Annotated in this window: 78 protein-coding genes (2 of these 78 running past the window's edge); 68 read left to right on the plus strand and 10 right to left on the minus strand. The window is 68.5% G+C overall.

All coding sequences use genetic code 11. The annotated features are described in order from the left end of the window. Position 1: a 1-nt sliver of an ImmA/IrrE family metallo-endopeptidase gene (locus WFM69_RS09650; protein ID WP_337004026.1), read on the minus strand. 458 nt of this gene lie to the left of the window's left edge; just 1 of its 459 coding nucleotides falls inside the window; only part of the start codon is in view: it crosses the left edge, with 1 base visible at position 1; its stop codon lies off the left edge, out of view. Further along, positions 2–382, minus strand: coding sequence for a helix-turn-helix domain-containing protein (locus WFM69_RS09655; protein ID WP_337004028.1), 381 nt, complete (start codon positions 380–382; stop codon positions 2–4). A gap of 91 nt (positions 383–473) precedes the next feature. Between WFM69_RS09655 and WFM69_RS09660 the strand changes: the two genes are divergently transcribed. The 8 genes from WFM69_RS09660 (at position 474) to WFM69_RS09695 (ending at position 4,426) form a co-directional block, all read left to right on the plus strand. Next, the gene (locus WFM69_RS09660) at positions 474–713 is read left to right on the plus strand and encodes a helix-turn-helix domain-containing protein (protein ID WP_337004030.1); all 240 of its coding nucleotides are present in this window, start codon (positions 474–476) and stop codon (positions 711–713) included. Further along, on the plus strand, positions 710–874 hold the full coding sequence (locus WFM69_RS09665; protein ID WP_337004032.1) for a hypothetical protein: 165 nt from the start codon (positions 710–712) through the stop codon (positions 872–874). Before WFM69_RS09660 ends, WFM69_RS09665 begins: the two co-directional genes overlap by 4 nt. Before the next feature lie 104 nt (positions 875–978). Next, positions 979–1,149: a hypothetical protein gene (locus WFM69_RS09670; protein WP_337004034.1), complete on the plus strand. Its 171-nt coding sequence runs from the start codon at positions 979–981 to the stop codon at positions 1,147–1,149. Beyond that, positions 1,146–1,892 carry a phage antirepressor KilAC domain-containing protein gene (locus WFM69_RS09675; protein WP_337004036.1) on the plus strand — a complete coding sequence of 249 codons (747 nt, stop codon included), beginning with the start codon at positions 1,146–1,148 and terminating at the stop codon, positions 1,890–1,892. Before WFM69_RS09670 ends, WFM69_RS09675 begins: the two co-directional genes overlap by 4 nt. Before the next feature lie 63 nt (positions 1,893–1,955). After that, the gene (locus tag WFM69_RS09680; RefSeq protein ID WP_337004038.1) at positions 1,956–2,282 is read left to right on the plus strand and encodes a hypothetical protein; all 327 of its coding nucleotides are present in this window, start codon (positions 1,956–1,958) and stop codon (positions 2,280–2,282) included. Beyond that, complete coding sequence (locus WFM69_RS09685; protein ID WP_337004040.1) at positions 2,279–3,253, plus strand: hypothetical protein; 975 nt, start codon at positions 2,279–2,281, stop codon at positions 3,251–3,253. Before WFM69_RS09680 ends, WFM69_RS09685 begins: the two co-directional genes overlap by 4 nt. Continuing rightward, entirely contained in the window at positions 3,246–3,995 is a 750-nt protein-coding gene (locus WFM69_RS09690) for a hypothetical protein (RefSeq protein WP_337004042.1), read from the plus strand. Before WFM69_RS09685 ends, WFM69_RS09690 begins: the two co-directional genes overlap by 8 nt. Then, positions 3,992–4,426: a hypothetical protein gene (locus WFM69_RS09695; protein WP_337004044.1), complete on the plus strand. Its 435-nt coding sequence runs from the start codon at positions 3,992–3,994 to the stop codon at positions 4,424–4,426. Before WFM69_RS09690 ends, WFM69_RS09695 begins: the two co-directional genes overlap by 4 nt. An 8-nt stretch (positions 4,427–4,434) precedes the next feature. Here WFM69_RS09695 and WFM69_RS09700 read toward each other — a convergent pair whose 3' ends face one another. Beyond that, complete coding sequence (locus tag WFM69_RS09700; RefSeq protein WP_337004047.1) at positions 4,435–4,914, minus strand: hypothetical protein; 480 nt, start codon at positions 4,912–4,914, stop codon at positions 4,435–4,437. A 26-nt stretch (positions 4,915–4,940) separates the two neighbouring features. On the opposite strand from WFM69_RS09700, the gene WFM69_RS09705 reads away from it, so the two are divergent. From WFM69_RS09705 to WFM69_RS09900, 40 genes are all read left to right on the plus strand, one after another. Further along, complete coding sequence (locus WFM69_RS09705) at positions 4,941–5,339, plus strand: hypothetical protein (protein WP_337004049.1); 399 nt, start codon at positions 4,941–4,943, stop codon at positions 5,337–5,339. Continuing rightward, a complete protein-coding gene (locus WFM69_RS09710; protein ID WP_337004051.1) occupies positions 5,336–5,638 on the plus strand; it encodes a hypothetical protein in 303 nt (100 codons plus the stop codon). The genes WFM69_RS09705 and WFM69_RS09710 overlap by 4 nt, the downstream gene beginning before the upstream one ends. After that, positions 5,635–5,868: a hypothetical protein gene (locus WFM69_RS09715; protein ID WP_337004053.1), complete on the plus strand. Its 234-nt coding sequence runs from the start codon at positions 5,635–5,637 to the stop codon at positions 5,866–5,868. Before WFM69_RS09710 ends, WFM69_RS09715 begins: the two co-directional genes overlap by 4 nt. A gap of 336 nt (positions 5,869–6,204) precedes the next feature. Beyond that, positions 6,205–6,873, plus strand: a complete 669-nt coding sequence (locus WFM69_RS09720) for a hypothetical protein (RefSeq protein WP_337004055.1) — start codon at positions 6,205–6,207, stop codon at positions 6,871–6,873. Between the two features lie 153 nt (positions 6,874–7,026). After that, positions 7,027–7,578, plus strand: coding sequence for a hypothetical protein (locus tag WFM69_RS09725; protein ID WP_337004057.1), 552 nt, complete (start codon positions 7,027–7,029; stop codon positions 7,576–7,578). After that, a complete protein-coding gene (locus WFM69_RS09730; protein ID WP_337004059.1) occupies positions 7,578–8,048 on the plus strand; it encodes a single-stranded DNA-binding protein in 471 nt (156 codons plus the stop codon). The genes WFM69_RS09725 and WFM69_RS09730 overlap by 1 nt, the downstream gene beginning before the upstream one ends. Beyond that, complete coding sequence (locus WFM69_RS09735; protein WP_337004062.1) at positions 8,032–8,394, plus strand: hypothetical protein; 363 nt, start codon at positions 8,032–8,034, stop codon at positions 8,392–8,394. The genes WFM69_RS09730 and WFM69_RS09735 overlap by 17 nt, the downstream gene beginning before the upstream one ends. Then, positions 8,394–9,332, plus strand: a complete 939-nt coding sequence (locus WFM69_RS09740; RefSeq protein WP_337004064.1) for a helix-turn-helix domain-containing protein — start codon at positions 8,394–8,396, stop codon at positions 9,330–9,332. Before WFM69_RS09735 ends, WFM69_RS09740 begins: the two co-directional genes overlap by 1 nt. Then, a complete protein-coding gene (locus WFM69_RS09745) occupies positions 9,329–9,676 on the plus strand; it encodes a helix-turn-helix domain-containing protein (RefSeq protein WP_337004066.1) in 348 nt (115 codons plus the stop codon). Before WFM69_RS09740 ends, WFM69_RS09745 begins: the two co-directional genes overlap by 4 nt. A gap of 1 nt (position 9,677) precedes the next feature. Continuing rightward, on the plus strand, positions 9,678–10,142 hold the full coding sequence (locus WFM69_RS09750; RefSeq protein ID WP_337004068.1) for a hypothetical protein: 465 nt from the start codon (positions 9,678–9,680) through the stop codon (positions 10,140–10,142). After that, complete coding sequence (locus WFM69_RS09755) at positions 10,139–10,735, plus strand: hypothetical protein (RefSeq protein WP_337004070.1); 597 nt, start codon at positions 10,139–10,141, stop codon at positions 10,733–10,735. The genes WFM69_RS09750 and WFM69_RS09755 overlap by 4 nt, the downstream gene beginning before the upstream one ends. Positions 10,736–10,865: 130 nt before the next feature. Beyond that, positions 10,866–11,537, plus strand: coding sequence for a hypothetical protein (locus WFM69_RS09760; RefSeq protein ID WP_337004072.1), 672 nt, complete (start codon positions 10,866–10,868; stop codon positions 11,535–11,537). Continuing rightward, positions 11,534–11,902 carry a hypothetical protein gene (locus tag WFM69_RS09765; RefSeq protein WP_337004074.1) on the plus strand — a complete coding sequence of 123 codons (369 nt, stop codon included), beginning with the start codon at positions 11,534–11,536 and terminating at the stop codon, positions 11,900–11,902. Before WFM69_RS09760 ends, WFM69_RS09765 begins: the two co-directional genes overlap by 4 nt. Next, positions 11,899–12,057, plus strand: coding sequence for a hypothetical protein (locus WFM69_RS09770; RefSeq protein ID WP_337004076.1), 159 nt, complete (start codon positions 11,899–11,901; stop codon positions 12,055–12,057). The genes WFM69_RS09765 and WFM69_RS09770 overlap by 4 nt, the downstream gene beginning before the upstream one ends. Beyond that, the gene (locus tag WFM69_RS09775) at positions 12,054–12,605 is read left to right on the plus strand and encodes a hypothetical protein (RefSeq protein ID WP_337004079.1); all 552 of its coding nucleotides are present in this window, start codon (positions 12,054–12,056) and stop codon (positions 12,603–12,605) included. The genes WFM69_RS09770 and WFM69_RS09775 overlap by 4 nt, the downstream gene beginning before the upstream one ends. A 271-nt stretch (positions 12,606–12,876) precedes the next feature. After that, positions 12,877–13,173, plus strand: a complete 297-nt coding sequence (locus WFM69_RS09780; RefSeq protein WP_337004081.1) for an HNH endonuclease — start codon at positions 12,877–12,879, stop codon at positions 13,171–13,173. Positions 13,174–13,191: 18 nt separating this feature from the next. Next, entirely contained in the window at positions 13,192–13,431 is a 240-nt protein-coding gene (locus tag WFM69_RS09785) for a LysM peptidoglycan-binding domain-containing protein (protein ID WP_337004083.1), read from the plus strand. 9 nt (positions 13,432–13,440) lie between these two features. Further along, positions 13,441–13,764 carry a hypothetical protein gene (locus WFM69_RS09790; protein ID WP_337004085.1) on the plus strand — a complete coding sequence of 108 codons (324 nt, stop codon included), beginning with the start codon at positions 13,441–13,443 and terminating at the stop codon, positions 13,762–13,764. After that, positions 13,761–14,129: a hypothetical protein gene (locus tag WFM69_RS09795; protein WP_337004087.1), complete on the plus strand. Its 369-nt coding sequence runs from the start codon at positions 13,761–13,763 to the stop codon at positions 14,127–14,129. The genes WFM69_RS09790 and WFM69_RS09795 overlap by 4 nt, the downstream gene beginning before the upstream one ends. Positions 14,130–14,254: 125 nt before the next feature. Then, entirely contained in the window at positions 14,255–14,728 is a 474-nt protein-coding gene (locus WFM69_RS09800; protein WP_337004089.1) for a hypothetical protein, read from the plus strand. Positions 14,729–14,741: 13 nt separating this feature from the next. Beyond that, positions 14,742–16,220, plus strand: coding sequence for a terminase large subunit domain-containing protein (locus WFM69_RS09805; RefSeq protein WP_337004091.1), 1,479 nt, complete (start codon positions 14,742–14,744; stop codon positions 16,218–16,220). Further along, positions 16,213–18,108: a phage portal protein gene (locus WFM69_RS09810; protein WP_337004093.1), complete on the plus strand. Its 1,896-nt coding sequence runs from the start codon at positions 16,213–16,215 to the stop codon at positions 18,106–18,108. Before WFM69_RS09805 ends, WFM69_RS09810 begins: the two co-directional genes overlap by 8 nt. Next, positions 18,105–18,695, plus strand: coding sequence for an HK97 family phage prohead protease (locus WFM69_RS09815; RefSeq protein ID WP_337004095.1), 591 nt, complete (start codon positions 18,105–18,107; stop codon positions 18,693–18,695). Before WFM69_RS09810 ends, WFM69_RS09815 begins: the two co-directional genes overlap by 4 nt. A gap of 64 nt (positions 18,696–18,759) precedes the next feature. Then, positions 18,760–19,983 carry a phage major capsid protein gene (locus tag WFM69_RS09820; protein ID WP_337004097.1) on the plus strand — a complete coding sequence of 408 codons (1,224 nt, stop codon included), beginning with the start codon at positions 18,760–18,762 and terminating at the stop codon, positions 19,981–19,983. A 77-nt stretch (positions 19,984–20,060) separates the two neighbouring features. Further along, positions 20,061–20,639, plus strand: a complete 579-nt coding sequence (locus WFM69_RS09825; RefSeq protein ID WP_337004099.1) for a hypothetical protein — start codon at positions 20,061–20,063, stop codon at positions 20,637–20,639. Continuing rightward, a complete protein-coding gene (locus tag WFM69_RS09830) occupies positions 20,636–20,959 on the plus strand; it encodes a hypothetical protein (RefSeq protein ID WP_337004101.1) in 324 nt (107 codons plus the stop codon). Before WFM69_RS09825 ends, WFM69_RS09830 begins: the two co-directional genes overlap by 4 nt. Positions 20,960–21,002: 43 nt before the next feature. Further along, on the plus strand, positions 21,003–21,317 hold the full coding sequence (locus tag WFM69_RS09835) for an HK97 gp10 family phage protein (protein WP_337004103.1): 315 nt from the start codon (positions 21,003–21,005) through the stop codon (positions 21,315–21,317). Further along, complete coding sequence (locus tag WFM69_RS09840; protein ID WP_337004105.1) at positions 21,314–21,733, plus strand: minor capsid protein; 420 nt, start codon at positions 21,314–21,316, stop codon at positions 21,731–21,733. The genes WFM69_RS09835 and WFM69_RS09840 overlap by 4 nt, the downstream gene beginning before the upstream one ends. Beyond that, entirely contained in the window at positions 21,730–22,485 is a 756-nt protein-coding gene (locus WFM69_RS09845; protein ID WP_337004107.1) for an IPT/TIG domain-containing protein, read from the plus strand. The genes WFM69_RS09840 and WFM69_RS09845 overlap by 4 nt, the downstream gene beginning before the upstream one ends. A 78-nt stretch (positions 22,486–22,563) precedes the next feature. Then, positions 22,564–22,986, plus strand: coding sequence for a hypothetical protein (locus tag WFM69_RS09850; RefSeq protein ID WP_337004109.1), 423 nt, complete (start codon positions 22,564–22,566; stop codon positions 22,984–22,986). Positions 22,987–23,060: 74 nt separating this feature from the next. Continuing rightward, on the plus strand, positions 23,061–23,321 hold the full coding sequence (locus WFM69_RS09855) for a hypothetical protein (protein WP_337004111.1): 261 nt from the start codon (positions 23,061–23,063) through the stop codon (positions 23,319–23,321). Continuing rightward, entirely contained in the window at positions 23,299–26,151 is a 2,853-nt protein-coding gene (locus tag WFM69_RS09860; protein ID WP_337004113.1) for a phage tail tape measure protein, read from the plus strand. The genes WFM69_RS09855 and WFM69_RS09860 overlap by 23 nt, the downstream gene beginning before the upstream one ends. Next, a complete protein-coding gene (locus tag WFM69_RS09865) occupies positions 26,148–26,906 on the plus strand; it encodes a hypothetical protein (RefSeq protein WP_337004115.1) in 759 nt (252 codons plus the stop codon). Before WFM69_RS09860 ends, WFM69_RS09865 begins: the two co-directional genes overlap by 4 nt. A 72-nt stretch (positions 26,907–26,978) precedes the next feature. Next, a complete protein-coding gene (locus WFM69_RS09870; RefSeq protein WP_337004117.1) occupies positions 26,979–28,001 on the plus strand; it encodes a hypothetical protein in 1,023 nt (340 codons plus the stop codon). Between the two features lie 15 nt (positions 28,002–28,016). Further along, entirely contained in the window at positions 28,017–29,051 is a 1,035-nt protein-coding gene (locus tag WFM69_RS09875) for a hypothetical protein (protein WP_337004119.1), read from the plus strand. An 11-nt stretch (positions 29,052–29,062) separates the two neighbouring features. Continuing rightward, positions 29,063–29,242 (plus strand): hypothetical protein, encoded by a 180-nt coding sequence (locus tag WFM69_RS09880; RefSeq protein ID WP_337004121.1) that lies wholly within the window; start codon positions 29,063–29,065, stop codon positions 29,240–29,242. Then, positions 29,220–29,945 (plus strand): hypothetical protein, encoded by a 726-nt coding sequence (locus tag WFM69_RS09885; RefSeq protein ID WP_337004123.1) that lies wholly within the window; start codon positions 29,220–29,222, stop codon positions 29,943–29,945. Before WFM69_RS09880 ends, WFM69_RS09885 begins: the two co-directional genes overlap by 23 nt. Beyond that, on the plus strand, positions 29,942–30,799 hold the full coding sequence (locus WFM69_RS09890) for a hypothetical protein (RefSeq protein WP_337004124.1): 858 nt from the start codon (positions 29,942–29,944) through the stop codon (positions 30,797–30,799). The genes WFM69_RS09885 and WFM69_RS09890 overlap by 4 nt, the downstream gene beginning before the upstream one ends. Next, entirely contained in the window at positions 30,796–31,155 is a 360-nt protein-coding gene (locus WFM69_RS09895; RefSeq protein WP_337004126.1) for a hypothetical protein, read from the plus strand. Before WFM69_RS09890 ends, WFM69_RS09895 begins: the two co-directional genes overlap by 4 nt. An 11-nt stretch (positions 31,156–31,166) precedes the next feature. After that, on the plus strand, positions 31,167–31,559 hold the full coding sequence (locus WFM69_RS09900; RefSeq protein WP_337004128.1) for a hypothetical protein: 393 nt from the start codon (positions 31,167–31,169) through the stop codon (positions 31,557–31,559). 92 nt (positions 31,560–31,651) lie between these two features. On the opposite strand, the gene WFM69_RS09905 is transcribed toward WFM69_RS09900, so the two are convergent. Further along, positions 31,652–31,954, minus strand: coding sequence for a hypothetical protein (locus tag WFM69_RS09905; RefSeq protein WP_337004129.1), 303 nt, complete (start codon positions 31,952–31,954; stop codon positions 31,652–31,654). Between the two features lie 69 nt (positions 31,955–32,023). Then, positions 32,024–32,239, minus strand: coding sequence for a hypothetical protein (locus WFM69_RS09910; RefSeq protein WP_337004131.1), 216 nt, complete (start codon positions 32,237–32,239; stop codon positions 32,024–32,026). A 323-nt stretch (positions 32,240–32,562) separates the two neighbouring features. Between WFM69_RS09910 and WFM69_RS09915 the strand changes: the two genes are divergently transcribed. From WFM69_RS09915 to WFM69_RS09925, 3 genes are read left to right on the plus strand one after another with little or no spacing between them, the layout of a single operon-like run. Continuing rightward, positions 32,563–32,949, plus strand: coding sequence for a TadE/TadG family type IV pilus assembly protein (locus tag WFM69_RS09915; protein ID WP_337004133.1), 387 nt, complete (start codon positions 32,563–32,565; stop codon positions 32,947–32,949). Then, the gene (locus tag WFM69_RS09920) at positions 32,939–33,373 is read left to right on the plus strand and encodes a TadE family protein (RefSeq protein WP_337004135.1); all 435 of its coding nucleotides are present in this window, start codon (positions 32,939–32,941) and stop codon (positions 33,371–33,373) included. Before WFM69_RS09915 ends, WFM69_RS09920 begins: the two co-directional genes overlap by 11 nt. Then, positions 33,370–33,804, plus strand: coding sequence for a pilus assembly protein TadG-related protein (locus tag WFM69_RS09925; RefSeq protein WP_337004137.1), 435 nt, complete (start codon positions 33,370–33,372; stop codon positions 33,802–33,804). Before WFM69_RS09920 ends, WFM69_RS09925 begins: the two co-directional genes overlap by 4 nt. A 32-nt stretch (positions 33,805–33,836) precedes the next feature. On the opposite strand, the gene WFM69_RS09930 is transcribed toward WFM69_RS09925, so the two are convergent. Further along, entirely contained in the window at positions 33,837–35,072 is a 1,236-nt protein-coding gene (locus WFM69_RS09930; protein WP_337004235.1) for an MFS transporter, read from the minus strand. A gap of 121 nt (positions 35,073–35,193) precedes the next feature. On the opposite strand from WFM69_RS09930, the gene prfB reads away from it, so the two are divergent. After that, positions 35,194–36,303, plus strand: coding sequence for a peptide chain release factor 2 (gene prfB / locus WFM69_RS09935; protein ID WP_337004139.1), 1,110 nt, complete (start codon positions 35,194–35,196; stop codon positions 36,301–36,303). Positions 36,304–36,357: 54 nt separating this feature from the next. On the opposite strand, the gene WFM69_RS09940 is transcribed toward prfB, so the two are convergent. Continuing rightward, positions 36,358–37,512 (minus strand): DUF2510 domain-containing protein, encoded by a 1,155-nt coding sequence (locus tag WFM69_RS09940; RefSeq protein ID WP_337004142.1) that lies wholly within the window; start codon positions 37,510–37,512, stop codon positions 36,358–36,360. A gap of 182 nt (positions 37,513–37,694) precedes the next feature. Between WFM69_RS09940 and ftsE the strand changes: the two genes are divergently transcribed. The 3 genes from ftsE to smpB all read left to right on the plus strand — a co-directional run bounded on the left by ftsE (position 37,695) and on the right by smpB (position 40,264). Beyond that, complete coding sequence (gene ftsE, locus WFM69_RS09945; RefSeq protein ID WP_337004144.1) at positions 37,695–38,813, plus strand: cell division ATP-binding protein FtsE; 1,119 nt, start codon at positions 37,695–37,697, stop codon at positions 38,811–38,813. Next, the gene (gene ftsX / locus WFM69_RS09950) at positions 38,810–39,724 is read left to right on the plus strand and encodes a permease-like cell division protein FtsX (protein ID WP_337004146.1); all 915 of its coding nucleotides are present in this window, start codon (positions 38,810–38,812) and stop codon (positions 39,722–39,724) included. The genes ftsE and ftsX overlap by 4 nt, the downstream gene beginning before the upstream one ends. 63 nt (positions 39,725–39,787) lie before the next feature. After that, complete coding sequence (gene smpB, locus WFM69_RS09955) at positions 39,788–40,264, plus strand: SsrA-binding protein SmpB (RefSeq protein WP_337004148.1); 477 nt, start codon at positions 39,788–39,790, stop codon at positions 40,262–40,264. 10 nt (positions 40,265–40,274) lie between these two features. On the opposite strand, the gene WFM69_RS09960 is transcribed toward smpB, so the two are convergent. Next, positions 40,275–42,143 (minus strand): S9 family peptidase, encoded by a 1,869-nt coding sequence (locus tag WFM69_RS09960; protein ID WP_337004151.1) that lies wholly within the window; start codon positions 42,141–42,143, stop codon positions 40,275–40,277. Positions 42,144–42,200: 57 nt separating this feature from the next. Here WFM69_RS09960 and WFM69_RS09965 point away from each other — a divergent pair, with 57 nt between their 5' ends. After that, on the plus strand, positions 42,201–42,605 hold the full coding sequence (locus WFM69_RS09965; RefSeq protein WP_337004153.1) for a hypothetical protein: 405 nt from the start codon (positions 42,201–42,203) through the stop codon (positions 42,603–42,605). Between the two features lie 15 nt (positions 42,606–42,620). Here WFM69_RS09965 and lexA read toward each other — a convergent pair whose 3' ends face one another. Next, the gene (lexA, locus tag WFM69_RS09970) at positions 42,621–43,307 is read right to left on the minus strand and encodes a transcriptional repressor LexA (protein WP_337004155.1); all 687 of its coding nucleotides are present in this window, start codon (positions 43,305–43,307) and stop codon (positions 42,621–42,623) included. 291 nt (positions 43,308–43,598) lie between these two features. Between lexA and WFM69_RS09975 the strand changes: the two genes are divergently transcribed. From WFM69_RS09975 to WFM69_RS10000, 6 genes are all read left to right on the plus strand, one after another. Further along, a complete protein-coding gene (locus WFM69_RS09975; protein WP_337004157.1) occupies positions 43,599–43,967 on the plus strand; it encodes a LysM peptidoglycan-binding domain-containing protein in 369 nt (122 codons plus the stop codon). Between the two features lie 63 nt (positions 43,968–44,030). Next, entirely contained in the window at positions 44,031–45,116 is a 1,086-nt protein-coding gene (locus tag WFM69_RS09980) for a histidinol-phosphate transaminase (protein WP_337004159.1), read from the plus strand. After that, entirely contained in the window at positions 45,113–45,730 is a 618-nt protein-coding gene (gene hisB, locus WFM69_RS09985) for an imidazoleglycerol-phosphate dehydratase HisB (protein WP_337004162.1), read from the plus strand. Before WFM69_RS09980 ends, hisB begins: the two co-directional genes overlap by 4 nt. Further along, positions 45,727–46,362 carry an imidazole glycerol phosphate synthase subunit HisH gene (hisH, locus tag WFM69_RS09990; RefSeq protein WP_337004164.1) on the plus strand — a complete coding sequence of 212 codons (636 nt, stop codon included), beginning with the start codon at positions 45,727–45,729 and terminating at the stop codon, positions 46,360–46,362. The genes hisB and hisH overlap by 4 nt, the downstream gene beginning before the upstream one ends. Positions 46,363–46,465: 103 nt before the next feature. Next, entirely contained in the window at positions 46,466–47,212 is a 747-nt protein-coding gene (priA, locus tag WFM69_RS09995; protein ID WP_337004167.1) for a bifunctional 1-(5-phosphoribosyl)-5-((5-phosphoribosylamino)methylideneamino)imidazole-4-carboxamide isomerase/phosphoribosylanthranilate isomerase PriA, read from the plus strand. Next, a complete protein-coding gene (locus WFM69_RS10000; protein WP_337004169.1) occupies positions 47,196–47,993 on the plus strand; it encodes an SseB family protein in 798 nt (265 codons plus the stop codon). Before priA ends, WFM69_RS10000 begins: the two co-directional genes overlap by 17 nt. A 23-nt stretch (positions 47,994–48,016) precedes the next feature. Here WFM69_RS10000 and WFM69_RS10005 read toward each other — a convergent pair whose 3' ends face one another. Further along, positions 48,017–48,415: a DUF1844 domain-containing protein gene (locus tag WFM69_RS10005; protein WP_056513077.1), complete on the minus strand. Its 399-nt coding sequence runs from the start codon at positions 48,413–48,415 to the stop codon at positions 48,017–48,019. Between the two features lie 230 nt (positions 48,416–48,645). Between WFM69_RS10005 and infC the strand changes: the two genes are divergently transcribed. The 6 genes from infC to WFM69_RS10035 form a co-directional block, all read left to right on the plus strand. After that, the gene (gene infC, locus WFM69_RS10010) at positions 48,646–49,299 is read left to right on the plus strand and encodes a translation initiation factor IF-3 (protein WP_337004237.1); all 654 of its coding nucleotides are present in this window, start codon (positions 48,646–48,648) and stop codon (positions 49,297–49,299) included. 72 nt (positions 49,300–49,371) lie between these two features. After that, complete coding sequence (gene rpmI, locus WFM69_RS10015) at positions 49,372–49,566, plus strand: 50S ribosomal protein L35 (protein ID WP_017828564.1); 195 nt, start codon at positions 49,372–49,374, stop codon at positions 49,564–49,566. Positions 49,567–49,601: 35 nt separating this feature from the next. Continuing rightward, positions 49,602–49,988 (plus strand): 50S ribosomal protein L20, encoded by a 387-nt coding sequence (rplT, locus tag WFM69_RS10020; RefSeq protein ID WP_337004172.1) that lies wholly within the window; start codon positions 49,602–49,604, stop codon positions 49,986–49,988. A gap of 84 nt (positions 49,989–50,072) precedes the next feature. Then, on the plus strand, positions 50,073–50,885 hold the full coding sequence (locus tag WFM69_RS10025; RefSeq protein WP_337004174.1) for a TrmH family RNA methyltransferase: 813 nt from the start codon (positions 50,073–50,075) through the stop codon (positions 50,883–50,885). A gap of 33 nt (positions 50,886–50,918) precedes the next feature. Next, the gene (locus tag WFM69_RS10030) at positions 50,919–51,590 is read left to right on the plus strand and encodes a response regulator transcription factor (RefSeq protein WP_337004175.1); all 672 of its coding nucleotides are present in this window, start codon (positions 50,919–50,921) and stop codon (positions 51,588–51,590) included. A 3-nt stretch (positions 51,591–51,593) separates the two neighbouring features. Beyond that, positions 51,594–51,816, plus strand: partial view of a sensor histidine kinase gene (locus WFM69_RS10035; protein WP_337004177.1) — the start only. Its footprint extends 1,154 nt past the window's final position; only the first 223 of its 1,377 coding nucleotides appear in the window; the start codon lies at positions 51,594–51,596; its stop codon lies beyond the right edge, outside the window.

The following is a 51,816-nucleotide window of genomic DNA, read 5'->3' on the forward strand; positions in this document are numbered from 1 at the left end:
TTCAGAACTGCCCTTCGTCCCCTCCGGGGTCGCGCGACTTCTTCTTCGCGACCGCCCGCTCATCCTGCACGGGAGCGGGGACATCGCGCGGACGCAGCTGCGTGACGTTGGTCGGGGCATCGCGCTCGCCGAGCTCCTCGATCATTCGGTCGTAGGCATGCTCGACGATCGTGCGGGGCTCAAGGTCGAGCACCTCGCAGACCTCGCAGACGACGGCGATCGGGATCTCCGTCTTGCCGTTCAGCCAGCGGTTGAGGTTGGCATCGGCGCGGCCGATTCTCTCCGCCACAGCCTTCGCTGTCAGCGACCGGGAGACGATCGCTCCCTTGAGCTCGAGGCCGACGTATCGGCCGAACAGTTCTCCGCGCTCTCGTGTGTTCACGTGTCCAAGTATGCCGCGAGTCAACTCAATTGTCTAGATTGATAACTTGGTTAACTTGACGGTTGATCACGTGATGAGGATGATTGACCACATGATCAATTCAGTTGCCTCGGAAGTCGGTTCGGTTGTCGAGTCCGCCATCAAGACCGCGGGCCGCACGAAGGTCTCGGTTTCGGATGAGACCGGCATCCCGTACCCCACGCTGAACCGCAAGTGCGCGGGTAAGTCAGAGTTCTCCTTCACCGACCTGCTCCTCATCGCCGAGTGCTTGGACGTGTCGCCGTCGCTGTTCGTGCCGAGCCGGTTCGCGCAGATGGCGGTGGCATCGTGACCGGCGCGCTGATGGGGTCTCGCGCCGAGCCGTCGGACGCCGCGTGGCGGCGATCGGGTGACATCGCTGCTCGCATCCTCGAGAACCTCGCTCAGCGCGACGCCCGTGCCGCTGCCGAGCGCGAGTCCTCGAGCGCCGCGCCGATGGTGAGCGCCGCGTGATCTCCCGGTCTGGGGGCCGGGTGCCCGCTGGGGTAACTGGCGTGGCTGGTCGGGGCACCGTGGGGACGGTTGCCCCGGCCGGTCGGCTGAGTCCGCTCGTACGGGTGACGTCCGTCGTCTACGCCCTCGTCGGGATCGCGATCGCTGTTGTCGCTGTCGTGCTCGCTCCGTGGGGTCTGCTGCTCCTGGTGCTCTCGCTAGCCGTCTTGGTGGTCGCGTTCCTCCTCTGGCTCATGGCCGAAGGGTTCGCCGCAATCGAGGGGGACGAGTCGTGAGCGCGCTCGAGGTGTTCAAGTACGCCGACCGCGAGGTTCGTACGATCGTGGTCGACGGCGAACTCTGGTTCATGCTCGCCGACATCTGCGGCGTGCTCGGGATCGCGAACGCCGGCAACGTCGCGGCACGTCTCGACGAGGCTGATATCCGTCAGACGGATATCAGGTCGGGCGGGCAGATCCGATCGGTCACCATCGTCTCCGAGTCCGGTATGTACGAGGTCGTCATCCGGTCGGACAAGCCCGAGGCTCGCCGGTTCCGTTGGTGGGTGACGCATGAGGTCGTGCCGTCGATCCGCCGCACCGGTTCCTACGCGGTCGAGACTCCGGAGCAGCTGATGGCACGCGCCGTCGTGCAGGCGCAGGAGATCATCGCGCAGCGGGACGAGCAGATCGCCGTGCTCGCACCGCGCGCCGAGGCGTGGGACGAGATCGCCGACGCCGGCACGGACTACGCCGTGCGCGACGTCGCCCCGATGCTCAGCCGCGCTGGAATCGAGACCGGCCCGCAGCGCCTGTTCGCCTCGCTCCACGAGCTCGGGTGGATCTACCGCGGCGAGAAGCAGCGGTGGACCCCTTACGCCCGCGCCGTCGACTCCGGCTATCTCAAGGTCCGCGCGATGCCGCCCTACCGCGATCCCGAGACCGACGAGCTCAAGCCCGCCGCACCGCAGGTGCGTGTCACCCCGCGCGGCATCGAGCGGCTCCGGGTGCTGCTCGGCGTCGGCACCCTCACCCACTGACCCCACACACGAAAGTGGGGCGCCCGTTGCACCGGACGCCCCACCAAGAAGAAAGGCAAGCACATGCCTCAGACACAGAATACCGACGACAACGTCGAACCGGTGGACGACTTCGCGCCGATGACCGCCGACATGCACCTCAGCGTGATCGAGCGCACCGCACCGGTGATCGACGGACCGATCGCGACCGATCGCCGCAGCATCTGGCCGCTGTCGCCGGGACGCATGACCGCCGTCGTCGCCGCGCTCATCACCGCCGCCATCTGCGGACCGGCCGCAGCTGACCCGACGACCGGCGTCAACGGCGCCGATCTCGGTGTCCTCCTCAGCCTCGCGACGTTCGTCGCTGCATTCCTCATCCCGATCCCGAAGAAGGACGACCAGTCATGACCCCGCAGATCACCGCCGCCCGCCTCGTCGTCCCGGACGACGCACCCCGCACCGTCTGGATGCTCGAGCGCGGCGAGGGCGTCACCGCGTCCGACGCGTGGAAGATCGCCCGCGCCGGCATCAAGGCGCGTCGCACGATCGTCGAGCAGAAGATGAACGGCTCGACCTTCCGCGGCAACAAGGCCACGAACGCCGGCCACGCTCGCGAGGCCGCGCTGCTCGACGAAGCGGCCGAGCGCCTCGCCTCTCTCGCCCCGAACGGTGCGCTCTGGGCCTCCGTCGAGAACGACCTGCACCGGGCGACGCCCGACGCGATCGGCATCGACCCGGACGGCGCGCTCGTCGTCATTGAGGTGAAGTCGCACGAGAACGGGTGGAAGTCCGACGAGATCCCTGTCGAGCACCTCGCGCAGATGCAGTGGCAGATCCACGTGCTCGGCGCCGACTACGCCCTGTACGGGTTCGAGGTCCGCGACGAGGACGACATGCCACCCGTCGGCGGCGCGACGTGGATTCCGGTACCGCGCGACGAGGAGATGATCGCGTGGCTCATCGAACGCGCCGACGACTTCATCGCCTGGCGCGACGCCGGATGCCCCGACGTCGACGACCTGCCGGAGCTCGTGACCGACGCGGTCGCCAAGTGGGCGCCGCTCAAGCGTGACCTCGACGCCGCCGTCGCTGCCGAGAAGGCCGCGAACGCGAAGGTCAAGGCCGCCGTCGCGAAGCTCCCCGGCGCGCTGCGCTTCGGAGCCGTCGGCATGACCGAGCACGGGGGGTTCCAGACCACCGTCTCCGAGACGGTGTCGATCGACGAGGCCGCGTGGAAGGCGGCCGCACCCGAGGTGCACGCGCACGTCGAAGCGCTGCGAGTCGAGCTCGCGGTGCTCGAAGCATCCGCCCTCAAGCACTTCCCCCGCGCCACCCGCAAGGCGCCGTCGCTGCGATTCCAGGAGATCGAGAATGTCTGAGCCCACCGAAGAGAAGCCGTTCACCGTCGAGGCTGCCCGCGCGGTCGTACTCGCATCCGGCGAGCTCGAGGCGCTCGAGGGGCCGCATTTCCGCAGCGGCCGTGACGGCGGATGGGACTCCGTGTTCCTCGCTGACGAGACCCACCCGCACCCGGACTTCGCTCGTGTGATCATCACCCGCCGCGGTCAGGCACCTCGCGAGGTCGCGATCAGCTGGGCCGACTACGCCGAGGTGATCGAGGGCGATGACGCGTCGCGCGCGGCCGCCGAACGCGAGTGGATCGCGACCCGCGGACGCAAGCCAATGGCCATCTTCGGCTCCGAGGCAGAACGTCACGGCTACCGTGTGACCTTCGCCGACGTCCTCGCCCCGCTCCTCGGTCGCGGCACCCGGCCGGCACCCGAGGGCGGCGCGCCCGCCGGCCGCGACTTCGCTTCTGAGATCGCGGCCGCCGACTCGCTCGTCACGCTCGACGAGATCGAGCGTGACGGCCGCGCCGCCCGGATCTTCACGCCAGACCCGATCGGCACGGGCATGCATCGCGCCCTGCGGGCCAAGCGCGTGGAGCTCACCGCCGCCGCGGCAGGCGATGCCTGGGCAACCCCGGCCGTCCGCGTCGAGACGACCCTGACTCCGGCGCCTGCATCAAGCCGGAGCGCCCGCCGCGCCCCGCAAGACCACCTCCCGCCCGCAGGGAACCGTGCCGCCCGCCGGAAGAAATCCCGCGGAGGTCGGCGATGATCGTCGACGACGCGACCGGCGCCGTCGCCGAGGCCGGGGTCGAGCTCGTCCCGCTCGAGCTCGCGGCTCTCGACGAGGACGAGATCCTCGCCCTGTTCCCGACCCCGGTCCAGTGCGCCGGCGCGCTCCTCAAGGCGCGCGCACTGATCGCCCATGCACCGGCCGTGCTCGCCGCCCGATCGAAGGCCGTGAAGGACGCGAAACGGAACCTCATTGTCGCCCGTGGCTACGCGCGACAGCGTGCCGTCGGCCGTGACGCCGAGACCCGAAAGCTCGTCGCCGAGAGCGATGCCGACGTCTTGCAGGCATGGGAGGCGATCGACGTGGCCGAGCTTGCGCTCGAGTACGCCCGCGAGATGCGCAAGACCCTGACCGAGGACATCGAGATCCTCCGGTCCCTCAACGCGAACTTCCGAGGAGAACACCGATGAGGCCAGTATCAGAGGGGGCGATTCCATTCGTCGACGTCGAAGTCTGCGCACGCGCGGCGGGATTCGTTCTCATAGCAGTAATCGAAAATGAAGCCTGCTTTGATGTCGTCTCGGGTCATCGATTCGACGTCCAGCAGAGCCCAATCGGCGTCGTCGCGATGAGCGAATCCGCCAGCGTAGAGGTCCTCGACTCCGTCGCACGCGTCGTACACCGGGTCCACGAGCGCGGCGAACTTGGCTTGTTCGTCGGCGAGCATCGAGTCCAACGTGACCCGCTCCTCGTCGGAAACCTCGCCGTCAGCGTAGATCGCGTCGTACTCAGCGCCGAACAGTGGATGGTTCGCGTAGTGGGCGTTCATCGCGTCACTCGCCGTCGCGAAGGCGGCGTCGCAATCAGGCGATGCCGCAGCCGGTTCCACGTCTCCGCTACATCCGGCAAGGGCGAGCACCGAAGCCGCGATCGCCACCGTTGCCAGGAATCGCCTCATACCCGCACTCTATCGGGGGTGATCCGATGAGCGCCCCGACCGCCGCGACTCGCGAGGCGGTCTACCGTCGCGACGACCGCCGCTGCGCCGCCTGCGGCGTCATGGTCCTCACCTTCCAGCACCGCCGCGCTGTCGGCATGGGCGGCTCGAAGAACGTCCCATCGCCCGTCGATGGCCTGTCGCTCTGCGCGGTCTGCAATGCCGGCTGCGAGGGCGGGATGCAGGAGCAGGCGCTCCGCTACGGGTGGAAGGTCCGCCGTTGGGTGACGCAACCCGAGCGCGTGCCCGTCTTCTACCCGCGTGAGCAGACCTGGTATCGGCTCGAGGGCATCGCCCGCATCCGCATCTCCCGCGCGGTCGCGATGGAGATGGGCTGCAGCGTCTACGGTCGCGACTGGCTGTTCTGGCACGAGGCCATCGCATGAGCATCGTGAGCGAGGGATTCGCCGCATGGCGAGAGTGCCGCGCCGAGTACGACCAGACGCTCTACTCGCAGTACATCGCCGCCGAGGAGGCGACGAACGGCGCAATGCTGAACGCTCGCGGCCGCGAGAAGGGCATCGACGCGTTCACCCTGTTCATGGGGCCGGAGGTGCGCGCGCTCGCGTACGCCTCGGAGGAGCTCGTCGAGCACTGGGCGCAGCACCCGCGGGTGACCTACGCGAAGTTCGAGCGGCAGTGGCAGGCGCAGCGTGAGGCCGAACTCATCGAAGGTGCCGCATGAGCGCCCCGGTGACGGCTGCCTCGAAGCCGGAGGCGCCGGAGTGGAAGCCGAACCGGGAGCGCATCGCCGACGAACTCCGCAACGTCGACGCGATCCACGAGGGCAAGCCGAAGTGCCGCCTCTGCGGTCAGGTCGTGAACCGGCTCGACACGTTCGGCCTCTGCTCGAAGGTGACCGCGGCTCACAAGGAGTGGCGAGGCGACGCCGTGCCCGCGAGGAGAAAGCGATGAGCGCGATGCCGGAGTTTGCGATGACGTACGTCGTCTACTGGCCCGAGGCCGGCGTGCTGAAGGTGGGTCGCGCGTGGCGCTTCCACCGCGTGCAGATGATGACGCGCTCGGGCGGACACGTGGTCGTGCTCGCTCGAGGGACCGACGGAACGTGGGAGACCGAGGCGCTGCGCGTGCTGCGCCGCTGGTTCCCGCAGGCGTTCCGAAACGAGGACGAGGCGCGAGAGCTCTTGTTCATGGGTCGCGGGTGGACGGAGTGCTTCGAGGTTGACGAGCACCACCTGCAGCTAGCCGTCGACCTGTGCTTCGAGGGATTCGCGAGAGGGAACGAACAAGGTGTCAACGAAGAACGTGCAACGGAAGATCAGCGCGGAGGACGTGCAGTTCCCCGGCTACCTGAGGGCGCCGATCGCAGCGAAGCCGACAGCGCTCGGCCTGTGGCTGCACACGGACGGACTCGGCCGCCGCGAGGTCGTGCCGGAGTTGATCGCAGCCGCGATCTATCCGGGCGAAGCGGCGACGGAGCTCGTGATCGAGCACCTGCTGCTGCTCGAGGAGTCCGGGTTCCTGGACTTCTACACGGCCAAGGAATCGGAGTGGCTTCAGCTGCGTCGACCGCTCCGCATCGACTCGCGCCTCGCGTGGTCGAACTGCCCCGATCCGCCCGTTCGCGAACCTTCGCGAAGCTTCGCGGCTGTGGGGGGAGCGCGGGAGCGGGCGGGCGCGCGGGTGCGTGCGGAGCAGGCCGAGCGGGCGGGCCAATGGGCGACGTGGGCGGACGAGCAGGAGAGCAGGCCCGCACCGCCGAAACGACCTCTCCTGCTGGACGCCCCACCCATCGGATGCCCGGATCACCCTCACGGCCGATTCGAGAACTGCGGCCCGTGCGGCACCGCCCGGAAACGTCACGACCGATGGGTGCAGGAGGCCCGCTACGGCGAGCAGATGACGGAGTTCGAGCAAGGGAACCCGTCGGAAGGGCCGTGGGATGAGGAGCCATTCTGACCCGCTCGTCGACTTCGTCGACCTGACCGTCGCCCGATTCAACCGAGATCGGGCGTTCCGGCTCCGGCTGCTCGCCGAAGTCGATGAGACACCACGAGAAACCGCATACAAGATCCGCCGCGACTCAACGATCGCGGCACAGAGGAGGACAGCATGAGCAAGGACACGCAGATACCCGTCGGGGAGTTCATGGAGATTCGTGACGCCGTCGCGGATGAGCTCAAGAAGGGGTCGACCCCGCAGACGCAGCGGCCGACGCTCGTGCGTCAGGCCGAGCGACTCATCCTCGCCGGATATGTCGACATCGACGCCGTACGCACCGACCAGCGCTTCGGCCCGGTGCTCGCCGAAATCCTCGCCGAGGCAACTCGATCCATCGAGAAGCACGGCGAGCAGCGCCACCTCCCGATGGGGACCGGGCCGGACGAGCACCCCCTCGCCACCATCGCAGCACTCGACGATCACACCGGCCTGCACCCTCACATGCTCGCCGAGGAGATCGCGTCAGTCGCGACACGTGACACCAAGGCACACTCGGAGAACGAGGGCGGCGACGGCACTGTCACGTGGTGGCAGATCCTCCGCGAAGAAGTGTTCGAGGTGGCCGCCGAGAACGAGCGCCGCGAGCTCCGCGCCGAGCTCGTGCAGGTCGCCGCGGTCACGCTCAAGATGATCGACGCGCTCGACGCCGGAGCGCGCATCTAATGGCCGGCGAGACCGTCATCACCGTCGTCGGCAATCTGACCGCCGATCCCGAACTCCGCTTCACGCAGGGCGGCGTGCCCGTCGTGAACTTCACCGTCGCGTCGACCGCGCGCATCGCCGACCGTGAGGCCGGCGGCTACAAGGACGGCGACAAGCTGTTCCTTCGCTCTGTCGCCTGGCGCGAGATGGCCGAGCACATCGCCGCATCTCTCACCAAGGGCATGCGGGTGATCGTGCAGGGCCGTCTCCGTCAGCGCCCGTTCCAGGACCGCGAGGGCAACCAGCGCACCGCGATCGAGCTCGAAGTCGATGAGATCGGCCCGAGTCTCCGGTACGCGACGGCGCAGGTCACCCGCGCTGCGGTCCGCACGGACGGTCAGGGCGCGTCGACCGCGCCAGCGGCTCAGTCGGATCAGTGGGCGGCGGAGCCGCCGGCAGAAGGGGGATGGGGCGATGACACACCGTTCTGAGCCGAACACGACGTGCAGTATCTGCAACGGGATGGGGTTCGTCGTCGTCACCCGCGATCCCGACACGGATGCTGAGTGCGTCTGCATCAATCCGATGGACTACCCGCGCCTGACCCCGCACGCCCGGCACCTGATCCGCCGAGAGGTGGCCTCTCTCGTGCTGGCCGCGATGGGCTCGGCCGTTGGGCAGCTGCCCGAGCTCATGGCATCGGGGCGGATGCGAGCAGACGACTTCAGCACGACCCTCGCCGAGATCTTCACGCCGGAGGCGGCCGAGTTCATGCAGTGGCGCGGCGATATAGCTCTCGACATGGTGTTCGCGGACATCGCTGCGGAGGTGCCGTGATGGAGCGCTACTGCATCCGTGGGTGCACCGTCCGCGGTGAGCACTTCGCGGTCTGCGACCGCAACGGCGAGGACTACAAGGGCGACAACCCGTGTCCGGGCTGTGCGCAGGTCGACGCCCGCGACGGGGTGCTGATCTGTGAGCGCTGCTACCGCCGCCTGCGCCGGCACCTCGAGGACGCTGCGGACATCGTCGGGCACCTGCGTTCGATCGCTGACCCGACGAAGGCCGCGGCATATGACCGGGTGCGGGTGCAGTCGGCGTCGATCGAGATCCCGGCGCCCGTGGCTGCCGACCTCATCGACGCGTCGAACGACATCACGACGACGCTCAACATGTGGGCGAATCACGTCGCGGGCGAGGACCGCCCCGGCGCGGGGCTCGCCGCCGGGGCGATGGCGGACGCCGCGCACGACGTCGTCCGCCTCGCCGTCGACGTCATCCTCGACGACCTCGATCACCTCGCGAACGACTCGCACCAGATCGAGGCGCTGTGCGATGGCGTGATGGTCGTGAACGGCGCGACGCCGGACGTGTGGACGGTCGCTGACGCGGCCGTTCGCTGGCCGCTCGAGGACTCGCCCCGCTGGGCGCAGGCCGCGTGCCCCGTCTGCGAGCTCATGGCCGTGCGCGTCCAGCCGGGTCGCAACGGCCGCCCCTCGCGCTATCGGTGCACGACGGTCGGGTGCAGCTGGGAGGCGAACTCCCAGGACGACGGAGGGCTGTGGGCCGCAGTGTTCGCCGAGCCCGCGCCGCCGGAGATCCGCCCGCACGACCCGAGCCTGCTGACCCTCGTCGCCGCCGCGCGCCTCGTCGGCCGCGAGCCCGGCACCGTCCGCGGATGGGTGAAGGCCGGCGATCTCGCGCCGCACCTCGGCCGCTACCGCGAAGCCGAGGTGCTCGCGGTGGCGGCCCGCAAGAGAGGAGAGGCAGCATGACGCAGCTGGCACCTGAGAAGCGGTGGCTGAGCCTCGCTGAGGCCGCGCAGGTCGCACGCCGGAGCGAGCGCACCATGCGCAACTGGGTGCGCGACGGCGTGCTCAAGCCGGCGGCCGCGGGAATCTTCGCCCGCGACGCCGTGCTCACCGCCGCGAAGCAGATGAAGGACCGCCGGTGGCGCGAGTCCGCGACCGAGGCCCGCGTCGTGCGCGCCGCGCTGGGCGTGTGGATCAGCGTCACCCCGTGCGGCCCGCACATCTCCACCCTGAACGCCGGCCTGGTCGCTCTGACCTGCAGGAACTGCCGGATCGAACCCGCCGAAGAACCGAACGAAGGAGCCTGAAATGCCTGTAGTGATCCGCACCCGAACCATGACGGCTCGCAGGAAGCACGAGTGCATGTGGTGCCGCGCAACGGCCGTCGAGCCCGGTCAGGAGTACGTGAGAACGACGCTCGTCGAAGACGATCACATGTACGACTGGGTCGCCTGCCAGCCCTGCATCGAGGCGGTGAAGTTCGTCGTCGACTGGGCGGATGGGTACGCCGATGAGGGGATCAGCGAAGACCTCATTCTCGATTGGGCGCGCGACATCGGGCCAGAAGCGGACAGCACGCCCGAGACGCAGACCGGCGAGCAGCAGTCGGCGCTCGCCTTCCTCGCCCGGTATGGAGCGGGCATGGTCATCGATCACGTCTTCATCGGAGTCGCGGGGCATGCCGACGACAACGAGTGCACCCATCGCGCCGACGGCACCGATGCGACGTACTGCGGACGTCGTGAGGACGAGCACGTCTGGGGCGCGGCATGAGCGACCTCCGAGAGCAACTGCAGGAGCACACCGACCTCGCCTCCACGAGAGCGTGGGCTGAGGGCGTCGAGGGTGCGCTGCCGGGTGACTGCTGGCGGGCGTGTCTCGCTTCGCTGCTCGAGCTCCCGATCGCTGAGACCCCGCACTTCGTGGCGCTTTACCCGGACGTCGATGACGAGCTCAGCGAGGCCGAGGGTCCGGCCTGGTGGCGGGCGTCGAAAGCCTGGGTCGAGGAGGTGCGCCAGGGTTGGACTCTCGCAGCGTGGGACGTACCCGAGGAGTGGTCGCCGATCTACGTGCGCCCCGACGGCATGCCCGACCGGGTGATCTTGTCCGGGCGCAGCCCTCGCGGCGACTGGTTGCATTCGGCGCTCGTCTTCGATGCCGACGGCCGCCTCGCTCACGACCCGTTCCCCGGCGGAACCGGCGTCGTAGCGCCGTATCCCGACCGGATCGCGCTCGTGCCGAAGGGCACCCGCCCGTGCGCGACGTGTGGGGAGCCCGCATACCTCACGGTCTCCGGCGTCTGGCGGCACGCCGAGCGCGATTGGGCTCACGACGCTACTCCGGAGGCGATCGATGTCCCGGCGTGAGTGCGCGTGGTGCCGCGGTCCGATCCCGGCATCCGCTCGAGCGGACTCGGTCTGCTGCTCGAAGCGTTGCAGGCAGGCCCGTCACCGGTTCCGCACTGGCGTAGGCGTCGCGCCCGCCGGCGACCGCGACGTGTCGCTGCGCCTCGCGTATGCCGACCCGCCCTATCCGGGGCTCTCGCGCCGCTACTACGGCGATCACCCGGACTTCGCCGGCGAGGTCGATCACAGGCGTCTTATCGAGCAGCTCGACGGCTACGACGGCTGGGCGCTGTCGACGTCGGCTCGTGCGCTGCAGGACGTGCTCGCGCTCTGCCCGCCCGGCGCCCGGGTCGCGGTCTGGCATCGCGGCGAGCGTCCGACCCGCAGCGCCGGGCCGCTCAACGCGTGGGAGCCCGTGATCTACTTCGGCGGCCGTCGGGATGCGTCGCGTTCCACCGCGGCGGGCGAGAAGGTGTCGCGTCGACCAGGTGAACGCGTCGCGGAGTACCTCGGCGACGCGTCGCGTGCGGCCGCCGATCTGTCGCGCGCAAATCGAGCGACGGATGCGTCGCCCGGTGCCGGCGTCACGGATGCGTCGTCCGGATCCGCGCGACGCGTCGACGTGCTCACGTATCGACCTGGTGTCCGCTCGACGGACCCCAGCCGCGTGACCGGGGCAAAGCCGGCGGTGTTCTGCCGCTGGGTGTTCGACCTGCTTGGCGCCGAGCCGCAGGACGAGTTCTCGGACCTGTTCGCCGGGTCTGGGGGAGTGATGCGTGCATGGGCCGCATTCGCAGGGATCGACGAGAGGAACCGAGCATGAGCAAGAAGACCGAATGCGAACGCTGCGGCGAGGAAGCCGAGACGCGCGACAACATCAGGGGTACGACGTTCTGGGGGCTGATCCAACGCGCAACCGAAACCAGGGTGCGCACTTCACTAAGGGTCGCGAGCACGTGGTACAAGCGCACGACGGATGACAGCCGCCTACTCCGAAGCGACGAGACGATGCCGCTGTGCGATCCGTGCTGGGGTCTGCTCGTCGGCCGCTTTCTGCAGGGTCGCGACGTCGTCGCCCTCGATCACGAGCACGCCTGGCGCCTGGGTCGAGACAACCTCGAGCAGTGCTCGCTCTGCTATCAGACGAGGATCTCGACCGCCGCACCGATCGAGGCGAGTGCAGCATGATGACCGCAGCTGAGACGAACCGTCTCATCGAGTCGATCGAGAAGCTCGCGGCCGCGCAGGAGCGACTCGCGGACGAGGCCGCGCGAGCGAACGACATCGCCACGCGAGCGAACGACATCGCCCGTGGTGCGAACGAGATCGCGAGGCGGCGATGAGCAAGACGACTGAACGGGACATGCTCGACCGACTGAACGTCCGCTATGGCGCCTACAACGGCAACGGGTTCCGGTACGCACGAGCCGAGCACGTCCGGGTGACCGCCGGGTTCGACGCCCGACGCACCTGCGACTACATGGCGCTCGATCTCTGGCCCGGGGGCTACGGCTCTGGCCGCACGGGGCCGATGCTGCACGGCCATGAGGTGAAGGTATCTCGGTCTGACTGGCTGACCGAGCTCCGCGATCCGGAGAAGGCCGAGGCGTTCCGTCGCTACTGCGACTTCTGGTGGCTCGTCGTCTCCGACCGGAACATCGTCAAGGTCGGCGAGCTCCCTGACGGATGGGGCCTGATCGTCGCTGCCGGCAACTCGGCACGCGTGGCGGTCCGAGCGACCAGGCGCGATGCCGTCGAACCGATGAACCGTGACCTGCAGGCGACGTTCTCCCGGGCCGTCACGAAGACGACACTACGACTCGTGAGCACTGGCGGAGACGCCGCGCTCGAGTTCATGGCTGGGCGGATGCGGCTTGGCGGCGCGTCGTGAGCTAGTAGTTTCCATGCCTTCCGGGAATGGTGTTAAGCTGTGCTTGCACCTGAACTATGACCGAACCCCTGCCGATCCGGCGGGGGTTTCGTCGTTTCAGCTGTGTCCCCGCCGCCACGCGCTCACGACACTCTGAGAGCGGCCGTTGCTGCCATGACCTCGCGTGGCCCGATCAATCGGGCCGCGATCGAGAGAGCAGCCGGAGAAGGCTGCACGATCCACCCACGGAGCGGTGGTGAGCGGCGGGGCACGGTCTTACCCCGGGAGGATTATGGCCGCCGGCGTACCCGGCCGCAGCACCGCGGCGCACCGGAAGAACCGCAGGGATCTGAAGGATCTCACCCGTGAGCACAATCTGCCGTGCGCCCTGTGCGGGAACGCGATCGACTGCGACCTGCCGCACACCGACCCGTGGTCGTTCGCGTACGACCACATCAAGTCGATCAAGACGCACCCGGAGCTCGCCGACGACCCAGCGAACGGCCAGCCCTCGCACAAGCGATGCAACGAGAACAAGGGCGCGAACGACGCCCGGCCCGGCCTCGGCGATCCGTCTGAGGTCTGGTGACCGATGAGAGGAGACACCATGTCGAACCGTCAGAGCACCAAGCAGACCGCGACCGCCGCCCGTCCCACGCTGGCTGAGCAGACGACCGAGAAGCCCGAGCAGGCCGAGGCCACGGACTCCGAGCACACCGTCGCCAAGGGCGAGAGCCTCGACGACATCGCGGAGAAGACCGGAGTCCCGGCCGCTCAGCTGCAGCGCCTCAACGCGATCAAGCGCCCCGACCTCATCTGGTCGGGCATGAACCTCCGCCTCAAGTAGGGAGACGCCGTGAAGCGACGCGAGATCGACGTCGAAGCGCGCATCGTCGTGCTCGGTGCACCGCTCAACCCTGAGGAGATCGACCATGTCGGCTGGGGTGGAGTGACGCGCACGATCACGGCGACCGTGCCGCTCGGTCTCGGCGTCGCACGGACGCCCGACTACGGCATCCGCCGTGCAGTGTGGGACGCCGCGTTCGGCTACGTCTCCGGCTTCCGCAAGCGTGACATCGCGTACTACCTGCTCACTCGCTCGCTCTCTGCCCGGGTGGCCGAGGCCGTGATCCGATGGGAAGCGAAGCGCGAGCGCTCAGCCGAGGAGGCGACACGATGAACCGCTTCGCCGCACTCGGCCTCGCTGCCGAGGCTCTCGTGAGCGATAGCCGGATAATCGTGCTCACGCCTCGACGTCGTGACATCTCGACCGCGATCGGATGCTTCGAGTCGGTTCCCGACATCGCTGAGTATCCGGGGTTCCGAGTACGTCGCACCAATGGGGACGAGCGCATCGACTTCGGAGGTCGCGGTCGCATCGACTTCACGAGTGTGTCCTCGTCTCTCCGTGGCCTGAGTGCCGACGTCGTGTTTATCGACGGTGACGCCGACTTCTCCCTCTCTCCTGCCCGCCTGGCAACGCTCCGTGCCGATCTCGAGCGCGTGACGACCGCAAGCGAACGCGGCGAGACCGTCCGCGCATGACAGCGCGCCAGAGGGGGTAGGGGGGTCGAATCCCTAGCCGTGGGGGCTCCGCACCGCACCGGGGGTGATCTGTCCCCCTCCGCCCCTGGCTGTCACATGTCACACCCCCGCGGGAGGTGGTTCCCGTGGCTCTCACTCCCGAGGAGAAGCGCAAGCGCGACCGTGAGCGGCAGGCCCGGTATCGCGCGGAAAAGCGAGAGAAGCCGACCCTCACGGCGCTCCCTCAGATCGGCCCGTCCTCCGGCGCCGATGGTGTGACTCCGGGTGTGACAGGAGACGGACCGCCTGTCACGTCAACCGACAACGTCGACGCACTGAACGAACTCCTCTCCGAGCTCACGATCCCGACCACGCAGAAGCCGCGCGTCGCGCTGCTGAAGACCCTCGCCCGCGACCTCGACACGATCTCAGCCCTACCGCAGCGCGCCTCGATCTCGGCGAAGTACGACGAGCAGGTCGACAAGCTGATCGCCGCGACGAAGCCGAAGGAACGGAACGAGCTCGACGAGATGCGCCGCAAGTTCTACTTGGGGGAAACCGGTGGCATCGACAACGACCCGGAAGCGCGCGGCCGCCCCGCGCGCCGCAAGAAGGCGTAGCGCACCGCGGCGGGTGTACGGACACGAGGCGCCTCGTGTATTCACTCCGCCGCGGCGCCCGCTCACTCCGCAGACCTCCGCCGGTTACGCCGCGATCCACTTCGCCGACTGGCTGCACGAGAAGCTCGCCGGCACCCAGCACGCCGAGCTCGCCCCGAAGCTGAACCCGTGGCAGCGATGGTTCCTGATCCACGCGCTCGAGCTCAACCCTGACGGCTCGTACCGGTTCAAGACGGTGCTCCTTTGGGTCGCGCGGCAGAACGGGAAGACGTTCGTCGCGGCGCTGCTGATCCTGTTCCGCATGTACGTCGACGGTGATGCCGCGATCCTCGGCGTCGCGCAGAAGCTCGCCACCGCGAAGAAGACGTGGAAGCACGCGCAGAAGATCATCGACGCGATCCCGGACCTGAAGCAGGAGCGTGCCGGGTTCTCGAACACGAACGGTGAGCTCTGGTTCGAGCTCACCGGCGGTCAGCAGTATTGGGTCGACTCCGCCGACAACGGCGGCCGCGGTCTGACGTTCGATCTCGTCTTCGTTGACGAGATCCTCAAGCACAAGACGTTCGCGGCATGGTCGGCTCTGTCGAAGACAACGGCCGCGCGCCGCCGGTCGCAGTTGGTCGCCGCATCGAACACCGGCGATCTTGAGGCTGTAGTTCAACGGTTCCTGCACAAGCAAGCGATGGACGCCATCGAGGCAAACGACGACGACACGACCGTCGGCCTGTTCTGGTGGACACCACCGCCGGGGATGCCACTGGACACCCCCGAAGCGTGGGCGTACTCCAACCCCTCGATGAACTACAACCTCCCGCAGGAGAACCTCGCCGCCTACTGGGTGGCGGACCCGCGCCCGGTGTTCGAGTCCGAGGTCGCGAACATCTTCATCGACTCGTCGACCGGCGGGCCGTTCCAACAGGGCATGTGGCAGAAGGGACTCGACCGAGTCTCGAAGCGCGCCGACGGCGCCGACGTGTACGTCTGCGTCGAGGTCTCACACGACCGCACGCTCGCTCACATCGGGTTCGCCTCCAAGCGCGCCGACGGGAAGATCCACGTCGGCATCATGCAGAGCCTGCCCGGCACCGACTGGGTTGTCCCGTGGCTCACCGACCCTGAGCGCCGATTCACCCCGGCCGCGATCACCTTTCAGACGAACGGTGCTCCCGTCTCGTCCTTGCTTTCCGAGTTCGAGGAGGCAGGGCTCGAGGTCACCCCCTGGGGCGGCCCGGATCTCGGTCGCGCGACGGGCCTACTCCTCGACGGGGTGAACCTCGGCAAGCTCATGCATCGGCATCAGCCGCTGCTCGAGGTGGCCGCGCAGAACGCCGTGCTCAAGAAGCTCGCCGACGCGTACGTCATCGACCGCAACGCATCCGCCCACGATGCGTCGCCGCTTTCCGCGGTGGCCGGCGCGCTGTGGCTGCTGAAGAACCCGCCGAAGACACCTGAGCCGCAGATCCGCACGCTCAAGAGGAGGAAACGTGGCTAAGTTCACTGACCGAGTCCGCGACGCGTGGCGCTCGCTCGTCACTCGCGCGCAGTCGCGGCTCCCGTCTCTGCGCGGGAGCCGCACGGCCGCCGGGGTCTACGTCACCCCGGAGCAGTCGCTGCAGGTGATGGCCGTGCTCACTTCGGTGCGTCTGGTCGCCGAGGCGGTGTCGAGCCTGCCGATCTCGGTTGTCGTCCGCCGTGGCCGCGACCGGGTGCCGCCGGCACCGAAGTACCGCAGCCTCGTCTACCTGCTGACGGTGCAGCCGAACCCGGTGATGGATGCTGCCGAGTTCTGGCGCACAGTCGTGACGTGGATGCTCATCCGAGGAAACGCCTACGTGTTCGTGCACCGCAACGGTGCTGGCGATGTCATCGGCCTGTGGCCGGTCCCGCCGACCGATGTCAAGGTGCTGCGCACGTCGACCGGTGACCTCGCTTACAAGCTCACCCACGACGGCAAGGAGACGTGGCTGCCGGTCGAATCCGGGTACGTGGCAACGCACCTCGAGATCCTGCACTACCGCTGGTTCGGCACCGGTCCCGAGGCGCTCTCGCCGATCGGCGTCGCCCGACAGCAGGTCGGGATCTCGGTCGCCGCGACGTCCTACATCGGCGGATTCTTCGAGCGTGACGCGACACCGGAGACGGTGCTCACCACGCAAGGCAACCTCACAGACAAGCAGTGGGAGCGCCTCGTCGGCCAGATGGAAGACCGGCACCAGGGGTTCGAGAACTCGCATCAGTTGGCCGTCTTCGAGGGCGGCGCGAAGCTCGAACGCGTCTCGCTGTCACCGGCGGATGCGCAGTTCCTCGCGATCTACAAGCTCACTGAGGGCAAGATCGCGTCGATGTACGGTGTGCCGCCGCACAAGATCGGCGACCTCGAGCACGCGACGTTCTCCAACATCGAGCACCTCGGAATCGAGTTCGTGCAGGACGCGATGCTGCCGCCGATCACTCGCCTCGAGAAGGTCACGCAGCGGCTGTTCGGCGAGGAGGAGATGCGCCTCAAGTTCGACCCGAAGGGACGGATGCGCGGCGACACCGCAGCGCAGACCGCGGCCTATGCGGCCGGGCGTCAGTGGGGATACTACTCCGCGAACGACGTGCGGGCGTTCGAAGATCTCCCGCCCATCGAGAACGGCGACACCTACCTCGAGCCGACGAACATGGTTCCCGCTGGGGCGTTGCCGATCCAGCGTGACGGCCTTCCGCCTGTCGAGATTGCGCAGCTGCGGCCTACCGCTCTCCGCGCGATCGAGCCGCTGCGTCGCACCGCGTCTGAGGAGGCGCCCGCCTGGGTCACTCGGCTCGATGCGGTGCTGTCCGACTTCGTGTCCGAGCAGCGCGAGGAGATCGCAGGGAACGCGATTGTCGCCGAGGATCAGGCGGACTGGGATGCGCGTCTCGCTGAGGCGCTCGAGCCGATCATCGGCGGAGCGGTCACGGATCTCGCAGGCCGGGAAGCCGCGCAACACAGCGGTGTCTACGTCCCGGCGTTCGCGCAGAACTGGGTCGCGGCCGCGTCACTGAGCCACGCGCAGGCGTTCAACTCGCTGACCTTCCTCGGCCTGCTCGAGCACGAGCCGGACGACCTCGCCATCCTCGATGTCTTCGCCGCCGCAGCGGCCCGAGTGCCGGAAGCGGCGCGACGGACGCTCGACATCGTCGGATCGTTCGCCCGCTACGAAGGCGCGTCGCAGGCTGGCGCGACCTCGAAGCGGTGGATCGCCCGCGACGAACAGCACGCGTCGATGCAGGGCGAGACCGCACCGATCGACGAGCCGTTCTCCAACGGTGCGAAGTGGCCGCGCGATCTCGCCGCCGGCGCAACCGAAGTCACGGGCTGCACCTGTGACGCCGAATACGACAAGGAGTCGACATGACCCGCACCCTCGAGCGTCGCGTCTTCCCGCTGACGGACATTCAGATCCGCGCCGCGAGCGACGACGACCGACGCCTGCACTTCACCGGACGCGCCGTCGTCTACGACCAGCTGTCCGAGGATCTCGGCGGATGGCAGGAAGTCATCAAGCCGGGCGCCGCAACCCGCACACTGGCGGCCGCACCCGACGTGCGGTTCCTCATCAACCACGACCCGAACCTGCTGCTCGGGCGGACGACCTCGGGAACGCTGCGGCTCTCCGAGGACGCCGACGGCGTGCTCGTCGATGCCGACATGGCCGACGTGTCCTACGCCCGAGACCTCGCTGTCTCCCTCGAGCGCGAGGACATCACGCAGATGTCGTTCGGATTCTGGGTGCTGTCGGACAGCTGGTCGGGCTCGCTGCACGAGGTGCGCGAATTCGACTTCGAGGGCGGCGACGTCTCCGTCGTCACCTATCCGGCCTACACCCAGACATCGGCAGAACTGCGCGCCATCGCGCAGCAGCACATCGCCGACGCCGCGGGATACCCCCTCGAGCGTGCGAAGCGCCGCCTTCACGAGCTCGAACTGCTGTCCAACCTCTGACCCACCCAAGAGTGCCCGTCCGAACGGTGCGGGACACACCCCAACCCATGAAAGGAGTGTGGCTATGTCCACCTCTGTTGAGCTCCGTCAGGAGCGCGCTCGCACCGTCGAGGCGATGCGAGCGATCACCGATCGTGCCGAGGGCGAGAATCGCAACCTGAACGCGGAGGAGCGGCAGTCGTACGACCGCGGCGAGGCCGAGTTCCGCGACCTCTCCGACCGCATCGAGCGCCAGGAAGCGCAGGAGCGTCGCAACGCCGAGATGGGCGATCCCATCAACGGCGGCGGGGACACCCCGGGCGCGGGCGGTGACGAGCAGCGCAGTGCCCAGCAGCGCTCCGCGTTCCGTCGCTTCGTCCGCGGCGCCGCGATGACGCAGGAGCAGCGCGCGCTCGTCGAGAACGCCGCGGGCGAGATCCTCGTCCCCGAGGATCTCGAGGCGGAGATCATCCGCGCAGTGCCGCAGCTGAGCGTGATCCGCGGACTCGCGGGCGCACGCCCGACGGCAAGCAACCGCGTGCGTCGTCGCTCGCTCGACGAGGTCGCGGTCGGTTGGGGCAAGCTCGAGACGAACGAGCAGAACCTCACCGACTCGATGCCCTCCACGCCCGAGGAGGAGTGGACGTACATCGAGGATCTCTACGGTCTCGCGAAGATCGGCGAGGACGAGCTCGACGACTCCGACGTCAACCTCGACGCATTCGTCCGCGACAGCTTCGCCCGCGCCGCGGCCGAAGCGGAGGACACCGCCTTCACGGTCGGGGCCGGCCACACCGCGCACCAGCCGACCGGCATCTTCTCCACCGCCGGCGGCGTGACGAGCCGCACCTCGGGCGCGACGGACTACTCCGGTACGAGCGGCGCGAACGCGAAGGTCGCGCTGATCGACGACCTCAAGGGTCTGATCTACGACGTCCCCGCGCAGTTCCGCCGCAACGGTGCGTTCATCACCTCCTCGCTGACCGAACTGTTCCTGTCCACCATCAAGGACGCGAACGGTCAGTACCTCTGGCAGCCGTCGGTGCAGGCGGGCCGGCCGAACACCTTCCTCGGCTACGCCATCCACAACCAGGAGGACGTGGCCGGCATCGCCGCGGACAAGGCAATCGCCGCGTTCGGCGACATCAGCGCCGGGTACCGCGTGTACGACCGCCTCGGCATCACGGTGAAGCGGCTCGAGGAGCTCTACTCCGAGGACGGGTTCATCGGCTTCAAGTTCCGCAAGCGTGTCGGCGGCGACGTCGTCCGCCCGCAGGCGCTGAAGCTGCTGCGCACCAAGACCGCCTAGTCCAGGCGACCCCACGGCGGCGGCCGGGAAACCTCCCGGCCGCCGCCGACCACCCCTCGATGAGCGGAGAGCGACCGATGCCCGACACCACGGAACCCGAGACGGATCTGCTGCTCACCCACACCGAAGTGCAGAACGTCACGAACACGCCCCTCTCGGAGGGCGAGGCCGCGTCGATCGCTGCGCAGGCGACCGAGGCCGTCCGCGACTACTGCGGATGGCGCATCGCCAAGCCGAAGACAGAGACCCTGACGCTGCCTTCGCGCGGCGGGCGGTCCATCTTCCTACCCACGCTCCACGTCAACGACATCACGGCCGTCACCGTCGACGGCCACCCGCTCACCGCCGACGAGTTCGAGTGGGACGAGAGCGGCATCCTCGAACGCGTCTCCGGCCGGTGGCCGCGCGGGCGCCGCGCCGTGACCGTCACCCTCAACCACGGCTACGCCGCCTGCCCCGGTGGGATCGCTCAGGCCATCTCTGCCGCCGTCGCCCGCGGTGTGCTCGTCCCCGCCGGTGGCATCGCTTCGGAGACTGCGATCGGGCAGTCGATCGTCTATTCCCGCATGAGCGCCGGTGGACTCGTCGCCGGTGCGATGTTCGTCGCCGACGAGCTCGAGCGCCTCGACCTCCACCGTCTGCGGGCAAGCCGATGAGGCTCAATCCGCGGCTCACGCCGCACACCGTCACCGTCCGCGACTTCGTCTCTGCCGGAGGCATGGGCTCGAAGCACGCCGACCCGCGACTCGTCGAGAAGGTGTGGGTCGTCGACGAGCGTCAGCTGATCGTCGACGACAAGGGCGCCGAGGTTATCTCGAACACTCAGGTCTCGACGAACGTCGACGAGATCATCCCGCTCGGCTCACTCGTCACCGTATGGAAGGGCGAGCCGGGGGAGCGGCAGGCGAAGGTCGTGAAGATCGGTGTCTTCCGTCATCGCCGACTTCCCGAGAGCCGAACCCTCTACCTCACCTGACCGTCGGCGGCCGCCCGCGACGCGTGTCCGAACGGAGGCGATCGTGGACAACCTGAAGCCGATTCTGTCGATGGTCGAGAAGGCAGCGCAGGACGCGATGAAGGACACCGCGAAGAAGCTGCTGAAGCGCTCGAACGAGCTCGCCCCGCGCGACGACGGCGACCTCATCAAGTCCGGGAAGGTCGTCGTCGACGACCTCACCGTGACTGTCCGCTACACCGCCCCGCACGCCGTCTTCCAGCACGAGCACCTCGACTGGGCACACGACGGAGGAGGCGCGAAGTTCCTCGAGATCGCATCCGACGAGATCGATATCGGCGCCGAGGTCGCGCGCGCAGTGAGGGAGGCGCTCGGGTGAACGATCGCGAGATCAAGACGCGACTGTGCGAGATCCTCGGCACCATCGACGGGTTCGAGTGGAGCGCCACGACTGCCGCCTACGACCCCGACTCGGTCGGCGTGTGGTTCGGCGCGATCGACGACACACCCGACCGCGGCGTCGGCGTCCGCCTCTACGGCCTCGGCGGCAGCGAGTCCGACGACCTGACCCAGCGCAAGGCGCAGGTCTGGGTGCGCGGCGCCCGCGAGGAACGAGGCTCTGCCGACGACATCGCCGATGCCGTCTTCGGCCGCTTCGACAAGCTCTCCCGTGAGGGAGGGATTCTCAGCATCCGCCGAGAATCCATGTCCGATCAGGGTTCCGACGACAACGACCGCGAGCAGCGGTCGGAGAACTACCTGATCACTCTCGACAATGAGGAGGCTCTGCAATGAGCAACAAGACCCTTCCCGCCGGTACGACGCTCGGTCAGAGCTTCGAGTACGGGCTCGACATCAACCTCGGCACGTTCGGGGGACCGTCCTGGCAGGAGATCCGCCGTATGTCCGGCTGGGCTCCGACGTTCCCGAAGGTCACGCAGGACGCCGCGACCTACGACGACCAGGGAGCCCCGAACGAGGACATCTCGGGCCGCGGCTTCGCCGGTGCATTCACCGTGCAGGCCAACCGCTCCCAGACCACGGGCCTGTACCTGCCCGAGGTCGAAGCGCTGGTGAACGCATCGCGGCGCGACCGCGAGCAGGCGGTCGTCGATGTGCGGTTCTACCACAAGCCGAAGACCGGCGCCCCGCACCCCACGGACGCCGGTCGCGTGTCGGCGACCGTCGAGCTCTCCCGGCAGAACACCGGGAACGCGGAGATCGACATCTTCGCGATCTCGCTCGCCGGCAAGGGCGCCTACACGCCCATCGCGAACCCGTTCGTCTCCGAGCTCGACGCCGACCCGGTGATCGCCGCGATCACCCCGGCGGGTGCGGCAGCGACGAAGCTCGTCACCATCACCGGCTCCGGCTTCCTCGGCGCGACCGACGTGAAGTTCGGCGCGACGTCGGCGACCGACTTCACAGTCCTCTCCGAGGCGACCATCGTCGCCACCGTCCCCGCCGGCTCGGCCGGAACGACGAACGTCACCGTCGTCACCCCTGTCGGCACCTCGGCCAACTTCCCCTACACCCGAGGCGCCTGACCCGGCCCGGAGGCCCGGGCGCATCCACGCACCCGGGCCTCCGGCTCCACCACTTCCACCACGACGAAAAGAGCCCGCATGGCCACCGCTGCCGCCTTCGCCGACTGGGCGATCCCCGCGCTCACCCTGCCGCCGCTGCCGACCCGCGACGGCGAGCCCCGGGCGTTCGTCGTCCAACCGCCCGCCGTCGGCGACGTCGCGAAGCTGCTCGCCTGCGCCGTGCGCGGCGAGGTGAACCTCGGCATCGTGAACGGTCCCATCCCCGCCGAGGTGCAGGAGATCCTCGACACGATCACACCCGACGAGCACCCCGCCCTCGGCCCCGCCTATCGCGAGATGGTCGACGCCGGCGTGCACCCCGAGACCATCGGCCGCGCGGCCTACTACAGCGTGTTCTTCTGGACTCGCGGCCGTGACTACGCCGATCGCCTCGCCGCCCTGCTCTGGGGTCGCGAGCAGGTCGACGCCGAGGAGGGCGAGACCCCCGCCCCAAAAGCCTAGAGACGGCGGAGGACTGGGCGCCCTACGGCATCGGCGAACCCAACGCCGACGGCTGGTATCCCCGATACCGGCAGGTGCCCGAGGAGCTCAAGCACCACGCCGTCACGCCCGTCGCGGCCGGGCCGAAGATCGACACCTCGTGGCTCGCGATCGTGACGCACTGGCGCATCGTCGTCGCCGAACTCATGGAACGCGGCATCGACCTGTACGACCCCGCACTGCAGCAGCGTCCGTGGCTCGGCATCCGCGCCCTGATCTTCCTACTGATCGACTCTGACACCCGGCTCCGCGCCGCCCTACGAAGGGACTCGCATGGCGAAGCTGACGATCGCTGACCTCGAACTGCTGTTCACCGCGAACACGCAACAGGTCGAGGCCGCCGAGAAGCAGGTGCTCGCGATCGGCAAGAAGGTCGAGAGCAACCCGGTCAAGCTCGGCGCCGACGCGAAGCCCGTCCTCGAGGACATGGACCGCGTCGAGAAGGCCGCGAAGAAGCTCGTTTCCGAGCGCGCCGTCGTCAAGCTCGACGCGGACATCTCCCGCGCCGAGAAGAACCTCGACCGCGCCGTCGACAAGCTCGAAGACCTCCACATTCGTGCGGAAGGTGGCCTCGACGTCACCGCCGATGTGAAGCGAGCCGAGGCGTCGATCCAGCGCATCGAACGGCAGTTGACCGGGCTGCGCAGCGCGCGCAACGCCGTCGACGTCGAGGTCGACGAAGAGCCCGCCGAGGCTGGCCTGAAGCGCTTCCTCGCCCTGTTCAAGCGCAAGACCGACGAGGCAGGCTCCGAGGGCGGACGCTCCCTCTCGCAAGGGCTCGATGCCGCCACCCGCGGCGCCGGGGAGAAGGTCGGCGACGTCGTCGGCGGTGACATAGAGAAGACCCTCGTCGACGCGCTCTCCGCGATCCCGATCGCCGGTGGAATCATCCTCGCCGGCGTCGCCATCGGCAAGGCCGTGATCGGCGGGATTCAGGACGGTCTCGCCGTCGAGAAGCGCACCGACAATCTGCAGGCGCTCACCGGCATCAGCGAGGCCGATGCGCTCCGCATCGGCCGCGCCGCCGGCGAGGCGTACGCGAACAACTTCGGCGAGTCCATCGAATCGAACATGGACGCGACGCGGCTCGCCCTGCAGTTCCGCATCCTCGACCCGTCTGCCACGACCCGCGACGCACAACTCGTCGTGCAGGGACTTGCCGGGATATCCGACGTGCTCGAGGAAGACGTGCGCCCCGTCGCACAGACCGTCGCGCAACTGCTCAGCACGGGACTCGCGAAGAACGCCCAGCACGCGTACGACCTGATCGCGACCGGAGCGCGGAACGGACTGAACCGGAACGAGGATCTCCTCGACACGCTCACCGAGTACCCGTCGCTGTTCCAGCGGCTCGGCCTCTCGGGCGAGGAAGCGCTCGGCCTCATCAACCAGGGCATGCGCGCCGGAGCCCGTAACTCCGACCTCGCCGCCGACGCGCTCAAGGAGTTCCAGATCCGCGCGACCGACGCCTCGACGGCGTCTGCGGATGCATACAAGATGCTCGGCTTGAACGCGGAGCAGATGACCGCAAAGATCGCCCGGGGTGGACAGGACGCCCGCGACGGGCTCGCCGAGGTGCTCGACAAGCTGCGCGAAACCGAAGACCCCGTGCTGCGCAACGCGGCCGCCGTCGGACTGTTCGGCACTCAAGCCGAGGATCTCGGGCAGGCGCTGTTCGCGATGGATCTCTCGACCGCCGTCGATCAACTGGGCGGCGTGACCGGGGCGGCGCAGAAGATGTTCGACACGCTGTCGAGCAATGACGCGTCGAAGATCGAGCAGGCGCAGCGGAACATCGAGGTCGCGGCCGACGGCATCAAGGGCGCACTCGCAGGCGCCTTCGCCGAGCCGCTCGGCGGCTTCGCCGACTGGGTCTCCCAGAACCGCGGACCCGTGCTGCAGTTCTTCGCCGACCTCGTGAACGGAGCCATCGACTTCGGCATCACGGCGACCGAGTCGTTCGGCTCATTCGTCTCGGGTCCGCTCGCTGAGATGGTCGACGGCGTCGCAGGCATCGTCGACTTCTTCAACGGCGCCGAGGGGCGTCCGAAGGAGCTCGACGATCTCGCTGACAGCATGCGCGGCTTCGAGTCCACAACGGATGACGCCGTCGACAAGCTCGAGCAGATGCGCGGCAAGTTCAACGGATTCGCCGACGGGCAGATCGCTCTCGGCTACGTGAACGATGCCGCGCTGCGCACGGCGGACGCACTGTCGCAGGTCGGTTTCGCGGCCTCCGACGGAGCGTCGCTGCTCGGCAACTTCGTGACGGCGCAGGACGGTAGCGTTCGCGCGACGGGAGAGCTCAAGGAGCAACTCGATCGCACGGCCGAGTCGTTGACGGCCGAGTACGACGCGGCGGTCCTGGCGGGGGAGTCGCAGGACAACCTCCGAGGCCGGTATGACGCGACCTCGCAGGCGCTCATGGGGCAGCTGACCGCGATGGGGCTCTCACAGGAGCAGGCTCAGGCGCTCATCGACACGGTCCTGCAGACGCCCGACGAGGCGTACACCCGGTACTCCTCCAACGCGGATGCCGAGGCTGCCGTCGTGGACAGGCTGACGCAGAAGGTCGTGCAGATGCCCGACGGTTCGTTCGTGATCGTCTCGGAGACGGCGACGGCGACGCAGCAGGTCGATACCTGGGTGGCGACGAACAGCAGCAAGCAGGTCAGGATCAAGGTATTCGCCGACGGCACCGGCTTCAAGGTCGACGGCGGGCGGATCGCGACTCTGCAGGCGCAGGGCAGCATCGTGGAGATGATGGCCGCCGGCGGAGTCCGGGGCACGCCGATGCAGTCGATCGCGCAGCGCGTCCCGGCGAACACCTGGCGCATCGTCGGAGACCGCTCCGACGTTGCCGAGGCGTACATCCCGCTCGACGGTTCGCCCCGTTCGATGGCGATCCTCGCCGAGGCGATCCGGCTCATGCCGGGCGTCGACGCGATGGGGCAGGGGGGTGTGCCCTCTGTGGGCTCAGTGGGCGCGGGCGATCTGGGGTCGATCGTCGGTCTTCGGATCGAAGGCCGGATCGAGATCGGCGCTGACGGGCTCGCCAACTTGGTCGAAGGCCGTGTGGTCGAGATGATCCGTTCCTCGCTGGGGGCGGCGAAGGGGAGACGATGATTTCGGTATCCGTGCTCAGCGAGTACAAGACGCAGATCATCGTCTCCACGACGCCGACCGGCGTGCCGTGGTCTCTTACGGGATCGTGGCAGGACTTCACCTGGACCGTTCCCGGCGGCGAGGGCGTCGGGGATGGTGGGCAACTCCACCTCACCGACGTGCTCGCACCGACGAACGTGCCGGTCGTCTACACGTTCCGTGCGGGGGCGACCGTCGATGTTTCGGCGCCCGTTGTGATCATTGGCCCGCGGTTCCTGCTGCAGCGCCTCGACGGGAGCGCGATCGTCGAGGCGAAATTCATGCTGGGGTCGATCGGCCTCGAGCTCGATGTGCATCAGGAACTGTTCTTCATTCCGAACCGTTCTCGGCCCGCGATCCGCTACGGGACCACCGGCGACGGTGGCGGCATGTTCCGCATCCGCGTGGACCGCACCCGTCGCGCGCAGTTCGACGAGGTCATGAAGACTGGCGGACCGATCGTCTACCGGACGACACCGCCGCTCGAAGACCTCGCCCCTGTCGAGACGATCCTCGTCGGACGCCTCACGTCGGAAGGGCTCGCCTCGGGGCCAGAGCGCGACTGGTCGTTCACCTACGTCTTCGCGGATTATCCGACGCTCGAGAAGCGCCTCGGCGGGTTCCCCTGGGACGACTTCGACGCCGCGCTCGCGGGGCAGACGTGGAACCAATTCGATACCCGCTTCGCGGGGACCGCGTGGGATCAGTTCGATTTGACGGACTGGCTCGCGCACTGACGGGACGGGGCACGCATGCGCGAGGGTCCATCGGCGGAGCAGCTGGCGAAGGCCGTTCGCTGGGAACCTATGGTGTCGTCATGGCTCGGCGGGCAGGTGCTCGCCGACCATGTCCCCATCACCAGGGGGCGGGCGACCGGGACGACACGGCAGAAGGTGCAGTCCGAGCTCCGCATCACGGTCCCGCCGACCTCTATCGAGAACGGCCGCCTTCGCCACTGGCGACCGGACTCGCCGGAGCACGCGCTCGCGAAGAACGGGCAGGTTCTCGACGTCTCCCTGAACGTCGAGGGCACGCTCATCCGCATCGGCCGCTACAAGGTGCATGACTGGAAAGAGAACGGCGACGGCTCGATCGATGTGTGGGGCAAGGGCATGCTCCACGACATCGATGAGGACCGGCTGCAGGCCGCGACCGGTCCACGCGACGACGGCACACTTCGATCCGAGTTCGCACGGCTCACGCCCTCCTACATGTCGGCGCAGTTCGCCCCGACGCTCGTCGATCGCGAGTGCCCGAAGGCGATGGAGTGGCCGAAGGAACGCCTCGACGCCCTCTATGAGATCGCGGACGCGTGGCCGGCGCGACTGCGGGAGGACGCATGGGGCGGCATCCGGATTCTGCCACCGCTCCCGGACGCCCCGATTCCCGTGATCAGTCTTCACGACGGGGTGGGCGGCACGCTCATCGCGGCGCCGCTGTCGGATACCCGCGAGGGTGCGCCGAACGTGTTCGTCGTGACGTCGTCGGCTGACGGCGTCGAGGCGCAGGCTGTCGTGTCGATCGACAACGGGCCGATGTCCGCGGCGGGGGAGTATCACCCGGTCCCGGAGTTCTTCTCATCCCCGCTTCTGCGGGATGAAGTGGACTGCCTTGCCGCGGCGCTCACCCATCGTGCGGAGTCCCTGCGACGAACCAAGATCCGCAGGGCCACACTCGCCCCGGACCCGCGGATCGAGCTCGACGATCCGATCGAACTCATCATCGACTACGAGACGCCCGACGAGGTCACCGCCTGGGGTTACGTCGTCGGCTTCGACCTTCCGCTGACGCCCCGCGACGGCGAGATGCAGGCGGACGTCGCCGTGTTCTGAGGGGAGCCGCATCCGATGGTCTCGAACCTCGACCTGTTCAAGCTCGCGGACCCGCTGCCCGAGGGTCTCCCTCCCGGAGCGGAACGCGGGGCGATCATCACCGGCAGGCTGCTCGGGCTGGACATCACTGCCGGGCTCGCGCAGGTGTCCGTGAACGAGTCCGACGGCGTCTGGGTGCCCGCGGCCGCCGCCATCTACCCGCCGAACGGATACGTTCGTCTGCTCCGCTCACCGCTCGACGGCGGCCGCATCGCGTACTGCCTCGGGCCGCTGGTGCCCGGGTCCACCATCGCCGGCGGCCGTGTCGTGTCGGTCAACTCCACGGTGGGACTACTGAAGGTCACGACCCTCGGCGCGACCTACGACCTCCCGTATCCGCCCGGCACGTATGCCGCGAACACACCCGTGCACGTCGTCCGCTCCCCGTCGAGGTTCGGCCTCCCGGAGTACGTGCTCGGCCCCTCCGGCAGCTACAACGCGGCGAACCCGGGACAGCCCGGCGGGGGCGCCGAGAACCCCGCGCAGGTCGTGTCGCGGCAGGCGATCATCCTTCCGCAGTTCACAGGTGCGTGGCGCGCCAACTTCGGCCGGTGGAATGAGTGGAACACCGATCGCTACGGCGGCCGGACGACGCTCTACCAGGGGAACGCGTTCGGCTCCGGCCCGATGGTCGGCCTTGCCGGATACGGCGAGCAGATCGTCGCACTCGGCGCGCTGAAGATCACCCGCATGCAGGCCGCGGTCTACAGGGCGGACTCCTCGACGACTGCCGCGAAGGTGCCCGTCCTGCAGCCCTCGCCGCACGGCGGGCACCCCGGCGGTGCTCCGACCATCTCGCCGTCAGCTGCGGCAACCGGACCCGCGCTCGTGCCCAACGCCGGCGCGCACGTCGACCTGCCCGCGTCTGTGTTCGAGGCATTCCGCACCGGCGCATTCAAGGGGCTTGTCACCGTCGGCTCGGACTACGCCGGATTCTCCGGCGCGCCTGACCGCGCACCGATCCACGCCGACGGCATGGCTCTCGTCGTGCAATACCAAGTCGCCGGGTAGGGGGTGCGCCGATGGACGAACCGAACGAGGCCGACCTGATCTCGGACGAACCGCCGGCAGAGCCTCCGACCGACGGCATCTATACGACCTGCCCGATCTGCTTCGCCATCGCGGCGAGCGGTGCCGGGCACGAGGCGTGGCACGCGTCACGCGGAGAGGGCATGACCGATGCCGATCCAGAACGCACGTAAGCACAAGATCCCCGGAGGTGGGGAGCAGACCGTGAACCGCAAGATGCTCTTCGAGGACTTCGGCAACAGCATCCGCGACATCGTTCCCGTCGCCAGCATCAACGAGCGCGGACAACTCCTCACCACGCTCGGCAACGCAGGCGAAGCGCCGACGCCCGCCCGTCCGTTGGTCGTGCTGCGCGCGGACGCCCGCGGCCTGCACAGGATCGAGTACACCACCGACGGGAGCACCTGGCTCCCGGCCTCCGGCGTCCTCGACTTCCAGACGAAGGCACTCGCCGATTCCTTCGGCAGCAGCAGCGGCGGTCTGATCTCCGTCGGCGACCGCTGCACAGCGGCCGGAGTCTCTTACTACTGGACGGGAGCCAACTGGGACCGGGACACCACCTGGGCCGATCTCACGCTTCAGAGCAGCTGGGTCAACTTCGGTGCCCCGTTCCGAAACGCCGCATACCGCCGGGAGAACGGCTGGGTACATCTCCGCGGATCGATCAAGGCCGGCGAGATCGGCGTCGCGAAGCCGATCGCCATCCTCCCGAGTGGCTTCCGACCTGTCGGCGGCGACGAGCAGTTCCTCGTGCCCGCCAACCTCGGCCACGCCGACCTCCGAATCGGTGCGGACGGAGCCGTGTACATCGCAGGCATCCAGAACGGCGGCAACAACGGCGTCGTCGGACTCTCTCAGGTGAGGTTCTCGATATGAGCTACGCGAACGGGCGGATCCCGCTCGACCGACTCGTCCACCTCGGCGGTGAGCACTACCTGCCACCCGGCACCGCGGCGCGGTGGCAATGGCTGCAGCGCGCCGCATGGGAGAAGTACGGTGTCTGGCTCGTCATCACTGTCGGGTGGAACGCCTACAGGCCGTTCGACATTCAGGTGATCTATCGTCGCGATCTCGGGGTCTGGGCCGCCGTGCCGGACTTCTCCACCCACGGCGGCAAAGTCAACGGCCGTGAGGTGTTCGCGATCGACGTGAACAACTGGGCCGCGCTCGGTTGGGCGCGCTTCTCTGCGCTCTGCCGACTCGCCGGATTCACCGTGAACTTCGTCACGCCCGAGGAGCTCTGGCACATCGGCGACTACAACGACGCATGGGCTATCCCGGCCGGCGCCGACACGACCCCCACCATCAAGCCCGAGACCACGCGACAGCGGAGGAGAGAGACCATGATTCACGCAGCCTGGCGTGACCAGAACGGCACCATCGGTGTCCAGTGCCGCCCCGGCGGACGCATCACCCTGCTCGGCGACCCGATCGAATGGGCGGGCATCTCCGCCGGATCCGGTACCGGCTTCTACCAGACGACCGGCGACGCCCTGCGCGCGCTCTGCCAGCGGTACGGACAGATCGCCTGGCCGAACTTCGACGACGGCACCAACGCGCAGCACGTGCAGGTCGTCGCCCCGCTCGACGGCGGCTCGTCCCGCTATCTCGCAGTCGGCGACGACCTCTACGCGATCACGAACACGACCACGCTCGGGAAGGTGATGGAGCAGGGCGTCGCCGTCGTGATGCTCCCGGCCGACGTGATCAAGGCGCGGCTGAAGTCGTGACCCCGACCGAACTGCAGGCGTTCGTCGCGTGGGTTGGCGCTGTCTGCACGGCAGTGGGCGGCGTGGTCGGCGGCATCGTCGGCCACGTTGTCTCGGATCGCAAGTCGAAGCGTGACGTCAAGGTCGCCGAGGTCGTCGCCGAGACCTCGGCGCAGGACAAGCTCATCGACCAGCTGCAGGAGGAGCTCTCGCGGTACCGCGACGACAACGACCGCAGGATCGGGCGCCTCGAGGACGTCGTCGACGAGCTCACCAACGAGAACCGCGCCTACCGAGCATTCATCGGTGTGCAGCGCGACCACATGGCCGCGCACGGCATCCCTCTCCCACCCTGGCCGGAAGGCCTCCCGAGATAGATCGGAGCAACATGAACAAGATCTGGTTCCCGCTTCAGCGGGCCATCCGCACCGCCGTCGCGGTGTTCCTCGCCGCCGCGGCGATCCTCACCGGCACAGTCGTCCTCGCCCCGCAGATCCTCACGGCGGTGCAGGACGTCCTCCCGGGTCCGGTCGTTGTATGGCTGACCGGGGCGATCGCCACACTCACGGCGATCAGTGCCGCGATCTCTCGCGCGATGGCGATTCCCGCCGTCGACGAGTGGCTCCGCAAGTTCGGCGCAGGTTCCGCGCCCGCCGGTGCCGTCGCCCACGAGAACCCCGACGGCACCCTCGTCGGCATGACCCGCCGCCAGTGGCGCGCTGCAACCGACGGCGCCGACAACGGCGAGCGTGATGCGGTCCAGAACCGCAACGACGCCTGAGCTCATGAACCACACCCCCTTCCTCGCTTCGGCGGGGGAGGGGGTGTTTCGTCGTTCACGTGACGCGTCTCGCGCGCCGGCGAAAGCGACGCCTATGCGGTGGGTCTCGGCGTCGTGTGGGTTCCGGCCTGTCGTCGTCGCGTGCCGAGCGCGATGTGCTCGTCGAGCTCGAGGGGGAGAGCGCGTAGAGCGGATGCCAGGGTGCGCGTGTAGTCATCCTCGTAGTATCCGACCCAACAGCCGACCTCCTGCGCGAGCAGGTCGAGACGATCGCCCGCGGTCGCGTAGAGCTCGGCGATCACGGATGCGGTGTCGTCGGCGTACTTGTTCCGAGACATGACCGCGCTGATTGCAATGCTGCGTGAGACGTCGGGGGAGAGCCCTCGTGTAGACATGGCCGGATCCTTCCTCCGGCCGAGATTGCGAGTCTACTTTGCCGCTCAGACCTCGGCGACCTTGCGGGGTCAGCCTCTCGGCGTCTCGTCGACGCGTGCCGCGAGAACGCTCCACCGAGAAGGCGGAAGACCCTGATCGCGACGCGCCTGCTCGCGGTTCGCCTCGAGCACGCCCGATCGGACGGCGGAGACGATCAGGCGGTAGCCGATCCACAGTACGAGTGCGGTGAGGCCAGCCACGAGCACGAAGATGATGAGCGGCCAGATGATGAGCATTTCAAACACGGAGCTTCCTGTCGGTGCGTGGGCAGCGGTGGGGTGTGATCGTAGGGTAGCGCGTGCCGGGGTATCGACCACGAGTGATCGGGTGTGCGGCGATCTCGTGTGTGGATCGATCCGCCGTCCCGAGCGTTTCGGATCCGCGGAGGGATTAGGCACGTGTCGCATTCGTGAATGGTGCCTGATCCCGGAGCGGGATTAGAGCATGTTCACACTGATGACCGCGGGCCTCGTGGTGCTGATCTGGGCTGTCGCGGGTCCGGCGCTCACTGCACTGTTCGAGCAGGCGATCCAGCGGGTCTCCGGGCTCTGAGGTGCGCGCCTGTCGGGTGTTCGTCGATCAGCGCGGATCGAGTCCGGTGGAGTTCCTGCTGGTGGGCACTCTGCTCACGGCGTTGACGCTGGCCGTCCTGCAGCTGGCGTTCGTCGTGTACGTGCGCAATGTGGTGCACGATGCCGCCGTCGAAGGCGCCTATCACGCCGCACTCGCCGATACGACGCTGGAAGAAGGCGCGGATCGGGCCCGAGAGGTGATCACGCGGGCGATCGGCGCCGCGTATGCCGACGACATCGGCGTCAGCACCTCGGGGGCCGATGGTCGGGCGACGGTCGATGTGCGCATCCGTGCGACGCTCCCAGTGATCGGACTGATCGGTCTGCCAGCTGCTCTGGAGGTGGAGGGGCATGCGCCGGTGGAGACGTTCGGTGAGGAGTGACGACGGCTCCGCCGCGCTCGAGTTCATCGTGGTCGGCGTCATCCTGCTCGTGCCGCTCGCGTACCTGGTGATCGCGCTCGGGGCGATCCAGGATCAGACGCTCGGTGCGGAGGCGGCGGCGCGCCACACGGCCCGCGCCACCGCCCTGGCGCCGGATTCGAAGGCTGCCGCGGACGCCGGCGACACGGTGCTCGCCGGAGTCATCGACGAGTACGACCTGGATCCCGACACGACCGAGGTCGAGCTGTCCTGCCGACCCGCATCGGAGGCCTGCCCGTCCGCGGGGGTCACGCTCATCGTGCGCGTCACCGCCCGCGTCCGGTTGCCGCTCGTCCCGCCGGTGCTGGGCGTGGACCGTGCCACAGAAGTTCCGGTGCAGGCGGAAGCCGTGCAGAAGCTCTCCCGCACGTGGGGCGCGCCGTGATCGGGACCGAGCGAGCCGCGCAGGCCAGGGACGCGGAAGAGGGAAGCGTGCTGCTGTTGATCCTCGGCTACGTCCTGCTCGCGCTCGCCGTGATCTTCGTGTGCGTCTGCGCCACCGACCTCTACATCGCCCAGAAGCGGCTCGATGCGCTTGCAGACTCGGCAGCTCTCGCAGGCGTGGACGGGTTCTCGCTCGTGGTGGAGCCGGACGGTGCGCACGCGGAGCTCAGCGACCGCGGCGTCGCGGAGCAGGCCACGGCGCTGGTGGCGGTGCTACCGGGGGAGGCGACGATCGTCAGCGCGGAGACGCCGGACGGGGTCTCCGCGCGCGTGACGGTCGCTGCGCCATGGCGTCCACCTCTGCTCTCACCCTTCGTGCCGGACGGCGTGCTGCTGGAGTCGACGGCCACCGCCCGCATCGCGCTTCGCTGACCGTGCAGCGGCGCCGAGAGCCGTTTCTCTGGTCAGGTGATGTCGTCGGGACGGGCGCGCGGCACGAAGCGCGGGATCCAGCGGACGAAGCCGAGAGCGCCGATGAGGCCGATCACGCCCATCACGCCGGCAGCGACCGGGAGAGCGGCGACCGCCGTGATCGCCGAGACCAGGAGAGGGGCGACCGCGCCGCCGGCATCCGTGAGCGTCCGCCAGGATCCGAGGAAGGCCGCCGGTTCCTTCTTCGGCGCGACGTCGGCGCCGAGCGTCAGCAGGATCCCGCTGGACAGGCCGTTGCCGACGCCCAGCACCGCGGCGAACATGCCGAACCACAGCACTGCGGCGTCGATGTCGTGCGTGAACGACAGGGCGAGGAATCCCGCACCCATCAGCACCATCGCGGGCATCGCCGCCCACAGCCTGCCGAAGCGGTCCATGACCTGGCCGCTGGCGTAGAAGAGCGCGAAGTCGATGGCCCCGGACACGCCCACGACGAGCGCGATGGTCGAGGCGTCGAGTCCGAGCGACAGCCCCCACAGCGGAAGCACCACCTGACGTGCCGACCGCACGGCCGACAGCGATGCGGCGGCGAGTCCGAGCCGCCCCAGCACCGCGCGCTGGCGCCACATCGTCTGGAAGATGCCCGCGCGCTCGACGGTCGGGATCGACCCGCTCACCGCCTCGCCGGAGTCCTCCATGAACCGCTCATCGGTGGTCGACGCCACCGGAGGGATGGTCTTCTCCGGGTCGGGCCCGAACAGCACCAGGATCACCATCACGACCAGGCAGGCGAGAAAGAACCAGATGGCTGCCGCCTCGTTCCCGAAGAGCTGTAGCAGTCCGGCCGCGACGAACGGGCCGATGAAGATACCGAGACGGAAACTGCCGCCGAGCAGCGAGAGCGCGCGAGCGCGGAACGCGACCGGTACGCGCGTGGTCATGAACGCATGCCGGGCGAGCCCGAACGCCGCGGCGCACAGCCCGAGGACGAACACCGAGGCCGCCAGGACGCCGAGCGTGGGGGCGAACACCATCCCCACGGCTGCGAGGATCGCGATCACGCCGGCGATCACCATCGTGAACCGCTCGCCGATGCGCCCCACCGCCCAGCCGGCCGGAAGGTTTCCGCACAGCTGGCCGACCACGAGGGCCGAGGCCACGAGGGCGGCGAAGGCCACGTCGGCGCCCATGGAGGCCGCGAGGACGGGGATCAACGGGATGACCGCGCCCTCGCCGAGCGAGAACAGGATCGTCGGCAGGTACACCATCGGTCCGAACTGCCGAAGAACCGTCGATGCACTGCTCACGTCCTCACGCTACTCCCGTCGACGCGGTCGTCCGGACGACGGCGTCCCCGCGCCGGCAGGCGGCACGTTAGGCTGGGGTGTCATGCTCGATCTAGATCTCTCCGCCGAAATCCAGGCGCTCAGGCACACCTTCGGTGACATCAGCGAGGTCGTCGATGTCTCCCGTCTCCGCGACGACATCGCGCGTCTCAGCGAGGAGGCCGGTGCTCCCGACCTCTGGGACGACACCGAGCGCGCCCAGAAGGTGACCAGCGCACTGAGCCACCGCCAGTCCGAGCTCGCCCGCATCACCGGCATCGCGCAGCGCCTCGACGACCTCGAGGTGCTCGTCGACCTCGCGAACGAGATGGGCGATGAGGACTCCGCGCAGGAGGCCCGCGCCGAGCTCACCGCGCTGACCGAGGTGATCAACCAGCTCGAGGTGCAGACGCTGCTCGACGGCGAGTACGACGAGCGCAGCGCCATCGTCACGATCCGCTCCGGCGCGGGCGGCGACGACGCGACGGACTTCGCCGAGATGCTCATGCGCATGTACTTGCGCTGGGCGGAGCGGCACAAGTACCCCGTCAAGGTGATGGACACGTCGTATGCGGAGGGCGCGGGCATCAAGTCCGCGACGTTCGAGATCGACGCCCCGTACGCGTTCGGCACCATCTCGGTCGAGGCAGGCACGCACCGTCTCGCGCGCATCAGCCCGTTCGGCTCGGCCGACAAGCGTCAGACGTCGTTCGCGGCCGTCGAGGTGATCCCCCTCATGGAGGAGGCGACCGAGGTCGACATCCCCGAGAGCGACATCCGCGTCGATGTGTTCCGCTCCTCGGGCCCCGGCGGACAGTCGGTCAACACGACCGACTCCGCCGTGCGCCTGACGCACCTTCCGACCGGCATCGTCGTGTCGATGCAGAACGAGAAGTCGCAGATCCAGAACCGTGCGGCCGCGATGCGCGTGCTGCAGACCCGCCTCCTGCTGCTGCAGAAGGAGCAGGAAGCGGCGAAGAAGAAGGAGCTCGCGGGCAACATCACCGCGAGCTGGGGCGACCAGATGCGCTCGTACTTCCTCTACGGTCAGCAGCTGGTGAAGGACCTGCGCACCGGTCAGGAGTCCGGCAACCCCGCCGCGGTGTTCGACGGCGACCTCGACGACTTCATCTCGGCGGGCATCCGCTGGCGCAAGCGCAAGATCGAGGACTGAGACCACGAAGAAAGGCCCCGGAGCGATCCGGGGCCTTTCTCGTCTCTTCAGGAATCAGTACCCCGCGTCGCGGAGGGTGCCGGTGATGTCGTCGTAGCTGAACACGATGCACTGCACGGTGCGGTCGCCCGAGCGGATCCAGGTGGACTTCGTCGGCTGGTAGTAGTAGAAGTCGAGTTCGGACTGGTCGTAGGAGACGCCGACGAACGACTCGAACTCCGCGAGGCAGCCGTCCCAGGCCGCCTCGTTGACGGCGGTGTCTCCCGGGAAGTCGGTGCCGTCCAGGTCGAAGATGAAGTAGACCTCGTCGCTGTGCGGCTCGTCGCATGGCACCACGGGAAGCTCATAGACCGCGTCGACGTCGGTGTAGTCGACGAACGGGAGGCAATCGCCCACGCGGAGGTCGGCGAAGGCGGTCATCTCCGCCCCCTCGATGTCGGCGGGATCGGTCGGGGCGGCGGGGCCCTCCGTGGTCGGACGCTCCGTCGGAACCGCGAACGGCACGCCGCCGTCCTCGGCGGACGATGCGATGCCCACCAGCAGGGACACGGCGATCGCCAGAACGGCACCGACGGCGCCGACGCCCAGGCCGGTGATGCCCGGCCACTTCCGACCGCGCAGGAACAGGGAGACGATCGACAGCACGATTCCCAGGGCGAAGATGCCCCATCCCACGATGGCGATCGCGGGGATGCACGCGCACACGACACCGATGACGACCGCCACAAGGCCGATGACGCCGACGACGGGGAAGGCGGCCGGTGCGGGGGGCACCGCCTGCGCGGGCCACGGGGTGCCCTGCGCCGGCGGGTAACCCTGAGCGGCGGGATAACCGGGCGCGGCGGGATACCCGGGCGCGGTCGGGTAGGCGGAGCCCGAGGGGCTCGACTGGTCCGCCGAGGTCGTCGACGCCAGCATGTACGGCGGTGCGAAGGGGGCGGGCTCGGCAGCGGGGATGGCTGCCGGTGTCGCGGTATCGGTGTCGGGTGCGGACGGCACGGGCGAGGTCGGTTCGACAGCCGGGATCGTGCTCTGCTCGACGACCGGTTCGCTCGCCTGCTCGATGTCCGCCTCGATGGGCGATGCCGATGCCGAGGCCGTCTCAGCGTCGGAGTGCGGGGCGGTGACCACGTGCTCCGTCCACTGCTGGCCGTCCCACCAGCGCTGTCGGCCGGATCCGTCGTCGTACCAACCGGCGGGCGTCGTCATGGGTCTCCCTCGCACACGTTCGGCCGCACCCCTCGGTGCGACCAGCATCTCCATGTATAGCAGTGGGTGCGGCCGCGGAAACGGTGTCAGCACGGGGCGATGTGACCCGTTCGCGAGGCGGACGCGCCGCTCGGGGTGTCGCTCGCGTCCACGACGGAACCCGCGCTTAGGCTCGAATCGCCATGATTCGGTTCGAGAACGTCACGAAACGCTACCGCGGGACGTCGAAGCCCGCCCTCTCCGGTGTCGACTTCGAGGTGCAGCGCGGGGAGTTCGTCTTCCTCGTCGGCGCCTCCGGCTCCGGCAAGTCCTCCTGTCTGCGCCTGATCCTGCGCGAAGACGTCCCGACCGCTGGTCGGATCGCCGTGCTCGGTCGCGATCTGCGCACGCTCGCCAACCGCAAAGTGCCGTACTTCCGGCGCCACATCGGCTCGGTGTTCCAGGACTTCCGACTGCTGCCGTCGAAGACCGTCTACCAGAACGTGGCGTTCACGCTGCAGGTGACGGGCTCCTCCCGCGGCTTCATCCAGCAGGCTGTGCCCGAGGTGCTTGCCCTCGTCGGCCTCGACGGCAAGCAGAAGCGCATGCCGCACGAGCTCTCCGGTGGTGAGCAGCAGCGCGTCGCGATCGCGCGTGCGCTCGTGAACCGACCGCAGGTGCTGCTCGCCGATGAGCCCACCGGAAACCTCGACCCCGCGACCTCGGTCGACATCATGCAGCTGCTCGCCCGCATCAACGCGGGCGGTACCACGGTCCTCATGGCCACGCACGAGGCGGGCTTCGTCGATCAGATGCAGCGTCGCGTCATCGAGCTGCGCGAAGGCGAGATGGTCCGCGACGAGGTGCACGGTGGCTACGGCGACACCTCGAACATCCCGCGCCTGGCGCCGGAGGAGGTGCGCGGTGCGGCTGCGGCTGCGGCGCTCACCGCCGTGCAGGAGGTGCAGCGCCAGACCGCCGATCTCTCCGTGGTGCGTGCTGCCCTCGCCGAGGAGCTCAGCTCGCAGCGCAAGGCTGCAGGCTCCGTGGCCGGCGCGGAGGAGGAAGCCGTGGTCCCTCCGGCTCCGCGCACGGTCGAGCCCCCCGTCACCGCTGAGCCGGCTCTCGTCGAGCCGCCGGTGGAGCCGGCGGTCGTGGAACCTCCCGCGGTCGTCGAGCCCGCAGTCGTCGAGCCTCCGGGGGTCGTCCGACTCCGGACGCATCCGATCACGCTGCCGACCGTGGACGTCGCCGAGCTGGGCGTCGCGGATCGTCTCGGTCTGTCCGACGAGGACGACGAGGAAGTGGGCCCGACCTCATGAGAATCGGTCTGATCCTCACGGAGGCCCTGGGTGGGCTCCGACGCAACATCTCGATGGTGATCTCCGTCGTGCTCGTCACATTCGTCTCGCTGACCTTCGTGGGAGCGGCGATCCTGATGCAGGGCCAGATCGGAGTGATGCGCGGATACTGGGCCGAACGGGCGCAGGTCGCCGTGTACATGTGCTCCGCGGTGTCCGAGTCCGAGACCTGCATCGACGGCGCGGCGAGCGAAGAGCAGGTCGACGCCGTCCGCGCGCAGCTCGAAGGAGACGCGCTCAAGCCTCTCATCAGCTCGATGACGTTCGACACCAAGGAAGAGACCTACGCCAAGCTCGTCGATCAGCTCGGCGCCGAACAGGCGAGCGTGCTCACCCCGGACCAGGCTTTCGAGGTGTTCTTCGTCACGATGAAGGATCCCGGGCAGTCGCAGGTACTCGCCGAAGCATTCAGCGGTCAGGCGGGCGTGGAGCAGGTGAAGGACCAGCTCCAGTACCTCGAACCGCTGTTCTCGGCGCTCACGGTCGCCACGTACATCGCCGTCGGCATCGCCGTGCTCATGCTGATCGCCGCGACCCTGCTGATCGCCACGACGATCCGATTGTCGGCGTACGCACGACGCAAGGAGATCGGCATCATGCGGCTGGTCGGCGCCTCGAACCGCTTCATCCAGACTCCGTTCGTCCTGGAAGGCGTGTTCGCGGCCTTCCTCGGCTCGGCGCTGGCGAGCGCCGCAGTCGTCGCCGGCATGCACTTCGGCGTGAACGGCTACCTCCGCGGGCGCGTCCCTTTCATCACCACGTGGGTGACCATGCAGGATGCCGTGCTCGTTGTACCGGTTCTGATCGGGATCGGCGTCGTGCTCGCCGCGCTGTCGGCCGGATTCGCGATCCGGCGCTGGCTCCGTACCTGATAGCCTGAAAGGCTGCTCGGTCGGATCGATCGATCGGGCTCATCACGGCAACAGGAGAGCATCATGCCCAGGGAACGCGGAGAGAAGGTCGTCGCGACCAATCGTCGCGCACGTCACGACTACACGATCGAGAAGTCGTACGAGGCGGGGATGGTGCTCACCGGCACCGAGGTCAAGTCACTGCGCCAGGGGCGCGCCAACCTCAGCGACGGCTACGCGTTCGTCAAGGGCAACGAGGTCTTCCTCGACTCCGTGCACATCCCGGAGTACTCGCAGGGGCATTGGACGAATCACTCGGCGAAGCGCATCCGCAAGCTGCTGCTGCATCGCGAAGAGATCGCGAAGATCGCGCACGCCGTCTCGGCGGGGGGATACACCCTGATCCCGCTCAAGCTGTACTTCTCCGACGGGCGCGCGAAGGTCGAGATCGCCCTCGCGAAGGGCAAGCGCGAGTACGACAAGCGCCAGACCTTGCGTGAGCGTCAGGACACCCGCGAGGCGGACCGCGCCATGCGCCTGCGCAACCGCATGGGCGAGTAGCGCCGGACGGTCACAGCCGCGGTTCGAATCCGAACACCCGGCCGAGGAACCGCAGTTCGCGGTCCAGTGCGTCGACGATCGTCTCGGCGCTGCGGAAGCCGTGTCCTTCGGCGGGATACAGCACGTACTCGTGGTCGACTCCGCGAGCCGCGAGAGCGTCACGGATGGCCTCGGATTGGGACGGCGGCACCACGCGGTCCTCGCCACCCTGCTGCAGCAGTACGGGGACGTCGATGCGGTCGGTGTGGGTGAGCGGCGAGCGTTCGATGTACAGCTGCTCGTACTCCGGCAGCGGCCCGACCAGCCCGTCGATGTACGAGGCTTCGAAGTCGTGCGTCTCCGCGACGAGCATCCGCAGATCGGCGACGCCGTAGCGGCTGATGCCGACCGCGAACGCGCCGCCGCGCACGAGTGCCGAGAGCACGGTCCACCCGCCCGCCGAGCCGCCGCGGATCGCGATGCGGGCGGGGTCGGCGAGTCCGGCGTCCGCCAGCCCCGTCGCCGCAGCGATCACGTCGTCGACGTCCACGACGCCCCACTGCCCGTCGAGCCGCTCGCGATACGCGCGTCCGTAGCCGGTGGATCCGCCGTAGTTGACGTCGAGCACGCCGATGCCGCGGCTCGTGTAGAACGCGATCGACGCGGAGGAGGCCCCGGTGACATGCGCTGTGGGTCCGCCGTGCACGAGCACGACGTAGGGCGGGAGCTCGCCGTCGGGTGCGGTGGCCTCCGGATGTGCCGGGGGATAGGCGAAGGCGTGTACGGCGCCGTGCGGCCCCTCTACCTCGATCGAGACAGCGGGCGGCATCCAGTGCGGATCGACCTCCGCGCCGCCGCGCACCGCGACCACGTCTCCGGAGTCGACATCGACGCACCACAGCCCCGGATCCACGCGTGAGCCGTTGCCGGAGAGGAGCACGCGGCTCCCGTCCACGTCATCCACGCTCACGTGGCCGTCGGCGGGGACGTCGATCGGGCGCACGGTGCCGTCGGGGTCGATGATCACGACGGCGTCGCGGCCATTCGTGCGCACCGCGACGATCCGGCCGTCGTCGAGTGGACGGAACCAACGGTTGCCGAGCACCCAGAGCCCGTAGCCGGTGTCGGCGTCGGCGGGCGCGATCGGCCGCGGTGCGGCGACGGGTGCGACGCCGTCGAGCGTCACGCGGTACAGCCCCCAGCGGTCGTCCGGGTCGTCGGCGAAGACCAGGTCGGAATCGCTGATCCATTCCGGTTGCAGTGCCGCGCGGGAGCGGACCGTCTGCGGCTGCCCGCCGTCGAGTGCGCCCACCTGCAGGTGCGCCTCCTCCCAGGGCATCCGGCCGCGATTCCAGGCGACCCACGCCGCGCGGGTCCCGTCCGGAGACAGGGCCGGATGCGCGTAGAAGCCCTCGCCCCGCGCGATCACCCGGATCGCGGAGGGATCGTCCGCTGCGGACCCGTCGAGAGGGATCTCGATGATCGCGCGCGTGTGCGGCGTCGTGGCGAGATCCTCCCGCACGGCCAGCAGACGACCGCCCTGCACCCGCAGGCCCCCATGCGCAGGGCCGGATGCTGTGAGAGGCACGGGCTCCGCGCCCCGCACCATCCGGTGCACCCGCTGGTCGCCCGCGTCCACGAAGTACAGTGTGCCCGCGTGGTCCGCGGTCCAGGCGCCTCCGCCGTACTCGTGCACGCGCGAGCGGGCGCTCCACGGCGCGGGCAGGATCTCGGCCCCGGAAGAGCTCCGCACCGTCACCCGCCCCTTCTGGGAGGGCACCGACTCGCCCCACCAGATCTCCGTGCCGACGAACCGTGCGCCGTCGATGCGCGGTGAGGATGCCGCGACGGACGCGGGGGAGAAGGACGAGGACCAGGAACCGTACGGAGACGACGACATGCATCGAGCCTATGGGCGGATCACACGCGGCATCGCACGCGATGGAAGACTGGGGTCATGAGCCGCATGACAGGCCGCGCGATCGGCAGCTGGAGCCTCCGCCTCGACGCTGTCTACTGTCTGATCCTCGGCGCGTTCGTCGCGGTCGTCGCGCCTCAGCTCGCGACGGTGATCGCGCTCCCTGCACTACTGCTGACCGTGGTGGGGCTCGTCGTCGTCGGCTGGTCGGCGCTCGTGCTCTGGATGGTGGCCCGCACACGATTGCGGTCAGCGCTCCGGCTCGTGCTGTGCGTCAACATCCTCGCGAGCGTGCTCATCGCCGCGGCGTCGTTCACGGCATCGAGCGCACTCGTCGTGATCGCCGTGCTGGCCGTCGCGTGCGAGGTCGCGCTGTTCGCGGTGAGCCAGGTCGTCGCCATCCGTCGGCTGAACGCTCACCCGACAGACGGCGCGACGGCATAGCGTCGCCGCGGCGGCTCAGACCGCGCGCAGCACCGCGACGATCTTGCCGAGGATCACGGCCTCGTCGCCGAGGATGGGCTCGAACGCGGAGTTGCGGGGGAGCAGCCAGGTGTGGCCGTCGCGGCGACGCAGGACCTTGACCGTCGCCTCGCCATCGAGCATCGCGGCCACGATCTCGCCGTTCTCGGCACTGTTCTGCGATCGCACGACGACCCAGTCGCCGTCGCAGATCGCGGCGTCGATCATCGACTCACCGCTGACCTTGAGCATGAACAGATCGCCCTTGCCGACCAGTTGGCGGGGGAGCGGGAAGATCTCCTCGACCTGCTGATCAGCCGTGATCGGCACGCCGGCGGCGATGCGCCCGACCAGCGGAACGAGTGCGGCGTCGCCGACGGGGGTCGCGACGTCGGCGGGGTTCTCGGTGCTGCTGCCGGGCAGGTCGATGAGCACTTCCATCGCCCTGGTCTTGCCAGGGTCGCGCCGCAGGTACCCGCTGAGCTCGAGCTGGCCGAGCTGGTGGGTCACGCTGGAGAGCGACTTGAGGCCGACTGCATCGCCGATCTCGCGCATGCTCGGCGGGTAACCATGGTTCGCGATCGAGTTCTGGATGACCTCGAGGATCGCCATCTGCTTCGCACTCAGGCTCTTGCGACGGCGCGTCCGCGGAGCCTCCGACTCGGGGGCAGAGTTCTCGCTCATGGTGCTCCTTCAGTGCGTGATCCCGACGTCGCTCTTCGAATGTCGGTGGCCCGTGGTGGGGTGTCCTTATCGAAACCGTATCCGAGATTCGGGCCGATCTGGAAGATCTGTTCGAGCGTGTCGGGCTGATTTCCGGGTGTGGTTTCGAAGAATACTTGACAGATGTTCGAACTCGAAGATATCTTCGGTAAGTAGCTTCGCATCAACGGCTCCCGGCCGAGTCGCGGATGCGAACGCTACGCCAACTTCCCCGGTGGCTTCACGGCTCCGGGACAGGCTAAGGAGCACCACATGAGCAGCATCAGCTTCAGCACCGCGGCAGTCATCCCGGCACCGGCACGTCCGGCGACGCGACTGCGGTTGACGGCGCGCGGCCGTGCTGTGCTGCTCGCCCTCGCCTCCGTGCCGCTCGCCATCGGGATCGCCTTCGCCGCGATCAGCGGTGGCAGCGCAATCGCCTCCGGAGCAGACACCGCGGCCGTGAGTGTCGAGACCGTCACGGTCATGCCGGGTGACACGCTGTGGTCGATCGCGACCTCGGTGGCACCCGATGCGGACCCGCGCGACGTCATCGGCGAGATCAGCCGCATGAACCTGCTGCGCGGCGGCGAGCTCCAGATCGGGCAGCGGCTCGCGATTCCGGCTCAGTACACGAACTGATCATCGGCGTCGCGCGCCGCAACGTGTGCAGCGGTCAGGTGGTCGCGGCCTAGCATGGGAAGGGTGACCCTCTCCCTCAACGATCTTCCGCTACGTGACGATCTTCGCGGATTGACGCCCTATGGCGCTCCGCAGGCGCCGCTTCCGATCGCGCTCAACGTGAACGAGAACACGCATCCGGTCCCGGATGCCGTGGCGAGCGACATCCTCGACGACATCGCGGTGGCGATCCGAGATGTCAACCGCTACCCGGATCGTGAGTTCACCGCACTCCGGGAGGCGTTCGCCGGGTACCTCGGGCACGGCCTCTCCGCCGATCAGATCTGGGCGGGCAACGGTTCCAACGAGGTGCTGCAGCACATCCTCCAGGCATTCGGTGGTCCAGGGCGCACGGCGTTCGGGTTCGCGCCGACCTACTCGATGTATCCGCTGATCGCACAGGGGACCGGTGCGCGCTGGGTTGCTGGGACCCGACAGCCCGACTACACGATCACCGCCGACGAGGCAGCGGAGCAGGTGCGCGACGCCGACCCCGACGTGATCATCCTGTGCTCGCCGAACAACCCGACGGGAACACCGCTCGGGCTCGATGTCGTCGAAGCGGTCTATGAGGCGTCCCGGGGCGTCGTCATCGTCGATGAGGCCTATCAGGAGTTCGCGCCTCACGACGCGCCGTCCGCGCTGACGCTGCTCGAGGGGCGCCCGCGTCTCGCCGTCTCGCGCACCATGAGCAAGGCCTTCGCCTTCGCCGGGGCGCGCGTCGGCTATCTCGCCGCAGATCCTGCCTTCATCGATGCCCTGCGCCTCGTGCGCCTGCCCTATCACCTGAGTGCGCTCACCCAGGCGGCCGCCGTCGCGGCACTGCGCAACGCCGACGTGATGCTGGGCATGGTGGAGGAGATCGTCGAGCAGCGCGATCGCATCACCGCGACCCTTGAAGCGCTCGGCTACACGCCGCACGAGTCGTGGTCGAACTTCGTCCTGTTCGGCGGCGTCGCCGACCCCCGTGCGACCTGGCAGAAGCTCTACGACCGCGGGGTGCTCGTGCGCGATGTGGGCATCCCCGGGCACTTGCGCGTGAGCGCGGGTACCGAGGCCGAGACCACCGCATTCCTGGACGCCCTGGCCTCGATAGGATCGGCATCATGAGCACCCCCGTACCGACCCCGCGCACCGCGAGCCGCGTCCGCAGCACGTTGGAGTCCACCGTCGAACTCGAGCTCAACCTCGACGGCACCGGTGCGAGCCGCATCGACACCTCGGTGCCGTTCTTCGACCACATGCTCACTGCTTTCGCCAAGCACTCGCTGACCGATCTGACGGTCCGCGCCTCGGGTGACACGAACATCGATGCGCACCACACCGTCGAAGACGTCTCGATCGTGCTGGGGCAGGCGATCCTCGAGGCACTGGGCGACAAGTCGGGCATCTCGCGCTACGGCGACGCACTGGTACCGCTCGACGAGGCGCTCGCACAGGCCGTCGTCGACATCTCGGGGCGCCCGTACCTCGTGCACACCGGGGAGCCGGCGGGCTTCGAGCACCACCTCATCGGCGGGCACTTCACCGGTTCGCTGGTGCGTCACTCGTTCGAGGCCATCACGTTCAATGCGGCGCTGACCGTGCACGTGCGGGTCCTCGGCGGCCGTGATCCGCACCACATCGCCGAGGCCGAGTACAAGGCGTTCGCCCGCGCGTTCCGTCAGGCCAAGGCGCTCGACCCGCTGGTCGACGGCATCCCGTCCACCAAGGGCGCGCTGTGACCGGAACTCCTCGCGTCGCGGTCTTCGACTACGAGTCGGGCAACGTCCACTCGGCGGTCAAGGCGCTCGTGGCCGCCGGAGCCGATGCGATCCTGACCCGCGACCGGAGCGAAGCGCTGGAAGCCGATGGGCTCCTGGTGCCCGGGGTCGGCGCTTTCCAGTCCGTGCGCGATGCACTGCACGCGCACGGAGGCGACGAGATCATCGACCGGCGTCTGGCCGGCGGTCGGCCGGTGCTGGGGATCTGCGTGGGCATGCAGGTGCTTTTCGAGCACGGCGTCGAGCGTGGACACGACACCGAGGGGCTGGGCGAGTGGCCGGGCGCGGTCACGGAGCTGAACGCTCCGGTTCTCCCGCACATGGGGTGGAACACTGTGGAATCCGGTGCGAACAGCGTGCTGTTCCGCGGTATCGAGCAGGAGCGGTTCTATTTCGTCCACTCCTACGCCGCGCAGTCCTGGGAGCTCGACGTCATCCCGCCGTTCCCGGAGCCGGTACTGACGTGGGCCACCTATGGTGAGCCGTTCCTCGCCGCGGTCGAGAACGGACCGCTCTCGGCGACGCAGTTCCACCCGGAGAAGTCCGGGGAGGCCGGCATCCAGCTGCTGCGCAACTGGGTCGGGAGTCTGTGACCCGCGCCGAGAGGCGTCCTTCGTTTTGTCCCCCGCCGTCCGGCGGACTACCCTCGGTTCTCGTGCCCGCTCCGGGCCGAAGACTTCCCGATCCAAGGAACCCATGAACGACTTCGCGCAGTCCCCTTCGCTCACGCTCCTTCCCGCGGTCGATGTCGCCGGCGGCAAGGCGGTCCGTCTGACGCAGGGTGAGGCGGGCACCGAGACGAGCTACGGCGACCCGCTGGACGCCGCGGGCGAGTGGGTCGCGCAGGGCGCGAAGTGGATCCACCTCGTCGACCTGGACGCCGCATTCGGCCGCGGCAGCAACGCGCCGATCCTGCGCAAGGTCATCAAGCAGTTCAAGGGCGTCAACATCGAGCTCTCCGGCGGCATCCGCGATGACGCGACCCTGGAGGCGGCGCTCGAGAGCGGTGCGACCCGCATCAACCTCGGCACCGCGGCCCTGGAGAACCCCGAGTGGGCGGCGGATGTGATCGGCCGCTACGGCGAGGCGATCGCGGTGGGCCTGGACGTGCGGGGCACGACGCTCGCTGCGCGTGGCTGGACCAAGGAGGGTGGCGATCTTTGGGAGGTCCTCGACCGCCTGGAGGATGCCGGCTGCAGCCGCTACGTCGTCACCGATGTCACAAAGGACGGCACGCTGCGCGGCCCGAACATCGAATTGCTGCGGGAGGTCACGTCGCGTACGCCGAAGCCCGTCGTCGCATCGGGGGGAATCTCGAGCCTGGACGACATCGCCGCGCTTCGCGAACTGGTGCCGCTGGGCGTCGAGGGCGCGATCGTCGGCAAGGCGCTCTACGCGGGTGCATTCACGCTGGCTGAGGCGCTGGATGTCGCAGGAGACTGACCCCCACGCCTGTGGACCCGAGTCGCACAACCGCGGCGACTCCGCGGGTGTCCCCTGGGAGGGGCGCAGCTTCGAGTCGAATCCGCACGCCGCGGACGACGGCTCCGCCGATCCGGCCCTGCTCGCCGCGCTGCTGCGCTTCCGTGCGGGAGAGGGCAGCCAGGCCGAGGTCGTGGATGCTTTCCGCTCCGCACGGGTGCTGATCCCGCTCATCGCCGAGAAGGGCGAAGAGGGGATCGCGCCGAACGGCCTCGCCGTGGACAAGACGCAGGAGCTGTCGATCGTGACGGTCGCGGCCCCGGACGGTCGTCGGGTGCAGCCGGTGTTCTCGTCGGTCGGGGCGATGCAGGCGTGGGATCCGACCGCACGCCCCATCCCGGTCGAGGCGATCCGTGCGGCGCTGGCGGCGTCCGCAGAAGACACCGACCTGATCGTGCTCGATCCCACGTCGGAGACCGAGTTCGTCCTCCGTCGTCCGGCGGTGTGGGCCGTCGCACAGGAGCAGGCCTGGGAGCCGAGCTACCTGTCCGCCGAGGTCTTCACGGCACTGCAGGAGAGCGTGGCTCACGAGCTCGCCGTGATCGACGTGGCGGTGGCGCCGGGCGATCCGGATGCGCGCCTGCGCGGACCGGAACTGATCGTGATCCTGGAGCTCGTCGACGGGCTGGAGCGCGAGGTGCTCGACGCCGTGCTCGCGCGCCTCGCGCAGCGCTGGGCATCCGACGACCGCATCGCCGTGCTGGCCGACTCGCTCACGGTCAAGCTCCGCCGCAGCATCTAGCGCCGGGCCCCGCCCCACGAGTACTAGTTGACCGGACCGGTCCACTTCTCGCCGGGTCCCTTGCCGATCGGGTCGGGGATGGTCGATGCTTCGCGGAAAGCGAGCTGCAGGGAGCGCAGGCCGTCACGGAGCGAGCGGGCGTGCATGTCGCTGATCTCGGGGGCGCCCGCCGTGATGAGACCGGCGAGGGCGTTGATGAGCTTGCGGGCCTCGTCGAGGTCGAGCTGGGCGGCGGCGTCGGGGTCGTCGGCGAGTCCGAGCTTGACGGCCGCGGCGCTCATGAGGTGCACGGCTGCTGTCGTGATCACCTCGACCGCGGGAACATCGGCGATGTCACGGGTGGCCGACGATGCGGCTTCCTCCTGACGTGCCCAGCGCTCTTCGCGCTCGCGTGCAGCCTCGTCCGATGCCTGGTTCGTCACTTCGCCTTGCCTTCTGTTAGACTTTGCCGGGCTCCAGAGCGTCATGCTCTGGATCGAAAGAGGATTCACTTCCCACCCGCGCTTGCCGTTCAAGGCTACCGGGTCTTGCACTCCACCGGCTCCGCTCACAGAGCAGACTCGGCAGGAAGGGTGCGGAGCCGGCGTCTGAATGCCGGTGGGTGGGACGATTCCGATTTCGCCCGTGACGCAGACAGCGTCGCGGTGGCCGAATCACATCGTCTAAGGAGCTCCGCATCAGCGATCCCCGTACCAATGAGCGCATCCGCGTCCCCGAGGTCCGCCTCGTCGGTCCCGCGGGTGAGCAGATCGGCGTTGTCCGCATCGAGGCCGCGCTGCGCCTCGCGCAGGAAGCCGATCTCGACCTCGTCGAGGTCGCCCCGAACTCGAAGCCGCCTGTGGTCAAGATCATGGACTACGGCAAGTTCAAGTACGAGGCCGCCCAGAAGGAAAAGGAAGCTCGTCGCAACCAGGCGAACACGATCCTCAAAGAGGTCCGTTTCCGTCTGAAGATCGAGGCGCACGACTACACGACCAAGCTCAAGCGCGCCGAGGGCTTCCTCAAGGCGGGCGACAAGGTCAAGGCCATGATCCTGTTCCGTGGTCGCGAGCAGTCGCGTCCCGAGCAGGGTGTCCGTCTGCTGCGCAAGTTCGCCGAGGACGTGGCGGAGTTCGGCACGGTCGAGTCGAACCCGACCATCGACGGACGCAATATGGTCATGGTGGTCGCTCCGCTCAAGAGCAAGTCCGAGGCGAAGCAGGAGCAGAACGCCGCACGCGACGCCCAGCGCGCCGCGAACAAGCAGGCTGCACGCGACGCCAAGGGCGAGTCGGAAGCTCCGGCTCCGGCGGCCTCGGCGGAGTAGAACCGCCCCCAGAACTCCCGCACCGCGGGTTGACACCGTCGCCTGAGAAGGCGCCATACGAAGGAAGAGAAGATGCCGAAGCAGAAGACCCACTCGGGTGCTAAGAAGCGCTTCAAGATCACCGGCAGCGGAAAGCTGAAGAAGCAGCAGGCCGGGATGCGCCACAACCTCGAGCACAAGTCGAGCCGTCGCACCCGTCGTCTGAACCAGGACCAGGTGCTGTCGAAGGCTGACACCAAGGTCGCGAAGAAGCTTCTCGGCCGCTGACGCGCGCCCGAACGCACGAATAGGAACACAGGAAAATGGCAAGAGTCAAGCGGGCAGTAAACGCCCACAAGAAGCGTCGGGTCATCCTCGAGCGCGCAAAGGGTTACCGCGGTCAGCGTTCGCGCCTGTACCGCAAGGCCAAAGAGCAGGTCATCCACTCGCTGGTCTACTCGTACCGGGACCGTCGCAAGCGCAAGGGTGACTTCCGTCGCCTCTGGATCCAGCGCATCAACGCTGCGGCTCGCCAGAACGGCATGACCTACAACCGCTTCATCCAGGGCCTCGGCCTCGCGGGTGTCACGGTCGACCGTCGCATGCTCGCCGACCTCGCGATCAACGACGCGGCGACGTTCACGACGCTGGTCGAGACGGCGAAGAAGGCTCTGCCCTCCGACGTCAACGCGCCGAAGTCGGCTGCGTAAGCATCACGCTGCAGACGGGCGTCTTCCTTCGGGAAGGCGCCCGTTTCGTGTTCTCGGCACCCGCCGTGACCATAGACTGTGTTCGTGCTGGAGAACCCCCGTTCGCCCCGAGTCCGTGCCGTCGCGAAGCTGACAAAGCGCAGTGCGCGAACGGAGACAGGGCTCTTCCTCCTCGAGGGACCGCAGTCCGTGCGCGAGGCGCTGACGTACCGGCCGGAGGCGATCGTCGAGCTGTTCGCGACGCCCAATGGGTGGGAGCGGCACCCCGACATCCGTGCGAAGGCCGCAGAGTCGAACATCGACGTCGAGTACGTGACCGAGTACGTGCTGAACGCGATGGCCGACACAGTGACCCCGCAGGGGCTGGTCGCGGTGGTCCGCCAGACGCCGACGTCGGTGCGCGACATCTTCGACGCATCGCCGCGGCTCGTCGCCATCTGCCAGGAGGTGCGCGACCCCGGGAACCTGGGCACGATCATCCGGGCGGCGGATGCCGCGGGTGCGGACGCGGTGGTGCTCACGGGGCGCACGGTCGATCCGTACAACCCGAAGGTCGTGCGCGCGACGACAGGGTCGCTGTTCCACCTTCCCGTCTCGATCGCCGGCGATCTCGATGATGTCGTGTCGCGTGCGCACGCGGCGGGCCTGCGCATCCTCGCGGCCGACGTGAAGGGCGACGATCTGCTGCAGGCGCGAGCAGAAGGCGTCCTGGCGGAGCCGACCGGGTGGCTCTTCGGCAACGAGGCGCGTGGTCTGGAAGACGACGCTCTCGCCCTGGCCGATCGGGTGCTGCGCCTGCCCATCTTCGGCCGCGCGGAGTCGTTGAATCTGGCGACCGCCGCCAGTGTGTGCCTCTATGAGAGCGCGTTCGCGCAGCGCGCGGCGTCGCTCGGCTGACGCCGCGCGACCAGGGATGCGGAAGCGGAGTCGATGAGGATCCTGATCGTCGAGGACGACGAGCGGGTCGCGGCCGCGCTCGAGGCGTTCCTCGCGCGGTCGGGGTATGCGACGGTGCGCGCGGCGGACGGTGCGGCAGCGCTCGACCTGCTCGGCGCCGAAACCGAGGTGGTGCTGCTCGATCTGGGGCTGCCCGATGTGGACGGCATCGACCTGTGCCGTCGTATCCGGGGGCGGTCCGAGGTCCCGATCGTGATCGTGACCGCGCGCAACCAGGTGGCTGAGCGGATCAAGGGGCTCCGCGCCGGTGCGGACGACTTCGTGGTGAAGCCGTACGACGTGCACGAACTGCTCGCGCGGATCGAGGCGGTGACGCGTCGCTCGCGTCCGATCGTGCCGGAGTCCGACGCCCAGGTTCTGCTGCACGGCGGTCAGCTGCGCATCGATCTCGTGCTGCGGCAGGTGCTGGTCGACGGTGCGCCGATCGAGCTCACCCGCAAGGAGTTCGACATCGTGGCCGTGCTGGCCCGATACCCCGGGGTGGCGGTGCCGAAGGAGCGGCTGATCCGCGAGGTGTGGAACACGGATTGGCGCGGGTTCGGGCATTCGCTGGAGGTGCATGTCGGCGCCATCCGCAAGAAGACGGGGGACCGTCGCCTCATCGAGACGGTGCGCGGCGTCGGCTATCGGCTCGCGGGGTCCTGAGCCGTGCGTCGCCGTCTCGTTGTGGTGTTCCTGGTGCCGCTCGTCGCGATCCTGGTGTCGCTGGTCGGCGCGGCGGGGTGGAGCGCGGCGCGGAGCGTGCAGCAGGCGTTCTACACGCAGCAGATCGGGGATCTCGGCTATTTCGTGACGAGTGCTCGTCAAGCGCTGCGCTCCGGCAGCCCCGCGGTGATCGATGCCGAGGTCAGACGGTTCCAGGAGGTCTACG

Source organism: Microbacterium sp. LB12 (genome assembly GCF_037150835.1).
Taxonomy (GTDB): domain Bacteria; phylum Actinomycetota; class Actinomycetes; order Actinomycetales; family Microbacteriaceae; genus Microbacterium.

Bases quoted from the DNA above. Each gene is read 5' to 3' on its own strand.
- WFM69_RS09850 (WP_337004109.1), top strand. From the start codon at position 22,564: ATGGCCACCGCTGCCGCCTTCGCCGACTGGGCGATCCCCGCGCTCACC.
- WFM69_RS09865 (WP_337004115.1), top strand. From the start codon at position 26,148: ATGATTTCGGTATCCGTGCTCAGCGAGTACAAGACGCAGATCATCGTC.
- WFM69_RS09815 (WP_337004095.1), top strand. From the start codon at position 18,105: ATGACCCGCACCCTCGAGCGTCGCGTCTTCCCGCTGACGGACATTCAG.
- WFM69_RS09750 (WP_337004068.1), top strand. From the start codon at position 9,678: ATGCCTGTAGTGATCCGCACCCGAACCATGACGGCTCGCAGGAAGCAC.
- WFM69_RS09960 (WP_337004151.1), bottom strand. From the start codon at position 42,143: ATGTCGTCGTCTCCGTACGGTTCCTGGTCCTCGTCCTTCTCCCCCGCG.
- WFM69_RS10030 (WP_337004175.1), top strand. From the start codon at position 50,919: ATGAGGATCCTGATCGTCGAGGACGACGAGCGGGTCGCGGCCGCGCTC.
- WFM69_RS09700 (WP_337004047.1), bottom strand. From the start codon at position 4,914: ATGAGGCGATTCCTGGCAACGGTGGCGATCGCGGCTTCGGTGCTCGCC.
- WFM69_RS09695 (WP_337004044.1), top strand. From the start codon at position 3,992: ATGATCGTCGACGACGCGACCGGCGCCGTCGCCGAGGCCGGGGTCGAG.
- WFM69_RS09735 (WP_337004062.1), top strand. From the start codon at position 8,032: ATGACACACCGTTCTGAGCCGAACACGACGTGCAGTATCTGCAACGGG.
- WFM69_RS09885 (WP_337004123.1), top strand. From the start codon at position 29,220: ATGCCGATCCAGAACGCACGTAAGCACAAGATCCCCGGAGGTGGGGAG.
- WFM69_RS09725 (WP_337004057.1), top strand. From the start codon at position 7,027: ATGAGCAAGGACACGCAGATACCCGTCGGGGAGTTCATGGAGATTCGT.
- WFM69_RS09795 (WP_337004087.1), top strand. From the start codon at position 13,761: ATGAACCGCTTCGCCGCACTCGGCCTCGCTGCCGAGGCTCTCGTGAGC.
- hisB (WP_337004162.1), top strand. From the start codon at position 45,113: ATGAGCACCCCCGTACCGACCCCGCGCACCGCGAGCCGCGTCCGCAGC.
- WFM69_RS09820 (WP_337004097.1), top strand. From the start codon at position 18,760: ATGTCCACCTCTGTTGAGCTCCGTCAGGAGCGCGCTCGCACCGTCGAG.
- rpmI (WP_017828564.1), top strand. From the start codon at position 49,372: ATGCCGAAGCAGAAGACCCACTCGGGTGCTAAGAAGCGCTTCAAGATC.
- WFM69_RS09680 (WP_337004038.1), top strand. From the start codon at position 1,956: ATGCCTCAGACACAGAATACCGACGACAACGTCGAACCGGTGGACGAC.
- ftsE (WP_337004144.1), top strand. From the start codon at position 37,695: ATGATTCGGTTCGAGAACGTCACGAAACGCTACCGCGGGACGTCGAAG.
- WFM69_RS09775 (WP_337004079.1), top strand. From the start codon at position 12,054: ATGAGCAAGACGACTGAACGGGACATGCTCGACCGACTGAACGTCCGC.
- WFM69_RS09880 (WP_337004121.1), top strand. From the start codon at position 29,063: ATGGACGAACCGAACGAGGCCGACCTGATCTCGGACGAACCGCCGGCA.
- WFM69_RS09740 (WP_337004064.1), top strand. From the start codon at position 8,394: ATGGAGCGCTACTGCATCCGTGGGTGCACCGTCCGCGGTGAGCACTTC.
- WFM69_RS09660 (WP_337004030.1), top strand. From the start codon at position 474: ATGATCAATTCAGTTGCCTCGGAAGTCGGTTCGGTTGTCGAGTCCGCC.
- ftsX (WP_337004146.1), top strand. From the start codon at position 38,810: ATGAGAATCGGTCTGATCCTCACGGAGGCCCTGGGTGGGCTCCGACGC.
- WFM69_RS09705 (WP_337004049.1), top strand. From the start codon at position 4,941: ATGAGCGCCCCGACCGCCGCGACTCGCGAGGCGGTCTACCGTCGCGAC.
- WFM69_RS09940 (WP_337004142.1), bottom strand. From the start codon at position 37,512: ATGACGACGCCCGCCGGTTGGTACGACGACGGATCCGGCCGACAGCGC.
- WFM69_RS09975 (WP_337004157.1), top strand. From the start codon at position 43,599: ATGAGCAGCATCAGCTTCAGCACCGCGGCAGTCATCCCGGCACCGGCA.
- smpB (WP_337004148.1), top strand. From the start codon at position 39,788: ATGCCCAGGGAACGCGGAGAGAAGGTCGTCGCGACCAATCGTCGCGCA.
- WFM69_RS09745 (WP_337004066.1), top strand. From the start codon at position 9,329: ATGACGCAGCTGGCACCTGAGAAGCGGTGGCTGAGCCTCGCTGAGGCC.
- WFM69_RS09785 (WP_337004083.1), top strand. From the start codon at position 13,192: ATGTCGAACCGTCAGAGCACCAAGCAGACCGCGACCGCCGCCCGTCCC.
- rplT (WP_337004172.1), top strand. From the start codon at position 49,602: ATGGCAAGAGTCAAGCGGGCAGTAAACGCCCACAAGAAGCGTCGGGTC.
- WFM69_RS09930 (WP_337004235.1), bottom strand. From the start codon at position 35,072: ATGGTGTACCTGCCGACGATCCTGTTCTCGCTCGGCGAGGGCGCGGTC.
- WFM69_RS09830 (WP_337004101.1), top strand. From the start codon at position 20,636: ATGAGGCTCAATCCGCGGCTCACGCCGCACACCGTCACCGTCCGCGAC.
- WFM69_RS09965 (WP_337004153.1), top strand. From the start codon at position 42,201: ATGAGCCGCATGACAGGCCGCGCGATCGGCAGCTGGAGCCTCCGCCTC.
- WFM69_RS09900 (WP_337004128.1), top strand. From the start codon at position 31,167: ATGAACAAGATCTGGTTCCCGCTTCAGCGGGCCATCCGCACCGCCGTC.
- WFM69_RS09770 (WP_337004076.1), top strand. From the start codon at position 11,899: ATGATGACCGCAGCTGAGACGAACCGTCTCATCGAGTCGATCGAGAAG.
- WFM69_RS09685 (WP_337004040.1), top strand. From the start codon at position 2,279: ATGACCCCGCAGATCACCGCCGCCCGCCTCGTCGTCCCGGACGACGCA.
- WFM69_RS09825 (WP_337004099.1), top strand. From the start codon at position 20,061: ATGCCCGACACCACGGAACCCGAGACGGATCTGCTGCTCACCCACACC.
- WFM69_RS09875 (WP_337004119.1), top strand. From the start codon at position 28,017: ATGGTCTCGAACCTCGACCTGTTCAAGCTCGCGGACCCGCTGCCCGAG.
- WFM69_RS09905 (WP_337004129.1), bottom strand. From the start codon at position 31,954: ATGTCTACACGAGGGCTCTCCCCCGACGTCTCACGCAGCATTGCAATC.
- WFM69_RS09780 (WP_337004081.1), top strand. From the start codon at position 12,877: ATGGCCGCCGGCGTACCCGGCCGCAGCACCGCGGCGCACCGGAAGAAC.
- WFM69_RS09715 (WP_337004053.1), top strand. From the start codon at position 5,635: ATGAGCGCCCCGGTGACGGCTGCCTCGAAGCCGGAGGCGCCGGAGTGG.
- WFM69_RS09860 (WP_337004113.1), top strand. From the start codon at position 23,299: ATGGCGAAGCTGACGATCGCTGACCTCGAACTGCTGTTCACCGCGAAC.
- WFM69_RS09890 (WP_337004124.1), top strand. From the start codon at position 29,942: ATGAGCTACGCGAACGGGCGGATCCCGCTCGACCGACTCGTCCACCTC.
- WFM69_RS09730 (WP_337004059.1), top strand. From the start codon at position 7,578: ATGGCCGGCGAGACCGTCATCACCGTCGTCGGCAATCTGACCGCCGAT.
- prfB (WP_337004139.1), top strand. From the start codon at position 35,194: ATGCTCGATCTAGATCTCTCCGCCGAAATCCAGGCGCTCAGGCACACC.
- WFM69_RS09845 (WP_337004107.1), top strand. From the start codon at position 21,730: ATGAGCAACAAGACCCTTCCCGCCGGTACGACGCTCGGTCAGAGCTTC.
- WFM69_RS09690 (WP_337004042.1), top strand. From the start codon at position 3,246: ATGTCTGAGCCCACCGAAGAGAAGCCGTTCACCGTCGAGGCTGCCCGC.
- lexA (WP_337004155.1), bottom strand. From the start codon at position 43,307: ATGAGCGAGAACTCTGCCCCCGAGTCGGAGGCTCCGCGGACGCGCCGT.
- WFM69_RS09765 (WP_337004074.1), top strand. From the start codon at position 11,534: ATGAGCAAGAAGACCGAATGCGAACGCTGCGGCGAGGAAGCCGAGACG.
- priA (WP_337004167.1), top strand. From the start codon at position 46,466: ATGAACGACTTCGCGCAGTCCCCTTCGCTCACGCTCCTTCCCGCGGTC.
- WFM69_RS09710 (WP_337004051.1), top strand. From the start codon at position 5,336: ATGAGCATCGTGAGCGAGGGATTCGCCGCATGGCGAGAGTGCCGCGCC.
- WFM69_RS10000 (WP_337004169.1), top strand. From the start codon at position 47,196: ATGTCGCAGGAGACTGACCCCCACGCCTGTGGACCCGAGTCGCACAAC.
- WFM69_RS09755 (WP_337004070.1), top strand. From the start codon at position 10,139: ATGAGCGACCTCCGAGAGCAACTGCAGGAGCACACCGACCTCGCCTCC.